At 34.3% G+C, this 57671-nt stretch carries 58 protein-coding genes, 1 other RNA gene and 2 other annotated features (1 of these 61 running past the window's edge); of the genes, 51 read left to right on the top strand and 8 right to left on the bottom strand.

The window, feature by feature from the left end:
• Window positions 1-545, top strand: the end of a protein-coding gene (locus SPD45_RS11330) for a valine--tRNA ligase (protein WP_336267875.1). It extends 2104 nt beyond the left edge of the window; 545 of the gene's 2649 nt are visible here — the last part of the coding sequence; the start codon falls outside the window, past its left edge; its stop codon occupies window positions 543-545.
• Between the two features lie 61 nt (window positions 546-606).
• Here SPD45_RS11330 and SPD45_RS11325 read toward each other — a convergent pair whose 3' ends face one another.
• A complete protein-coding gene (locus tag SPD45_RS11325) occupies window positions 607-1488 on the bottom strand; it encodes an ATP-grasp domain-containing protein (protein WP_336267874.1) in 882 nt (293 codons plus the stop codon).
• Window positions 1489-1563: 75 nt separating this feature from the next.
• On the opposite strand from SPD45_RS11325, the gene SPD45_RS11320 reads away from it, so the two are divergent.
• A complete protein-coding gene (locus SPD45_RS11320; protein ID WP_336267873.1) occupies window positions 1564-2823 on the top strand; it encodes a bifunctional folylpolyglutamate synthase/dihydrofolate synthase in 1260 nt (419 codons plus the stop codon).
• Window positions 2824-2934: 111 nt separating this feature from the next.
• Here SPD45_RS11320 and SPD45_RS11315 read toward each other — a convergent pair whose 3' ends face one another.
• Entirely contained in the window at window positions 2935-3834 is a 900-nt protein-coding gene (locus SPD45_RS11315) for an ATP-grasp domain-containing protein (protein ID WP_336267872.1), read from the bottom strand.
• Between the two features lie 179 nt (window positions 3835-4013).
• Here SPD45_RS11315 and SPD45_RS11310 point away from each other — a divergent pair, with 179 nt between their 5' ends.
• Window positions 4014-4667: a hypothetical protein gene (locus SPD45_RS11310; protein ID WP_336267871.1), complete on the top strand. Its 654-nt coding sequence runs from the start codon at window positions 4014-4016 to the stop codon at window positions 4665-4667.
• Between the two features lie 159 nt (window positions 4668-4826).
• The gene (radC, locus tag SPD45_RS11305; RefSeq protein WP_336267870.1) at window positions 4827-5519 is read left to right on the top strand and encodes a RadC family protein; all 693 of its coding nucleotides are present in this window, start codon (window positions 4827-4829) and stop codon (window positions 5517-5519) included.
• 72 nt (window positions 5520-5591) lie between these two features.
• Here the strand turns inward: radC and SPD45_RS11300 are convergent, their stop codons facing one another.
• The 3 genes from SPD45_RS11300 to SPD45_RS11290 form a co-directional block, all read right to left on the bottom strand.
• On the bottom strand, window positions 5592-6854 hold the full coding sequence (locus tag SPD45_RS11300) for a TRAP transporter large permease (protein WP_336267869.1): 1263 nt from the start codon (window positions 6852-6854) through the stop codon (window positions 5592-5594).
• Entirely contained in the window at window positions 6854-7339 is a 486-nt protein-coding gene (locus SPD45_RS11295; RefSeq protein ID WP_336267868.1) for a TRAP transporter small permease, read from the bottom strand. The genes SPD45_RS11300 and SPD45_RS11295 overlap by 1 nt, the downstream gene beginning before the upstream one ends.
• A gap of 72 nt (window positions 7340-7411) precedes the next feature.
• Window positions 7412-8425, bottom strand: a complete 1014-nt coding sequence (locus SPD45_RS11290) for a TRAP transporter substrate-binding protein (RefSeq protein ID WP_336267867.1) — start codon at window positions 8423-8425, stop codon at window positions 7412-7414.
• Window positions 8426-8961: 536 nt separating this feature from the next.
• Here SPD45_RS11290 and SPD45_RS11285 point away from each other — a divergent pair.
• From SPD45_RS11285 to yajC, 22 genes are all read left to right on the top strand, one after another.
• Window positions 8962-9996 (top strand): rod shape-determining protein, encoded by a 1035-nt coding sequence (locus SPD45_RS11285; RefSeq protein ID WP_336267866.1) that lies wholly within the window; start codon window positions 8962-8964, stop codon window positions 9994-9996.
• 12 nt (window positions 9997-10008) lie between these two features.
• The gene (gene mreC / locus SPD45_RS11280) at window positions 10009-10884 is read left to right on the top strand and encodes a rod shape-determining protein MreC (RefSeq protein ID WP_336267864.1); all 876 of its coding nucleotides are present in this window, start codon (window positions 10009-10011) and stop codon (window positions 10882-10884) included.
• Window positions 10885-11418 (top strand): rod shape-determining protein MreD, encoded by a 534-nt coding sequence (mreD, locus tag SPD45_RS11275; RefSeq protein WP_336267863.1) that lies wholly within the window; start codon window positions 10885-10887, stop codon window positions 11416-11418.
• A 30-nt stretch (window positions 11419-11448) separates the two neighbouring features.
• Window positions 11449-12138 (top strand): septum site-determining protein MinC, encoded by a 690-nt coding sequence (gene minC / locus SPD45_RS11270; protein ID WP_336267862.1) that lies wholly within the window; start codon window positions 11449-11451, stop codon window positions 12136-12138.
• The gene (gene minD, locus SPD45_RS11265) at window positions 12131-12928 is read left to right on the top strand and encodes a septum site-determining protein MinD (protein ID WP_336267861.1); all 798 of its coding nucleotides are present in this window, start codon (window positions 12131-12133) and stop codon (window positions 12926-12928) included. Before minC ends, minD begins: the two co-directional genes overlap by 8 nt.
• 791 nt (window positions 12929-13719) lie before the next feature.
• A complete protein-coding gene (locus tag SPD45_RS14430; protein WP_442962021.1) occupies window positions 13720-13893 on the top strand; it encodes a transposase in 174 nt (57 codons plus the stop codon).
• Between the two features lie 342 nt (window positions 13894-14235).
• Complete coding sequence (locus SPD45_RS11260; protein WP_336267860.1) at window positions 14236-14979, top strand: M23 family metallopeptidase; 744 nt, start codon at window positions 14236-14238, stop codon at window positions 14977-14979.
• Window positions 14963-15796, top strand: coding sequence for a site-2 protease family protein (locus SPD45_RS11255; protein ID WP_336267859.1), 834 nt, complete (start codon window positions 14963-14965; stop codon window positions 15794-15796). The genes SPD45_RS11260 and SPD45_RS11255 overlap by 17 nt, the downstream gene beginning before the upstream one ends.
• A 59-nt stretch (window positions 15797-15855) precedes the next feature.
• Window positions 15856-15930 (top strand) — a sequence feature (ribosomal protein L21 leader region).
• 14 nt (window positions 15931-15944) lie between these two features.
• Window positions 15945-16253, top strand: coding sequence for a 50S ribosomal protein L21 (gene rplU, locus SPD45_RS11250; protein WP_336267858.1), 309 nt, complete (start codon window positions 15945-15947; stop codon window positions 16251-16253).
• A gap of 11 nt (window positions 16254-16264) precedes the next feature.
• Window positions 16265-16594: a ribosomal-processing cysteine protease Prp gene (locus tag SPD45_RS11245; protein WP_336267857.1), complete on the top strand. Its 330-nt coding sequence runs from the start codon at window positions 16265-16267 to the stop codon at window positions 16592-16594.
• Between the two features lie 13 nt (window positions 16595-16607).
• Entirely contained in the window at window positions 16608-16898 is a 291-nt protein-coding gene (gene rpmA, locus SPD45_RS11240) for a 50S ribosomal protein L27 (RefSeq protein ID WP_336267856.1), read from the top strand.
• A gap of 125 nt (window positions 16899-17023) precedes the next feature.
• Window positions 17024-18295 carry a GTPase ObgE gene (obgE, locus tag SPD45_RS11235; protein ID WP_336267855.1) on the top strand — a complete coding sequence of 424 codons (1272 nt, stop codon included), beginning with the start codon at window positions 17024-17026 and terminating at the stop codon, window positions 18293-18295.
• Between the two features lie 99 nt (window positions 18296-18394).
• Window positions 18395-19264: a prephenate dehydratase gene (gene pheA / locus SPD45_RS11230; protein WP_336267854.1), complete on the top strand. Its 870-nt coding sequence runs from the start codon at window positions 18395-18397 to the stop codon at window positions 19262-19264.
• Between the two features lie 154 nt (window positions 19265-19418).
• Complete coding sequence (safA, locus tag SPD45_RS11225) at window positions 19419-20099, top strand: SafA/ExsA family spore coat assembly protein (protein ID WP_336267853.1); 681 nt, start codon at window positions 19419-19421, stop codon at window positions 20097-20099.
• Window positions 20100-20239: 140 nt separating this feature from the next.
• Complete coding sequence (gene nadE, locus SPD45_RS11220) at window positions 20240-20980, top strand: NAD(+) synthase (protein ID WP_336267852.1); 741 nt, start codon at window positions 20240-20242, stop codon at window positions 20978-20980.
• Between the two features lie 78 nt (window positions 20981-21058).
• Window positions 21059-21790, top strand: a complete 732-nt coding sequence (locus SPD45_RS11215) for a YebC/PmpR family DNA-binding transcriptional regulator (RefSeq protein ID WP_336267851.1) — start codon at window positions 21059-21061, stop codon at window positions 21788-21790.
• A 27-nt stretch (window positions 21791-21817) separates the two neighbouring features.
• The gene (ruvA, locus tag SPD45_RS11210; protein ID WP_336267850.1) at window positions 21818-22414 is read left to right on the top strand and encodes a Holliday junction branch migration protein RuvA; all 597 of its coding nucleotides are present in this window, start codon (window positions 21818-21820) and stop codon (window positions 22412-22414) included.
• 24 nt (window positions 22415-22438) lie between these two features.
• A complete protein-coding gene (gene ruvB / locus SPD45_RS11205) occupies window positions 22439-23431 on the top strand; it encodes a Holliday junction branch migration DNA helicase RuvB (RefSeq protein WP_336267849.1) in 993 nt (330 codons plus the stop codon).
• Between the two features lie 5 nt (window positions 23432-23436).
• On the top strand, window positions 23437-23634 hold the full coding sequence (locus SPD45_RS11200) for a DUF2905 domain-containing protein (protein WP_336267895.1): 198 nt from the start codon (window positions 23437-23439) through the stop codon (window positions 23632-23634).
• An 11-nt stretch (window positions 23635-23645) separates the two neighbouring features.
• Window positions 23646-24704 carry a tRNA preQ1(34) S-adenosylmethionine ribosyltransferase-isomerase QueA gene (queA, locus tag SPD45_RS11195; protein WP_336267848.1) on the top strand — a complete coding sequence of 353 codons (1059 nt, stop codon included), beginning with the start codon at window positions 23646-23648 and terminating at the stop codon, window positions 24702-24704.
• Window positions 24705-24706: 2 nt separating this feature from the next.
• Window positions 24707-25843, top strand: a complete 1137-nt coding sequence (gene tgt, locus SPD45_RS11190; protein WP_336267847.1) for a tRNA guanosine(34) transglycosylase Tgt — start codon at window positions 24707-24709, stop codon at window positions 25841-25843.
• 14 nt (window positions 25844-25857) lie between these two features.
• The gene (gene yajC, locus SPD45_RS11185; RefSeq protein ID WP_336267846.1) at window positions 25858-26115 is read left to right on the top strand and encodes a preprotein translocase subunit YajC; all 258 of its coding nucleotides are present in this window, start codon (window positions 25858-25860) and stop codon (window positions 26113-26115) included.
• Window positions 26116-26216: 101 nt separating this feature from the next.
• Here the strand turns inward: yajC and spoVB are convergent, their stop codons facing one another.
• The gene (spoVB, locus tag SPD45_RS11180) at window positions 26217-27743 is read right to left on the bottom strand and encodes a stage V sporulation protein B (RefSeq protein WP_336267845.1); all 1527 of its coding nucleotides are present in this window, start codon (window positions 27741-27743) and stop codon (window positions 26217-26219) included.
• Window positions 27744-27852: 109 nt separating this feature from the next.
• Here spoVB and SPD45_RS11175 point away from each other — a divergent pair, with 109 nt between their 5' ends.
• From SPD45_RS11175 to ssrS, 10 genes are all read left to right on the top strand, one after another.
• Entirely contained in the window at window positions 27853-28149 is a 297-nt protein-coding gene (locus SPD45_RS11175) for a post-transcriptional regulator (protein ID WP_336267844.1), read from the top strand.
• 32 nt (window positions 28150-28181) lie between these two features.
• Window positions 28182-30443 (top strand): protein translocase subunit SecDF, encoded by a 2262-nt coding sequence (gene secDF / locus SPD45_RS11170; protein ID WP_336267843.1) that lies wholly within the window; start codon window positions 28182-28184, stop codon window positions 30441-30443.
• Between the two features lie 21 nt (window positions 30444-30464).
• The gene (locus SPD45_RS11165; protein WP_336267842.1) at window positions 30465-30791 is read left to right on the top strand and encodes a LapA family protein; all 327 of its coding nucleotides are present in this window, start codon (window positions 30465-30467) and stop codon (window positions 30789-30791) included.
• Between the two features lie 33 nt (window positions 30792-30824).
• On the top strand, window positions 30825-33128 hold the full coding sequence (gene recJ, locus SPD45_RS11160) for a single-stranded-DNA-specific exonuclease RecJ (protein ID WP_336267841.1): 2304 nt from the start codon (window positions 30825-30827) through the stop codon (window positions 33126-33128).
• Entirely contained in the window at window positions 33125-33640 is a 516-nt protein-coding gene (locus SPD45_RS11155) for an adenine phosphoribosyltransferase (RefSeq protein WP_336267839.1), read from the top strand. The genes recJ and SPD45_RS11155 overlap by 4 nt, the downstream gene beginning before the upstream one ends.
• A gap of 220 nt (window positions 33641-33860) precedes the next feature.
• Window positions 33861-36071 (top strand): RelA/SpoT family protein, encoded by a 2211-nt coding sequence (locus tag SPD45_RS11150; protein WP_336267838.1) that lies wholly within the window; start codon window positions 33861-33863, stop codon window positions 36069-36071.
• An 18-nt stretch (window positions 36072-36089) separates the two neighbouring features.
• On the top strand, window positions 36090-36554 hold the full coding sequence (gene dtd / locus SPD45_RS11145; protein ID WP_336267837.1) for a D-aminoacyl-tRNA deacylase: 465 nt from the start codon (window positions 36090-36092) through the stop codon (window positions 36552-36554).
• Between the two features lie 314 nt (window positions 36555-36868).
• Window positions 36869-38146, top strand: a complete 1278-nt coding sequence (gene hisS, locus SPD45_RS11140; RefSeq protein ID WP_336267836.1) for a histidine--tRNA ligase — start codon at window positions 36869-36871, stop codon at window positions 38144-38146.
• Complete coding sequence (gene aspS, locus SPD45_RS11135) at window positions 38146-39924, top strand: aspartate--tRNA ligase (protein WP_336267835.1); 1779 nt, start codon at window positions 38146-38148, stop codon at window positions 39922-39924. Before hisS ends, aspS begins: the two co-directional genes overlap by 1 nt.
• Window positions 39925-40095: 171 nt before the next feature.
• A non-coding RNA gene (gene ssrS, locus SPD45_RS11130) (6S RNA) lies at window positions 40096-40282 on the top strand.
• A gap of 48 nt (window positions 40283-40330) precedes the next feature.
• Here the strand turns inward: ssrS and SPD45_RS11125 are convergent.
• Together SPD45_RS11125 and SPD45_RS11120 are read right to left on the bottom strand one after the other, a co-directional pair.
• Window positions 40331-40984, bottom strand: coding sequence for an RsfA family transcriptional regulator (locus tag SPD45_RS11125; protein ID WP_336267834.1), 654 nt, complete (start codon window positions 40982-40984; stop codon window positions 40331-40333).
• 67 nt (window positions 40985-41051) lie between these two features.
• Window positions 41052-42329 (bottom strand): replication-associated recombination protein A, encoded by a 1278-nt coding sequence (locus tag SPD45_RS11120; protein WP_442962020.1) that lies wholly within the window; start codon window positions 42327-42329, stop codon window positions 41052-41054.
• Window positions 42330-42475: 146 nt separating this feature from the next.
• Here SPD45_RS11120 and cymR point away from each other — a divergent pair, with 146 nt between their 5' ends.
• The 15 genes from cymR (at window position 42476) to mtnN (ending at window position 57542) form a co-directional block, all read left to right on the top strand.
• Window positions 42476-42895 (top strand): cysteine metabolism transcriptional regulator CymR, encoded by a 420-nt coding sequence (cymR, locus tag SPD45_RS11115; RefSeq protein WP_336267833.1) that lies wholly within the window; start codon window positions 42476-42478, stop codon window positions 42893-42895.
• Window positions 42896-42913: 18 nt separating this feature from the next.
• Entirely contained in the window at window positions 42914-44053 is a 1140-nt protein-coding gene (locus SPD45_RS11110; RefSeq protein ID WP_336267832.1) for a cysteine desulfurase family protein, read from the top strand.
• Window positions 44054-44064: 11 nt separating this feature from the next.
• Window positions 44065-45165: a tRNA 2-thiouridine(34) synthase MnmA gene (gene mnmA / locus SPD45_RS11105; protein ID WP_336267831.1), complete on the top strand. Its 1101-nt coding sequence runs from the start codon at window positions 44065-44067 to the stop codon at window positions 45163-45165.
• Between the two features lie 69 nt (window positions 45166-45234).
• Window positions 45235-45888 (top strand): tetratricopeptide repeat protein, encoded by a 654-nt coding sequence (locus tag SPD45_RS11100; protein WP_336267830.1) that lies wholly within the window; start codon window positions 45235-45237, stop codon window positions 45886-45888.
• A gap of 65 nt (window positions 45889-45953) precedes the next feature.
• The gene (recD2, locus tag SPD45_RS11095) at window positions 45954-48380 is read left to right on the top strand and encodes an SF1B family DNA helicase RecD2 (RefSeq protein WP_336267829.1); all 2427 of its coding nucleotides are present in this window, start codon (window positions 45954-45956) and stop codon (window positions 48378-48380) included.
• 56 nt (window positions 48381-48436) lie between these two features.
• Window positions 48437-49471 (top strand): AI-2E family transporter, encoded by a 1035-nt coding sequence (locus SPD45_RS11090; protein ID WP_336267828.1) that lies wholly within the window; start codon window positions 48437-48439, stop codon window positions 49469-49471.
• 167 nt (window positions 49472-49638) lie between these two features.
• Window positions 49639-49843: a binding site (T-box leader), on the top strand.
• An 81-nt stretch (window positions 49844-49924) separates the two neighbouring features.
• Window positions 49925-52564, top strand: a complete 2640-nt coding sequence (gene alaS, locus SPD45_RS11085; RefSeq protein WP_336267827.1) for an alanine--tRNA ligase — start codon at window positions 49925-49927, stop codon at window positions 52562-52564.
• 72 nt (window positions 52565-52636) lie between these two features.
• Complete coding sequence (locus SPD45_RS11080) at window positions 52637-52909, top strand: IreB family regulatory phosphoprotein (RefSeq protein ID WP_336267826.1); 273 nt, start codon at window positions 52637-52639, stop codon at window positions 52907-52909.
• Window positions 52906-53322, top strand: a complete 417-nt coding sequence (gene ruvX / locus SPD45_RS11075) for a Holliday junction resolvase RuvX (protein WP_336267825.1) — start codon at window positions 52906-52908, stop codon at window positions 53320-53322. Before SPD45_RS11080 ends, ruvX begins: the two co-directional genes overlap by 4 nt.
• Before the next feature lie 11 nt (window positions 53323-53333).
• A complete protein-coding gene (locus SPD45_RS11070) occupies window positions 53334-53624 on the top strand; it encodes a DUF1292 domain-containing protein (RefSeq protein WP_336267824.1) in 291 nt (96 codons plus the stop codon).
• 56 nt (window positions 53625-53680) lie between these two features.
• Window positions 53681-54844, top strand: a complete 1164-nt coding sequence (mltG, locus tag SPD45_RS11065; RefSeq protein ID WP_336267823.1) for an endolytic transglycosylase MltG — start codon at window positions 53681-53683, stop codon at window positions 54842-54844.
• Between the two features lie 11 nt (window positions 54845-54855).
• On the top strand, window positions 54856-55506 hold the full coding sequence (locus tag SPD45_RS11060; RefSeq protein ID WP_336267822.1) for an O-methyltransferase: 651 nt from the start codon (window positions 54856-54858) through the stop codon (window positions 55504-55506).
• 58 nt (window positions 55507-55564) lie between these two features.
• A complete protein-coding gene (gene greA / locus SPD45_RS11055) occupies window positions 55565-56041 on the top strand; it encodes a transcription elongation factor GreA (RefSeq protein ID WP_336267821.1) in 477 nt (158 codons plus the stop codon).
• Window positions 56042-56153: 112 nt separating this feature from the next.
• Window positions 56154-56837, top strand: a complete 684-nt coding sequence (locus SPD45_RS11050) for a YrrS family protein (protein ID WP_336267820.1) — start codon at window positions 56154-56156, stop codon at window positions 56835-56837.
• 15 nt (window positions 56838-56852) lie between these two features.
• Window positions 56853-57542 (top strand): 5'-methylthioadenosine/S-adenosylhomocysteine nucleosidase, encoded by a 690-nt coding sequence (mtnN, locus tag SPD45_RS11045; protein ID WP_336267819.1) that lies wholly within the window; start codon window positions 56853-56855, stop codon window positions 57540-57542.
• Window positions 57543-57671: the final 129 nt, after the last annotated feature.

Below are 57671 nucleotides of genomic sequence, written 5' to 3'. Positions count from 1 at the left end.
CACATGAGGGAGCATCTATCACGATTGCTACTTGGCCTACAGTAAATAATAAATTTCACGATGTAGATGCATCTAACCAAATGGAACAAGTAATGGCGATCATTAAATCTGTTCGAAATATACGAGCGGAAGTAGATACACCTATGTCACGACAAGTAAATATGATTTTAAAACCAACTTCTACAGAAGCGGTTGATCAATTATCTGTAAACCGATTGTTTATAGAACGTTTTTGTAATACGAGTGAACTTACGATTGATGAGGATGCAATCGTACCAGAGCAATCTATGTCAGCAGTTGTAACGGGAGCAGAAATATTTTTACCGTTAGAAGGATTAATTGATTTTGAAAAGGAAATCGCTCGTCTTGAAAAGGAACTGGAAAAATGGAATAAAGAAGTTGCTTTAGTTGAGAAAAAATTAAGTAATAAAGGTTTCGTTGAAAAGGCTCCAGCACAAGTGGTAGAGGCAGAAAAGAAAAAACAAATTGAATATGAAGAAAAACGCCGTATCGTTCAAGATCGTTTACATGAATTAAAGGCGTAAAAATTAACCTAGAGTTAGATCGGTCATCTGACTCTAGGTTATTTATGTTTTTTTCGATGTGCTATTGCTTTTCTACGCGTTTTTTAATAAAATGTACGTATTTTTGTAATAGATTAATGTCCGTTGTTTCACTTAAAATTCTTGATCCGACTACATCTTCAATTTCATTAAAAAATAATTCGCCATTTGTTCCAATGAGAAAATCAATTCCAACTAAACCGAAATCAAATCGCTCGACAATTTTCATGATCATATTTTGATCCCGTTTGTTTAATTCGAAACGTTCAGCAGTTCCACCGAGCTTGAAATTCGCGCGAAAATCAGCGTCGTTTTTACGTAACACTGCAGCGATAATTTCTTTTCCGATTATAAAAACACGTACATCACGACCGAGTACGACATTTGCGCTTTGTAGGACGAGTGCATGATTAGCACATTGTTCAATTGCTTTCTCCCAGTCTATTTCATTGTGTATGAAAAATACTTCTTTACCACCACGACCATTCGTTTGTTTTAAAATAAAAGGAAAGGGAAAAGGTATCGATTCTGGCAATGCAGCTTTATGCATAAAATATGACGGTACGACGGGAATTTGTAAAGCATTCATTTCCATATATGTCGTTGCTTTATCATTGCAAATTTTGGCTGTTTCATAATTATTGAAAACTGGAATAGCCAGCTGTTCAAAATATAATTGTAAAAATGGTTCAATTGTTCTTATGACGACGAAATGTGGTTTCGTTATTTTTATATTTTGATAGAGAATGGTTTGTTTACCATTTTCTATTCCGATTACTAGTTCATGCCGCAGTTTCAATTGTAAATCGATGCCTTGTTTTTTTGCTTCAAGGATAAACCATTCAATATAACTTTTATTTTCATTCGCATCTTGTTCGTTGTATATTATCCAACCAATCATTTTTTCACCTATCTTTTCATACATGCTTTTCCGTTTAATAGTTGCTATACTAATTTTAATGTAAAATATAAAATTTACAAGAAAATGTGGGGAAGAAAGATGAAATCGATCAAGATGATAGAAACATTATTCAACGAAAGAAGGAAATATGGCATTAAACCGGGACTAAATCGAATGTATCGTTTATTAGAAGCGTTTGACCATCCGGAGAAAAAATTACGAGTCATCCATGTTGCTGGAACAAATGGTAAAGGATCGACTGTTACTTTAATGCAAAATGTGTTAAGACTTGAAAATTATCGAGTCGGTGTTTTTTCATCGCCGAGTTTTACTGGGATAAGAGGACATATTGTTTGGAATGATCAACCAATACAAGAAACACATTTTATTGCGTTGTTTGAAGCTTTAGAGGAAACGATTAACCAATTAGATAGGGAAGGTAACCATCCAACTCCTTTTGAAATTTTAACAGTGATAGCATTACGTTATTTTGTCGGACGAACAGATATCGTTATCATAGAAGCAGGGATGGGTGGACGAGAAGATACGACGAATGTTGTGGAACCTATTTTATCGATTATTACAACTGTTGCAATGGATCATATGCAATTTTTAGGCAATACAATCGATAGTATTGCTTCACATAAAGCAGGGATAATTAAGCGAGGTCACCCTGTTGTGATTGGGGATATGAATGCAATAGCGAGTGACGTTATAAGAGAGGAAGCAGGGAAACAACAAGCAACATTATATGCATTTGGAAAAGATTATATACTGGAAGAAACAGCTAGAGAGTTATGTATACGTATTGAAAAGGAACGAATTTGTATTGATCCATTGTTTAAAGGCACGTACCAAATACATAATTTTGCTGTAGCATGTATGGGATTATACCTATTACAAAAGGATGGAATAGAATTTCATAAAAAGACAGCTGAGGAAGCTATTCGAAACTTTCAACTTCAAGGTCGTTTTGAATTGCTCTCTAAAAACCCTGCAATTTTGTTGGATAGTGCACATAATATGGCAGGAATTGAAGCACTCATCCATACTATAAAAGAAAAATATGAAGAGAAAAACATCCATTGTCTATTTGCTGGATTTAAAGATAAAGCTGTACATGAAATGATTGAATTTTTAGGAAATAATTGTGATGAAATGACAGTTACGACTTTTGATCATGAAAGAGCAATGTCGATGGAGGAATTATATACATTGAATTTACGGGATGTTCATTTCCTCTCGGATTGGCGTATTTATTTGGATGCCTTGTATAATGATAAAGATTCGGAAACGTTATACATTATAACAGGGTCCATGCATTTTATTATGCAAGTAAGACAATATCTCTTATCTTAAAATGAAAATGAAACACGAATATAGAAGTAATACATTTTTTATATTATTACTATCTATCGTGTTTCATTTTTTAATTACTGGTATTGGTGAAAAAATTGATTGGCACCATTTTTATTTGTTTGTACTGTTTAATACTCGATGAATATGCTCGATAATTGCATGGGATGCATCTACCCCTGTGCAATCATATAAATTACGAATATGTGCATTAGAATTAACTTCACATACAATCGGTTTTCCGTCTTTGCCGAATAGGAGGTCAACCCCAGAAAAATGGGCTCCGATTGCATTAGAAGCTTGAATAGCGATACGTCTTTCCTCATCATTAGGTATATATGCCATCATTTTTCCGCCATTTGTTACATTGGCACGAAAATCATTTTCTGCTACACGCTTCATGCTCGCAACAACTTCATTTCCAACTACTTGTAAACGTAAATCTACTCCATAACTCGTATTTATAAACTTTTGAAACATGAATGGTTTACCACCAATTTCCCCTATCTTTTTATACAAAGCAGCTTCATTTTCAATTAAATATACTTGTTCTCCAAATGAACCAAATGTTTCTTTTATGACAAGTGGGAAACCTAAGGTGTCCATGACGTATTTTATGTAAGAATTATCAAGATGAATTGGTAATCCGTACGTTTTCGGTGCGACAATTGTTTCTGGAATTGGAATGTTTGCGAATTTTAAGGCTTGATATGTTTTAATTTTGTCATCAGAAATTTCAATTGTTGCACTACAATTAAATACAGGAATATGGAGAATTTCTAATTGTTTCGCTAAGTAAATATCTTTATCTGTAAAAATAACGTAATCAGGTCGTTGGACTTGTTTTCCGTTTACAATTAAATTATTTGCGATTAACGTCATAATTTCATCATTTCGATAAATAGTTGTATTATCACCGGCTGTATTTGCAGCATGATCAAACATGTTTGCGAAGTCGATAAATTTATTACTTTGTAAATAACCATTATAAATAATCCAACATGAATAAGACATCTTTTACCAACTTTCTTTATATGTATCTAATATAAGCAATTATAATCTATCCATAAGTGTATCGGAATTAGTTATTTTTACAAGTGGAAAACGATAAAATTTGTAGAAAACGAATCGACAAAATAAGGGGAAATATGCGTTTTAAAAATATTATGATGAACATAAAGAAGGTGATAAAGTTGTTGGATAAAATAAAAGGACAAGCTGAAAAGTTTTGGCATACATTGGACAAGGTCTTTGTAACAAAGTTAATTATAACTGTATTTTTTAGTACGACCATTGGTATTTTTTTAGGACTATTTATGTTACAGGTAACTGGAGAGGAACAAGTAGAGACGATGACAGAGGACAATATCGTAAAGAAGCCAACAGCACTTGAAAATATATCTTTTTATATAGTACAAGCGGGTCTGTTTGAAGAAAAATCAAATGCGGAAGCAACACGTGATAAGCATGAAGGAGCGTATATTTGGGAAGAAGATGGAAAATATTATCTTTTTATTGATGTCAGTTTTAAAAAGGAAACATTAGAAAAAAAGTACCAAAACAATGACACGGTGTTTTTAAAAGAATGGACAATTGATATGGGGGAGATAAATTTTTCTGAAGAAGAGATAATTTATTTAGAATCTTTAGTTGTTTGGTTAGAAAGTCAATTATTAGGAACAGACGATGCACATGCATTGGATCGGTTACAAGTGTTGACAGTTTCAAAGGATAGCATGTTGTATGATATTTATAAAATGATACAAGACACAGATAAAAAAGCATGGGCAAAGGGTAAAATATTGCAATTATTATTTGCTATAGAAAAAAATTTACAAAATGGGTAAATTTAATTTTTCTTGACGATAAACAAGGATAAAATGCTATTTTCCCAGGGGGATTTTGCAAAAACAGATACGAATATGAGGCTTAAAACGCGATTTTGTCAATTCGTCAAAATATTCTTTCCACAGTACAATATTTGTACGAAGAATAGGAGGGAATATATGGGGAATAACATTGTTGTTAAAATGAAAGATGTACCGAAAGATGAAAGGCCTCGTGAGCGTTTATTAAAATATGGGGCAGAACAGTTATCGAATCAGGAATTGATTGCTATTTTAGTCGGAAGTGGAACGAGGAAGGAGTCTGTATTAGATTTAGCCACTCGCATCATTATGCATTTTGAAGGGATTAAATTATTATCAGAAGCAACGATCGAAGAATTAACAGCAATAAAAGGGGTCGGTATTGCAAGAGGGGTCAATATATTAGCTGCAATCGAATTGGGAAAAAGAATAAAACGATATAAACCAGATGAAGCATATATTATTCGTTCTCCAAAAGACGGGGCGAATTTTGTAATGGAAGATATGCAACATTTAAAACAAGAACACCTCGTCGTATTATTTTTAAACACGAAAAATCAAATTGTACATAAGCAGACAATTTTTATAGGGAGCTTGAATTCATCGATTGTACATCCACGGGAGATCTTTCGAGAAGCAGTAAAACGGGCGGCTGCTTCTATCATCTGTGTACATAACCATCCATCTGGGGATCCGACACCTTCTCAAGAAGATATACATGTAACTAGAAGGTTAGTGGAAGCCGGGAAAATTATGGGGATTGAAATGCTCGATCATCTCGTTATCGGAAAAGGGAACTTTACCTCTTTAAAAGAAAAAGGGTATTTATAATAGATTTATGTGCATAAAGAAACTTGGGACATTCGTTTTATCATGCATATTGTCCCAAGTTTGTTGTATATCTTATTTATCGATAAACATCATCGATAATTGCGGTACAAATGTAATAATTATAACTGAAACGACCATCATAATGATAAATGGAATAATCGCTTTTACTAATGGCTCAAACTTTGTATTTCCAACCCGGGCGCCGACGAACAAGGAGACACCAACAGGTGGGGTAATTAAACCAATCGCTAAGTTAGCTGTCATAATAATCCCAAAGTGAATAGGATCAATTCCAATTGCTTCGACAACTGGAAGTAAGATAGGGGTTAAAATGACAATTGCCGCAATGGCTTCCATAAATGTACCAACTACTAATAATAATAAATTAATCAGTAGTAATGTAACAAGTGGTGAGATGTTAGCGTCCATTAACGTACCTGCAATCGTTTGTGGCACTTGTTCACGCGTTAACAACATTCCAAAGATCGATGCAGCTGCAATAATGAATAAAATAACAGAAGTTGTTACAACTGATTCAACTAAAATTTTATGTAATGTTTTAAAGTTAATTTGTTTATAAACGAATGTTCCGATAATAAAACCATACACAACCGCAACAACAGATGCCTCAGTTGGAGTAAAAAGTCCTCCATATATTCCACCTAAAATTATTGCAGGCATAAGTAAAGCTAGAATTGCTTCCTTAAATGTTTTGAACAAGCTGATACGTTCCACTTTAGAACCATAATTGTTCTTTTTAGAAATAAAATATGCGACGAACATTAAAGATAATCCAATTAAAAGTCCAGGTAATATACCAGCAATAAATAAACTACTTACAGAAACGCCGGCTGAAACACCATAAAGTACAAGAGGAACACTTGGAGGGATAATAATACCTGTCGTTCCACCTGCAGCTTGAACAGCCGTTGCGAAATTACGATCATATCCGGCTTTTACCATGGCAGGAATCATAATTCCACCAATCGCTGCGGTAGTAGCAGAACCAGAACCGGAAATGGCAGCAAAAAACATACATGCTACGATCGATACGTGGGCCAAACCACCTTTTAATTGCCCGACAAGACTGTTCGCGAAATTAACGAGTCTTTCACTAATTCCACCGATTTCCATTAATTTCCCAGCTAAAATAAAAAATGGAGCCGCCATCAATGGGAATGAGTCTAATGCAGCAAACATTTTTTGTGGCAACATAATAAGAGGGATTTCACCAATGATTGCCATGATGATGATGGAAGAAAGAGCAAGTGCAATAGCGATTGGCACATTAATAATAATTAATAATAGAAAAATAACGAATAATAAAATGGCCATTATACACTTTCTCCCTTCCAATTTTTAATACATTGTTTGATGGAAACATCAATGACATTCATAATTAACAGTACGGCGCTAATCGGAATAATTAAATATACATAATTCATTGGAATGCTCATGGCAGGGGATGTTTGATTTCCCGATTTTCCTACTAATTCAATTCCTTTCACAAGTAAAACTAGAAATAAAGCGGTACATAAAATGCCGATACATAATTGAACGATACTATTCAATTTATTAGGAAGTTTATCCGTTAACATACTAATGCCTATATGTGCACCATGTTGAAAAGAAAATGCAGCACCTAAAAATGTTACCCAAATCATTAAAAAACGTGCAAGTTCTTCTGTCCAGGGGAAAGAACTTTGAATAAGGACTCTCGAAACTATTTGCATAAAAATAATGGCGACCATAATGACGAGAAATGAACTCGTTAATAATTCAGTTATTTTATTGATGTTTGTTACTATCTTTGACCACATAAAAACACCTCACTTGAAAAATATGTTCATCACAGTATGTTAGTACTGGATGAACATATGATGATCAATCTATTATTTTAATTCATTTTGAATATCTTCCACCATGCCGTCAAACTGGTCACTTAATTTATCATAGACTGGTAGAACTGTTTCTCTAAATGCTTCCATTTCTTTTTCTGTTGGTACGTAGATTTCAACACCTTGTTCTTCTAAGTATTCAAGTTGTTCTGTTTCCATGTCTTGGTTAATTTGACGTTGTTCCTGTGTTACTTCTTCACCTACTTCAATGAAAATTTCTTGAACATCCTCCGGTAAAGACTCAAATTTATCTTGATTCATAAACATTGGAGCTGCTGCATAATAAATACCTGTATCAGTGAAGTAATCTTGTACTTCATACATTTTAGTTGTTACCATAACACCTAGTGATAAATCTTGACCGTCTACGACACCTTGTTCTAATGAAGTGTATGTTTCAGGAAAGGCGATTGGAGTTGGGTCTGTACCTAATGCACGATATGTTTCTAAGTAAAGGTCATTTTCCATCGTACGCATTTTCATTCCTTTTGTATCTTCTGGTGATTTAATTGTTTTCTTGTTGTTAACAAGGTGACGCATGCCGTTTTCCCATATACCGAATGTTTTAAAGCCTTGTGCGTCAATTTTTTCTACTAATTGATCACCAATTTCACCATCTAAAATCTTATATGCTTCTTCTACATCTTTGAATAAAAACGGCATTTCTAGGACAGAAAGTTCTGGCACGAAGCTTCCAACAACTCCACCTGTTGCGACAGTTAAGTCGATAGAACCTAATTGCACTTGTTCGATAATTTCACGTTCTCCACCTAGTTGGCCGTCTAAAAACATATCAAATTTCACGCGACCATCCGTTTTTTCTTCCACTTTTTCTGCAAAAAGTTCAATACCTTTTGTGTATGAATGCTCTGGTGGTGAAATGGTACCTACTTTAATTGTAATGGTGTCCCCATCATTTGTTGCGTTTGCTTCATCTGAATCCCCGCCACAAGCTGCTAGAAGAAGAGACAATGCTAGCAAACATAAGATGAATAAATTTTTTCTCATAAAAAATCCCCCTTTTATAAAAGTTAGAAAGGGATGAATTCATGTCTTTAGATAGAAAAGAATATGTTTTTCATGAAAATTTACGGATAATGAATAAATTATGCCTATAAAACGTTCGTTTTTATCTATGTATTTTTATGGAAACGAAAAATATCTCCTTTTCATTTCTCTAAAAACCGAATCATATATGTTTCTAACCTTTCGATGTATGAATGAAATTATACTGACAATCCATTTATCTGTCAATTCTAAAAATAATGGCACTTCAAAATATACGGATAACTTTTTCGACTGTTTTATATTATAATGAATAGAAGGTTACATTTTGATGACAAAAAATAGCGAAAAACTGTCATTTTTTATGAAAATGAAAAATAGTATCCCTATCATTTTTTTATTATTTTTCGTATAATAAAGAATGATGATTAATGCAAGATGTTATTTTGTGAATTGTTTGGTTATATTATAAAAAAGGTAAGTTTATGAATCATCAACTAGGAATTGACAAATTATTTGGATAAAAGAGAGGTTTTTTCATGTTTGGATTATCACAAGATTTAGGAATAGATTTAGGTACAGCAAATACGTTAGTATGTATAAAGGGAAAAGGAGTTGTCGTTAGTGAACCGTCTGTAGTAGCTGTAAACAATGACACGAATCAAATTGTTGCAGTAGGAAATGAAGCAAGAGATATGATTGGGAGAACTCCTGGTAATATCACGGTTGTTCGTCCGATGAAAGATGGAGTTATTGCTGACTATGACACGACTGCGGCAATGATGAAATATTATATGAAACGTGCGAATGAAAAGCGATCAAGCTTTGGCGCGAAATCAAATGTTGTCGTTTGTGTGCCTTCAGGTATTACGAAGGTAGAAGAACGAGCAGTTATTGACGCAACAAAATTAGCAGGGGCAAAAGAAGCATATCCAATTGCAGAACCATTTGCGGCAGCTATTGGAGCTGATTTACCCGTATGGGAACCAACAGGAAGTATGGTTGTTGACATTGGTGGAGGTACGACAGAAGTAGCAGTTATTTCTTTAGGTGGAATTGTAACAGCTAAATCCATTCGTGTTGCGGGAAACAATTTAGATGAAGCTATTACGATTTATATCCGAAAAAAATATAATTTAATGATCGGTGAAAGAACTGCAGAAGAGATTAAAGTAGAAGTAGGATCTGCAAGAGGCGCAGATAGCAATGTTACAATGGCTATTCGTGGTCGTAATTTATTGAATGGTTTACCGGAAACAATTACTATTTCTCAAGATGAAATTGTAGATGCATTAAAAGAGAGCGTAGAAAAAATTGTTCATGCGGTAAAAACGACTTTAGAAAAAACACCACCGGAATTATCTGCCGATATTATGAATCGTGGAATTGTTTTAACAGGTGGAGGCGCACTATTAAATGAAATTGATAAAGTAATTAGTGATGAAACGGACATACCAGTATTTATCGCGGATAATCCGTTAGAATGTGTTGCGATAGGAACAGGGAAATCATTAGAATACATTCAACATTTCCGTGATAATCCGAATGTAGCATCACGTACAACGATTGAATAAGTAGGTGTATGCATGTCTTTTTTTCGTAGGAAATCTTTATTTATATTATTAATTGGAATCATCTTACTCGTAGTATTAGTTGGCTATTCTTTAACAAAAAGAGATAATTTATCAGGCCCTGAGAAGGTGATTGTCGATTCAGTTGGTTGGATGCAAAACATTATTAGTCAACCAGCGAACTTCTTCATCGATATGTACCATAGTATTGGAGATATTAAAATAACATATGAAGAGAACAAAGTATTAAAAGAAAAATTAGCAGAATATAAAACATTAGTATATGAAGTAAATGAATTGGATAAAGAAAATGAGGAATTACGCAAAACATTGGACATTGTCGATTCGCCACGAGATTTTGAACCAATTTTAGCAACAGTAATTTCCCGTTCGCCTGAACGTTGGTTAGAACAAATTACTATTAATCGTGGGACAAAGCATGGTGTGGAAACGAACATGGCGGTTATGACAGTAGATGGTATGATTGGAAAAGTTACATCTGTATCTAATATGCATGCGACAGTACAACTTATTACTGGTTTTGATCAGTTAAATCGTATTTCCGCTACGATTTCACGTAAAGGAAAAGATAATATTTTTGGGTTAATTGAAGGGTATGACAAGGAAAAAGAAGCACTTGTTTTTCGCATTATGGAACAATCTGGTAAAAAGGTAAAAGAAGAAGAATTAGTTGTTTCTTCCTCGTTAGGTGGCCAATATCCATCAGGCCTTCCAATTGGTACGATTAAGGAGATTGAAGCAGACCCGTATGGTTTAACAACAAAAGTATACTTAGAACCGAGTGCAAATATTTACGATATTAATCAAGTAATTGTGATAGATCGAGCATTAGATACAGACGATGACACAGAAAATTCAGGTGATAAGTAAATGAAGCGTCTTGTATTAGTACTCATTTTATTTGGTTTGCTTGTAATTGAAGGTATTGCAATTGATTTATTACCTTTACGTTTATTAGAAACGGAAATATTAATTGTACCTCATTGGTTATTTATGTTTCTAATCGTTGTCGCTATTTTCTTTGACAAAAGCCATACATTTTATGCAGTAGCATATAGTATTGTTTTTGGTATATTAATTGATATCGTATATGCAGATATATTAGGTGTGTACATGTTCGTGTATGCAGTATCTGTGTATATAGCACAAATGTTAAAACGACTATTTATAACGAATTTTCTTGTATCGTGTATTATTGCAATGGTTACTATAAGTCTAGTAGAAATCCAAATTTATATTGTATATAGCTTTGTCGGGACAATTGATTTATCATTTATGTTTTTTATGACACATCGACTCCTTCCAACAGTAGTAGCAAATCTTCTGTTCTTTTTGTTAGTTTATTTCATTTTTTCTAAACGTTTAGTAAGATGGAGTGATGAAGAATTACAACGGGTTTCATAATATGGAAAGTTGCTTAATGGGGTGAAACGAATGCAAAATGACAATCAAATTATTTCAATTAAAGGAACAAAAGATGGGTTAATTTTTCATATTAATGATGAAGAGAGTTACCAAGACGTTATTCTTCAACTAGAAGAAGTATTAGCATCTGTTCCTCATACAGATCAACAGGAAAAAGCTGCAAATGTGACATTGCAATTGGGATATCGTCATGTTTCACCTGAACAAAAAAAGCAGTTACGTGAAATGGTTGAAAAGGACAACCATTTCTTTATAGAAAAATTTGACTCCAAGGTTATTAGCCGTGAAAAAGCAAAACAATGGTTTGAAGAACATTCTTTAAAATCGATATCGCAAATCGTTCGCTCCGGTCAGGTTCTCGATATCGAAGGTGACTTACTTTTGATTGGAGATGTGAATCCGGGCGGTGAAGTTCGTGCAACAGGAGATATTTACATATTAGGAAAATTGCATGGAATTGCACATGCAGGAACAAAGGGGAATGATGAAGCTGTCATTGCGGCCTCTTATATGAATCCAAATCAATTGCGCATATCACAATACATAAGTCGTGCCCCAGATTACGAGACGGAAGGGGTCTATATGGAGTGCGGCTATTTGGACAAAGAAAATGAAAAAATTGTAATTGACCGCTTACAAGTATTACCTTACGTACAGAGAAAATTACGTAAATTAAAAGGGGGAATGTATGATGGGTGAAGCGATCGTTATTACATCTGGAAAGGGTGGGGTCGGAAAGTCGACGACAACCGCAAACGTTGGAACTGCCCTTGCGTTGATGGATAAAAAAGTGTGTCTCATTGATACAGATATCGGTTTACGTAATTTGGATGTCATTATGGGGCTTGAAAATAGAATTATTTACGATATTGTAGATGTCATTGAAGAAAGATGTCGTCTACAACAAGCGTTAATTCAAGATAAACGCTTTTCACATCTTTCATTGTTACCAGCAGCACAAACGAGTGATAAATCTGCTGTTACAGAAGAAGGTATGTTAAAAATTATTGCGGAATTAAAACAAGATTATGATTACATTATTATTGACTGTCCAGCTGGGATTGAGCAAGGATTTAAAAATGCTATTGCTGGTGCAGATAAAGCCATTGTTGTCACTACGCCTGAAAAATCAAGTGTGCGAGATGCTGATCGTATTATTGGCTTAATTGAACAACGTGAAATGGAACGACCACAATTAATTATTAATCGTATCCGCAATCATATGATGAAAGATGGCGATATGCTAGATATTGATGATGTTATTCAAGTATTATCGATCGATTTGTTAGGGATTGTCATTGATAGTGATGATGTAATAAAAGCATCAAATGAAGGAGAACCCGTCGCATTAAAAAATGACAATAAGGCTTCGATTGCATATCGTAATATTGCACGTCGTATTTTAGGAGAATCTGTTCCCCTTCAAACATTGGAGGAGAACAAAGGGATGTTCCAAAAAATGAAAAGTTTATTTGGCTTTAAGTCATAATATTATATGTATGGCGAGGCTTGGACAAAAGCGATTAAGCGAAAAGGAGTTTCAGTAATTTTTACTGGGACTCCTTTTTTGAGCTTCTTCATATGGTGTTGATAGAGGAAATCCATACGTTCCATTATCTATTAGAAAACGAGCAAAGAACTTTAGTTTATTAAAAATTTACCAATTTTGTCTGAGCAATTAACATATAGTAAAAAATATTGGCTCTACAATATTTGGTGTTGGTGCAAAAAAATCACTGGCACCTTTTTTATGCATAAAAATAGAAAACAAGTGAATTTCCCTTTAGAATGAAAGTCGTCGAAAACCAAATCCAGAAGGGAAATCACTTGTCTCATTCTAATAATATAAAATTACTGCTTGATATACATAATAAGAACATCGAAACCGAAAAAAATGCTGTAGAATTAAGGTCACATCAGGGAAGAATGGCTAAGTTCTTTACAGCTAAATTGACATATACACCAGCATATTACGATTGTTGTGGAGTTAAAACGAGGATTACACGATCTACAAAAATGGGACGAAAACATCACGGATTATAAATATTACCCGTTATTTGGCCAACGCTTCGAGGCAAGTGTGATCAATGAATTATTGGATTATGATGAGGATTTAAAAATGCATTATCATTTATATCAAACATTATTGGAATGTGTAAAGGAGAAGGATTTTACAGCGTTGTCGTATACACTAAATACCGTTGACCAATCGTTATACTTTCATTATATGAAGACAAGCATTAAGACAGTGAAAAACATATATCGTATCTCAAGCATAGCTTGATGTATTTATACAATAATGGTCGTATCGAAGGGATTAATAACAAAATAAAGGTATGGAATCGCGTTGCATATGGATATCGATATTTTCATAATTTTAAAAAGAGAATCATTTTACACTTTAAATGGAGATCATTCATACAAAGTAAAAAATCCTCCTCCCCTGCAGTTTAAGCTACAAAGGAAGAGGAAACTAGCATGAAAACAACCAGATGAAACGTAGGAAATGTACGTAGACTCCTGCGTGAAAAAAGGCCTAGATAAGACAAGGGAAGGCAAAGCCTGAGCTTGGCTTAGCAGCCGCACGCGGAAAGCGGAGTACATTTCCGAAGTGACATATTCACGCTATTCTTATTGGTTCCACACAATTACATATTAAATGACTTTAAGAGGATCACCAACACTATTTGACAAGGAGCCAAAACATTCCATAGTTAACACCATACTTTTTAAATTCATATGAGTCTATCCGTTTGCATATAGTAAGATAACAAATTAGGTAAAGGATGAAACGGTATGGACAAGCGAATTAAAGAAATTCGAAGAGGAATAAAAAAGCGAAAAGGGATGCGACGTGTACAAGTGCAACGAGTAGAACAGAAACCGATGCCAATTTTCCCAACGTTAGAAGAATCTTATGATGGCAATGTGGATGTTACACCGATAGCAAACAAGCATATGTTTCGCCGTCAACGGTTATTTCGATCGTTCGTTGGTGCATTGACACTGTTTTTATTAAGTGTGTTTTTGTTACAGACGAATATTCAGTTTTTTCAACCAGTTGCACAGTTTGTACATAATGGGATGAAAGAAGAATTTCCATTTGCAAAAGTAAATGAATGGTATGTATCGAATTTTGGGAGTCCACTCGCTATCATCCCAACGAAACAGATGAAGGATGGAACAGAGTCAGGGGACTTTTTAACAGAAAATGAAGTGATTGAAACCTTTTCAACTAATGGACAAGGAATGACTGTGCTTGCGACAAACGAGGAAAACGTAAATGCCATGCAACGTGGGGTTATTATTTTTGCTGGAAATGATAAAGACTATGGTAAAACAATTGTCGTTCAACATGCCAATAATAGTACAACGACATATGGACAGTTAAAAGATGTTGATGTGCACATTTATGAAACCGTTGAAGCAGGGGATAGGATTGGCAAAGCAAGTAAAGCAAAAGAAGTATATGTACAAATGGAAAAAAATAATACATATATGGATCCTTTAGAGGTAATTCAAGTTGACGATAGCCCGTAATATTTCCATTCATCCAGTTTTTATATTTCTTTTCATAATTAGTATTTTTACCGGGATGTTTGTACAATTTTTTATTGTTAGTATGATTGTATGTATACATGAATTAGGACATGTTATTGCTGCGAAATATTATAAATGGGACATTCCAACTGTTTCCTTTCATTTTTTTGGTGGTGTGATGGAGACGACGGAATGGATGAATCGGCCGATAAATGAATGTATGATCGTTACAATTGCGGGACCAATTCAACATGCATTTATATTTCTCTTTTTAAACATAGTAGCTTTATTTCCAATTGTACCCGCATCACTCCTGTTAGAAATTCATTATTTTAATCTTCTATTATGTGTATTTAATTTATTACCTATCATGCCGTTAGATGGGGGAAGAATGTTATTTTATTTAGTTTTAAAGAAATTACCGTACTACTTTTCCTATCAACTCATCGTTATATTTTCACTATTTCTACTTGCCTTCTTATATGTAATGTATTACTATATGTACAATTTTCATTTAACAGTTCTTTTACTTACTATATTTCTGTTCCTTGAAAATGTTCGTATATTTCGGGAAAGACACTTTCAATTTTTACGTTTTCTGATGCAGAAAAAAAGGATAAATGAGCGAAGAAAAGTAATATATTGTCAACGAGAGGATCATATAAAAAAACTAATTAAAAATTTGTATAAAGAAAAACAAACGCAATTTCATATAATAGATGAAACGATTGTAGGGGAACGTGAAATTAGGGATGCTTTTTTTGATTCTAGAGGATATCATATGACCATCTATCAATGGCTAAAAATTAAGCGATGATTGTTGTTGACAAGTATAAAAGAAATATGCTATTATCTTTATGTTATGTATTTGTAGCACCATTGCTACAACCGCACAGATCAGGTTTTAAACTTTTATAAGAAAGTACCTGCATGGCGAGTCTTAGTCTAATAGGAGGTGCAAGAGAATGTACGCAATTATTGAAACTGGTGGTAAACAAGTTAAAGTAGCTGAAGGTGAAGTAATTTACGTTGAGAAAGTTGATGCTGACGTAGAAGAAACAGTTACATTTGACAAAGTATTATTCGTTGGTGGAGATGATGTTAAAGTAGGTGCTCCATATGTAGAAGGAGCTACAGTTGAGGCAAAAGTTGAAAAACAAGGTCGTCAAAAGAAGATTACTGTTTTCAAATATAAGCCTAAGAAAAACTACAGCCGTAAACAAGGTCATCGTCAACCATACACGAAATTAGTAGTGCAAAAAATTAACGCTTAAGGATTTTAAGTATGATAAAAGTTGTAATATCAAAATATAATGATACGATTCATGCATTTGAAATAAGTGGTCATGCGAATAGTGGACCATACGGTTACGATTTAGTATGTGCTGCTGTGTCGGCCGTTTCCTTTGGCTCCGTAAATGCGGTAACGGCTTTATGTGAAACGGAGTTAATTGTTGATCAGGCTGGAGAAGGCGGTTATTTATACGTCGAATTACCAAATTCTTTAACTGGAGAACGATTAGAAAAGGCGAATATTATATTAGAAGCAATGATCGAATCTTTAAAAACGATAGAACGACAATACGGTGAATTTATAAAAATTACAATAGAGTAAGGGGGTGCCTTACATGTTAACATTAGATTTACAGTTTTTCGCACAGAAAAAAGGAGCGGGTTCTACTCGTAACGGACGTGACTCTGAAGCTAAACGTTTAGGTGCTAAACGTGCAGACGGTCAGTTTGTTACAGGCGGATCAATCTTATACCGTCAGCGTGGCACGAAAATCTATCCGGGTGAAAACGTTGGACGCGGAAAAGACGATACTTTATTCGCTAAAGTAGACGGGGTTGTACGTTTCGAACGTTACGGACGTGACCGTAAAAAAGTTAGCGTATATCCTGAATCTGTTGAAGCGTAAATGATATAAAAACTCCAATCAATTTAGATTGGAGTTTTTTCTTTGATATTATTATCATCCATTAGACAATTTGGTATACTTTGTACAAGACATGGCAAGAAAGAGAATATAATGAGGTGAAACATATGTTTATCGATCAAGTATCCGTCTATGTAAAAGCTGGTGACGGTGGGAACGGGATGGCTGCTTTCCGTCGTGAAAAATATGTACCAAAAGGTGGACCAGCTGGAGGAGACGGAGGAAATGGCGGGGACGTCATTTTCGAAGTAGATGAAGGAATTAATACGTTAATAGATTTTCGTTATAATCGTCATTTCAAAGCAGATCGTGGCGAAAATGGTATGAGTAAAAGTAAACATGGAAGAAATACAGAAGCTTTAGTCGTTCCGGTTCCACCAGGAACGGTTGTATATGATGAAGATACGAATGAATTGTTAGCAGATTTAACAGAACACGGACAACGAGCTGTGATTGTGAAAGGTGGTCGTGGAGGTCGTGGAAATATTCGTTTTGCCACATCGAAAAACCCTGCTCCGACACTTTCTGAAAATGGTGAACCTGGAGAAGAACGTAATATCCGAGTCGAGTTAAAAGTGATTGCGGATGTTGGGCTTGTTGGTTTTCCAAGTGTTGGAAAATCTACATTATTATCTGTCGTCAGTGCTGCACGTCCAAAAATTGCTGATTATCATTTTACGACACTGTCTCCTAACTTAGGCGTTGTGGATACAGAAGATGGTCGTAGTTTTGTTATGGCTGATTTACCAGGACTAATTGAGGGAGCACATGAAGGTGTTGGCTTAGGTCATCAATTTTTACGACATGTAGAACGTACGAGATTGATTGTTCATTTAATTGATATGGCAAGTATGGAAGGCCGTAATCCGTATGATGATTATGTAAAAATTAATGAAGAGTTAAAACAATATGATGACGTATTAATGGAGAAAAAACAAATCATTGTAGCGAATAAAATGGATATGCCAGAAGCTGAGGAAAATTTAGCAGAATTTAGAGAAAAAATTGGCGCTGATATCGATGTCATTCCCATTTCATCTTTTACAAGGAAAGGATTAGATGTCTTATTATATAAAATTGCCGATACGTTAGATACAATACCGAAACATACGGCGGTAATAGAAGATACAGTTGTCATTGAGCCGAAACCACAAGAAAAACCTTTCACAGTAAGTCGTGATGATGATGGTGCCTTTGTATTACAAGGAAATGAAATTGAAAAATTATTTAAGATGACAGACTTTACGACAGATGAAGGTGTAAAACGGTTTGCAAGACAGATACGCCATATGGGTGTGGACAACGAGTTACGAAAACGTGGGGCTCAAGATGGAGATACGGTTAGATTATTAGACTTTGAATTTGAATTTATTGATTAGTTCTATTCCTTTTGTTAAAGTATGTATATTATATGTGTAAATATTTAGAAAATAGATACAACTTTATGAATATTGGAAAATAGAACGGAGCGAAGTGAATTGACAGGGAAAATTGGATATTTAGGACCTAGAGGAACATTTACAAAAATAGCGGTGGACTTAGCATTTAATGGGGATGAAAAGGTTGCTTTTAAAACTATTCCACAAGTCATTGATGCAGTAAATGAAGGAGAAATCGACATCGGTGTCGTACCGATTGAAAATGCGATTGAAGGAACTGTACATTTATCGATTGATTATTTAGTACATCAAGTCCGCTTACCAATCGTAGCAGAGTTAGTTGTACCTATCGAACAAAATTTACTTGTTCATAAAAGTTTTGATTGCAGTTTAAATGATATTGAAGAAGTACACTCACATCGTCATGCAATTGCGCAATGTCAACAATTCATCCATAAAAACTTAAAAAATGCATCCATTCATTATACGAATTCAACAGCAAGTGCTGCTGAATTGGTAAGTGAAAATGGTCGTCCAATTGCAGCCATTGGAAATTTACTCGCTGCAAAAGAATATGATTTAACAGTGTTAAAGGAAAATATTCATGATTTCCCGAATAACCATACACGTTTTATCGTTTTAACGAAAGATGAAACAGGAATGAATATTAACTATGAAAAAAAGCTAGAGAGAACGAGTATTTTAGTAACTTTACCTGAAGACCGTGCGGGAGTATTACATCAAGTGTTATCTGCATTTGCTTGGAGAAAAATGAACTTATCCAAAATTGAATCACGCCCGATGAAAACAGGTTTAGGAAATTACTTTTTCTTAATTGATGTTGACGAACCTTATGATGATGCGTTGTTTCCTGGGGTCATAGGAGAGTTAACAGCTTTAGATTGTAAAGTTACAGTATTAGGAACATATCCTGTATATCATTTTAAAACATCAGTTCCAACTATATAACTATGTAACGTCCATATGCATATAGGCACTTTCATCGTGCTATATGACTATGGACGTTTTTTCATGGAAAAAATAGTGAGATAAGTAGTTTTGGGCACGTAGGACATGATTTTTGCATACGTTGTTATAGACTATGAGACAAAGGAGAATGTTCATGCAAATTCATATCGTCCAAAAAGGTGATACATTATATCAACTTTCTAAACAGTATGGGGTAGATTTAGATACGTTAATACAAGCAAATCCACAAATTGCCGATCCTGAGATGATGTTTCCAGGAATGAAAATTCAAATTCCTTCTAAAAGAATGCCAATTCATCCAAACGAACACCAAAAAAGGTTGAAAAAAGATGAAAGACGTGAGAGTCAAAATGAGAATTTTCGACCGATGCAAGATGTAGAACATGATGAACGACAAAGACCGCGCTCGATGGAAAGGGAAAACGAGCTTCAGTCAAATGTGCCGCAAAATAGACATTTAGGTGAACCACGAGTTGTATCACCACGAGTTACCGAACAAGATGACAACCGAAGATCTCAGATGCAAATGCCAAATCAAGTAGAAAACCAGATGGTTAGGCCGAACCAGACAAGACAAACCGATTTTCATGAAAGAAGACCGGATACAATTGTTTATTATTGTTGCTGTTGTAAACATCATAAAGAAAATTTAAATGAAATAAAAAGTAATATAAACAATCATCCACAAATGGAACATAGAGAGTTTCAAAGAGATCCAATCCCAAATAACATGCAAAGAGATAATACAGGGCAATTCGAATCATTTAGAAATGATACGTATTTTCATGAAGGTGGACACCATCGTTTGACGTAATATAAACTGTAATAATTCAAGATACCTTGCATTATGTGTATAATATAACATAATAGTATGCATATTTAATGTAGGAAAAGGGATAGAAATTATATGTTTATCCCTTTTCTTCTATACGAATATATTAAAGGATGAGGTAGATGGAACAAATAGTTGAAAAAATCAAGGTATGGTTACAAAATCAAGTAAAACAAGCAAATGCGAATGGATTAATTGTCGGTGTTAGTGGTGGACTAGATTCGGCGGTAATCGCAAACTTAATTAAACGTGCATTCCCGAATGACTCACTTGGTGTCATAATGCCAATTAATAGCAACCCGACAGATTTAAAAGATGCGGAAGCAGTTGTACAAGCATGTCATATTACATCCATGAATGTAGACTTAACGGCGACACATGCCTTAATGATCGAAACGATTCAACAGGAAGTTAATCGTGTTAGTGAGTGGCATGAAAAGAATGCTCGAATTGCAGATGCAAACTTACGTGCTCGTTTACGAATGAGTACATTGTATACCATTGCAAATAATTACAATTACTTAGTCGTCGGAACAGATAATATGGCTGAATGGTTTACAGGGTATTTCACGAAATACGGAGATGGTGGAGTCGATTTACAACCAATTGTAGATCTAACAAAACAAGAAGTTCGTGAACTTGCACACTTTTTACATGTACCTGTGGAAGTCATTGAGAAAAATCCGAGTGCAGACCTTTGGGTGGGACAAACCGATGAAGAAGAAATGGGGACAACATATGCATATATTGATGCTTATTTAAAGGGGGAAGAAATACCTGAAAAAGACAAAGAAGTTATTGAACAATTACACGCACGTACAGAACATAAACGTAATATTGCAACACAATTACGTCTGAAATAAGGTACATTCTTTCTTTACTAGCATAATTTTGCTATACTGAAAAAGGATTTTAGTCCAAGTGAGAAAGGGGACAGGAACATGGCTGGACATTCAAAATGGCATAATATTCAGAGAAGAAAAGGTGCACAAGACGCAAAACGTGGAAAAATATTTATGCGTCATGCAAAATTAATATATACAGCAGCAAAAATGGGTGGTGGAGATCCTGAAATGAACCCATCACTTCGTACGGCAATTGAAAAGGCGAAGGCAGATAATATGCCAAATGATAATATTGATCGTGCGGTTAAAAAAGCTACAGGTATGCTAGATGGGGCAAACTTTGAAGAAGTAACATATGAAGGGTACGGACCGAATGGAACTGCTGTCATTGTACATGCATTAACGGATAACCGAAACCGTACAGCATCAGAAGTACGACATGCGTTTAGTAAAAATGGTGGTAACTTAGGAGAAACGGGTTGCGTATCATTTATGTTTGATCGTAAAGGGTATATTGTTATTGTAGACAAAGAAGAAAAAATAGATGAAGACGAATTAACTTTGGAAGCAATTGATGCAGGGGCAGAAGATATCGAAGTCGAAGAAGGTGTATATGAAATTTATACGACACCGGATGCATTCCAAGAAGTAAATGACCATTTACGTGAAGCAGGATACGATATTGAAGAAGCGGAAATTACACTTATTCCACAAACATATACTGCATTAGATGGTGATGCTAAAGAGAAAATGATGCAAATGATTGACATGTTAGAAGAAAATGAAGATGTGCAAGATGTGCATCACAATTTAGAAGAAACTGAATGATGACTTGCTCGTATAAAGGGGAATTTCATGATTGCTTATATTAAAGGACAATTAACGTTTATATTAGATGAATCGATTATCGTTGATGTAGGTGGCATCGGCTATGAAATTGTATGTCCAAATCCATTCATTTATCAAAATTCTTTACAAAAGGAACTATTTATTTTTACGTATCATCATGTACGAGAAGATAATCAAACTTTGTATGGATTTAAAGATGAAGAGGAAAAATATTTATTTACTAAATTAATTTCTGTTTCGGGTATTGGTCCTAAAAGTGCTGTTGCTATTTTAGGGAATGCAGATGTAGATGAATTTATTGCAGCGATTGAACAGGAAGATGAAAAGTATTTAACGAAATTTCCTGGTGTCGGAAAGAAGACAGCTAGACAAATTATTTTAGATTTAAAAGGCAAATTAACAGCCGTATTCTCTTTAGAAGAAACGACAACGACCGTCTCACATACATCATCTACTCACATCTCAGAAGCGAAGGAAGCATTGAAAGCCTTAGGATATACGGATAAGGAAGTTAACCATGTTATGTCACAACTGAAAAAAGAAAACATAACAGAAACAGATGAACTTATTCGAAAAGCATTAGCATTATTTGTGAAAAATTAATGTAAGCTAGGAAAGGGGATCGTGATGGAAGACCGTATTGTAACTGGGGAACAAAATGAAGATGACAAACTAGTAGAATTATCATTACGTCCTACAATGCTAGCTGAATATATAGGTCAGCATAAAGTAAAAGAAAATTTAGATATATTTATTCAAGCGGCAAAAATGCGTGAAGAAGCATTAGACCACGTATTATTATATGGACCACCAGGACTTGGAAAAACAACGTTAGCTGCTATCATTGCCAATGAAATGGGTGTACAATTTCGTGCGACATCAGGGCCAGCAATAGAACGATCAGGCGATTTAGCCGCGATTTTGTCTTCTCTTGAACCAGGAGATGTATTATTTATCGATGAGGTGCATCGCATCCCACGTGCAATTGAAGAAGTATTATATCCAGCAATGGAAGATTACTTTTTAGATATTGTCATTGGTCAAGGGCCAAGTGCTAGGTCTGTTCGTATTGATTTACCACCATTTACATTAATAGGAGCAACGACACGTGCAGGGCTTTTAACAGCACCTTTACGTGACCGTTTTGGTGTATTAAGTCGATTAGAGTACTACGAACGGGATGACTTATGTGAAATTATTGAACGAACCGCATCTATTTTCCAAATGCCTATTGAAAAGGAAGCGGCATTAGAAATAGCTGGACGTTCTCGTGGGACTCCACGAATTGCAAATCGTTTACTAAAACGTATCCGAGATATTTCGCAAGTAAGTGGGGAAGAGGAAATTTCGTTAAAAACAACAAAAAAAGCACTAAAAATGCTACAAGTGGACGATGTCGGACTCGATCATATCGACCATAAATTTTTACAAGGTATTATACAGGATTTCCAAGGTGGTCCTGTCGGTTTAGATACAATTGCAGCAACAATTGGTGAAGAGCCACAAACGATTGAGGAAGTATACGAACCTTACTTATTACAAATCGGTTTTATTCAACGAACTCCGAGAGGGCGTATTGCTACCGAAAAAGCATATGAACATTTTGGATTAAAAAGGTGAAATCGATGCAATTCGGAAAAATGTTTATTTTAATAGGGATCGTCTTTATTGTTATTGGTGTTCTTTGGACATGGATTGGAAAATTACCAGGAGATATATCGTTTAAAAAAGGCAATGTATCTTTCCATTTTCCAATTATGACATCTATCGTCGTATCGATTATTTTATCGTTATTGTTCGCTATCATTTCACGTTTTAAATAGGAGTTAAAAATATGGATATTGAATCATATAATTATCATTTACCAGAACATTTAATTGCACAAACACCACTAAAGGATCGCACATCATCAAGATTTCTTGTGTTACATAAAGATACAGGAGAAATTGTACATGATCATTTTAAACATGTGACGAATTACTTGAAAAGTGGAGATTGTTTAGTATTAAACAACTCCAAAGTAATTCCTGTTCGATTATTTGGTGTGAAGGAAGAAACATTTGCTAAAATCGAGGTGCTACTATTACATGAAAATGAAAACAATGAATGGGAAGCACTCGTAAAACCAGCTCGTAAGGTAAAGGTTGGTACAAAGATTTCCTTTGGTGATGGAAAACTTGTTGCAACTTGTGTCGAGGAAAAAGAAGAAGGGGCTCGAGTATTACGTCTTACGTATGAAGGAATCTTTCTCGAAATATTAAACGAATTAGGAGAAATGCCTTTACCACCATATATAAAAGAACAGTTACAAGATGATGATCGTTATCAAACGGTGTATGCAAAGGAAGAAGGGTCTGCGGCGGCACCGACAGCTGGTTTACATTTTACAAAAGAATTGTTAGAAGAAATAAAGGCAAAAGGAATCCATATCGTTTATGTCACACTACATGTCGGTTTAGGAACTTTCCGTCCAGTTACAGTTCATGAAATTGAAGAACATGATATGCATAGTGAATATTATCATATGTCTAAAGAAGCAGCTGAAACATTAAATCATGTTAAAGCAACTAATGGACGAATCATTTCGGTGGGCACGACATCAACGAGAGTGTTAGAAACGATTGCAAATGCACATGATGGAAAATTTGTCGAAGAGACAGGATGGACGAACATTTATATTTACCCACCATATACGTATAAAGCAATAGATGGGTTAATAACGAATTTCCATTTGCCAAAATCAACACTTTTATTATTAATTAGTGCCTTAGCAGGAAAAGAGTTGATTTTTAAAGCATATGAAGAGGCAATCCAACATGCATATCGTTTCTTTAGTTTTGGAGATGCAATGTTTATTTTGCCAAGTGAAAAAGATAAAAAGGATGACAAATAAAAATGGCAATTACGTATGAATTAATTAAAACGTGTAAACAAACAGGTGCTAGACTTGGTAAAGTTCATACACCACATGGTACGTTTGATACTCCGATGTTTATGCCAGTAGGAACGTTAGCAACAGTAAAAACAATGAGTCCAGAAGAATTAAAACAGATGGATGCACAAATTATTCTTTCCAATACGTATCATTTATGGTTACGTCCTGGGGAAGATATCGTAAAAGAAGCAGGTGGTCTACACCGATTTATGAATTGGGATAGACCAATTTTAACAGATTCTGGTGGATTTCAAGTATTTAGTTTAAGTAAAATTCGTGATATACAGGAAGAAGGTGTTCATTTTCGCCATCATTTAAGTGGAGAAAAGCTATTTTTTTCTCCTGAAAAGGCGATGCAAGTACAAAATGATCTCGGACCGGATATTATGATGGTGTTAGATGAATGTCCTCCATATCCTGCGACATATGAATATATGGAAAAATCTGTTGCACGTACATCCCGTTGGGCAGAACGTTGTTTAGAGGCACATAAGCGTCCACACGATCAAGGGTTATTTGGTATTATCCAAGGTGGAGAATATGCAGATCTTCGTAAACGTAGTGCAGAAGATTTAATATCCCTTGACTTTCCAGGTTATGCAATTGGAGGGTTATCTGTTGGAGAACCAAAACATATTATGAATCAAGTGTTAGAAGAAACAGTGCCATTTATGCCTTCCGATAAACCACGTTATTTAATGGGTGTTGGTTCACCTGACTCATTAATTGACGGTGCGTTACGTGGAATTGATATGTTTGATTGTGTTTTGCCGACGAGAATAGCACGAAATGGTACTTGTATGACGTCAAATGGACGTTTAGTCGTTCGTAATGCTAAATATGCGCGTGATTTTTCTCCAATTGACGAAAATTGTGATTGTTACACATGTAAAAATTATTCCCGAGCATATATTCGTCATCTAATTAATACGAATGAAATATTCGGATTTAGACTTACTACTTATCATAACCTTTATTTTCTGTTAAAATTAATGGAGCAAGTCAGAGATGCTATTCGAGAGGACCGACTTGGAACATTTAAAGAAATCTTTTTTGAACAATATGGGTTCAACAAAGATCAACCGAAAAACTTTTAGGAAGGAGGGTTATAATGGATACATTAATATCACTATCACCAATTATTTTAATGTTTGTTATCTTTTATTTCTTATTAATTCGTCCACAACAGAAGCGACAGAAACAAGTAAGAGAGATGCAAGATAATTTACAAAAAGGCGATTCAATCGTTACGATCGGTGGATTACACGGTGTCATCGATGCAATTGATGAAGGAAAAGTTATCATTAAATCAAATGATGCTCGATTAACATTTGATCGTGCAGCCATTCGTGAAGTAAAAGTAGACTAATTTTACATACATCGAAATAAAAAACATTTCATCGAAAATAGATGAAATGTTTTTTTGTGTCCATACTTATACTCAGCTAATAAAAGTTGTTCTTCGTTATGTTATTTTTTCCATAAAATATTTTTAAATTGTACAAATTCCTCTTTTGTAATACAGCGAAAAAGAAAAATAAAGAAAATATATAAAAGAACAATCATACATAATAAAATGATAAATATAAGGATTCCGTCAATGATTATATACATTTTCAATATATATGCTACCGCATATGTGCTAATAAACAGTAAAACTAAACGGAACACATTTTTTAAGGGAGGAAAAAATTTAGTTCGACGATACAACAGTAAAAAATGTAAACACATAACAAAGAGAACATACATGTTAAGAGCGATGACGACACCATAAATTCCAAATGTCGGATGTGACGTAAACATAATTAAAATAGAAAATTTCACAATTGCTCCTAAAATATTATTCCACATCACCTCCCGAGCATAATTTAATGAAATAAGAATCGTTTGTAACGGTGTATGTATATAAAGACATAGAAAAAATGGTGCCATCATTTTTACAAATAGACTTGCATTACTTGTACCATATATATATGTTAAAATAGTATTGGCAAACAATATGAAAATGATGGTTGCAACAGCACCAGATAAAAATGAAAAGCGAATTGCTTGTTCCATTCGTTCAAACAATACTTTTTGCTCATTTCGTGTTTGCAGCATGGAGACAGATGGTAATAATGCTACAGAGATAGAATTTGTAATAAATGTTGGCAAAAACAAAAGCGGCATAACAAAGCCAGTTAATTCTCCATATTGTTTCGTTGCATCAATTGTACTATAGCCAGCTATTTTTAAGCTTTTTGTCACGAAAATAGGTTCTAAAAAATTAGAAAATGATTGAACTAATTTACTCGTCGTATGTGGTAAGGCAATTGTCAATAAACTACTTAATATATGTGATGATTGGTTTGCTTGTTTTTTCTTTAGTCGATTTTTTTTATATTGATAATAAAGAAATAAGAATGAAGCAATTTCGCCAATTGTAATCGACACTACTGCACTAACTGCAGCATGTACAATGCCAAACTGGATAAAATAGTGGATAGCAACATATACGAAACCGATACGAACGATTTGTTCAATCACTAAGCCGATGCTTTGTGGTTTCATATTTTGCAACCCTTGAAAATATCCTTTAAATAATGAAGAAAATGCGATAACTGGAATAGCCGGGGCCAATGCGTATAATAAATATTCTGTTCGTTCATCAGTTAATAAATACGTTGCAATGGTCGGTGCAAAAAGTATGAGTGAAACAGTAAAAAATATGCTCGTACATGTTATAATAATGAAAGCATATGTCATTATTTTTCTGATGCGACCTTCGTCGTTTTTTGCATAAGCCTCTGCAATGTTTTTAGAGATTGCTAATGGCAAGCCAATTTGCGTTAGAGTTAAAAGGAGAAACAGTGTGGGCATTACTAACATATATAGCCCAATTCCTTCTTCGCCCATTAATCTTGCTGTAATCATTCGGTTTATAAAACCGAGGAACCTTGTCAACATACTAGCAACAATTAATACAATTGTGCCATAAAGAAAAGATTGTTTTGTCACAACCTCACCTTTCTTTCTATTAGGAAGAAATACGATTATAATCATATATATGCTCTATAACCTTACATAAATGACATAAATTATCGATTTCATAGAAAGGGGTTTATCGATGGAAAGAAAACATGTACGTGAATGGAAAAAACATGTCTATCCAGCATTGAAAAGTAAAGAATCTGAATTTAGACTAATTGGGTATAACGAAATAACCGTGGATGAGTTATGGCGTTGTTTAATGGAAACAATATGGAAAAAGAATCCGGAAAAATATTTACATGAAATTATTCAAGATATTTTTCATCTTCCAGCAAGTACGTACATGAATTTCATTACAGTAAATGCATTGAAAGTAGATGATAGTGATTTAATGGCATCGATTCAAGCAGTTACAAACAATGAACAACCGTAAACGAAGCTTACCTAAAGAGAGGAAATGAATGCATGAAAAAAAGAAGTAGAATTATAGCGTTTCTCATTATCGTCGTAGCATTTATGTCGATTATTGGAACGACTGTAACAGATATTAGTAAAAAAATTAACTTAGGATTAGACTTGCAAGGTGGATTTGAAATCCTCTATGAGGTTGAACCAATTGATGAAAATCAAAAGGTAGATCGATCCCTACTTGAAGGAACGGTCCAAACATTAAATGACCGTGTAAATCGATTAGGGATTAGTGAAACAGTTATTGCCATTGAAGGGGAAGATCGAATTCGTGTGCAATTAGCTGGTGTTGATAACCAAGAAGAGGCACGGGAAATGTTATCGACTTCAGCAAGATTATCGTTTAGAGATATTAATGATAAAGAACATCTGTCTGGTTCCGATATTAAGGAAGGTAGTGCAAAACAAGATTTTCACCAAGATACGAATCAACCAATTGTTACATTACAATTAAAAGATGCGGAGAAATTTGCTGATGTAACGACAACGATTAAAAATATGGGCACAGGACAAAATCTACTCGTCATTTGGATGGACTTTGATGAGGGGGAAGATGCATTTTTAGATGAGGTAGGAAAAGCTGGACCAAAATATATTTCGGCACCTGCAGTATCTAGTACATTAAACACAACTAATGTACAAATTGAAGGAGATTTTACGGTAGAAGAAGCACAAAGACTTGCTGATATTATCAATTCCGGTTCACTGCCTGTACAAATGACAGAATTATATTCTACATCTGTCGGCGCACAATTTGGTGAACAAGCTTTGAATGAAACGGTATTTGCAGGAATCATTGGGATTGCAATTATTTTCTTATATATGATTTTCACGTATCGTTTTCCAGGATTCATTGCTGGAATCAATATTACAATCTATGTTTTTCTAATTTTATTAGTGTTTCAATTAATGAATGGAGTATTAACATTACCAGGTATTGCAGCATTGATTCTCGGTGTCGGTATGGCTGTTGATGCAAACGTCTTAACATTTGAACGAATTAAGGAAGAATTACGTGCAGGTAAATCTGTTGTTGCTTCCTTTAAAGCAGGAGGAAAAAACTCGCTCGTTACTATTTTAGATGCGAATATTACGACATTATTAGCTGCAGCAGTTCTATTTATATTTGGCACGAGTTCTGTTAAAGGATTCGCAACGATGTTAATTGTTAGTATTTTAATTAGTTTCTTAACAGCAGTATTCGGTACAAGATTATTATTAAGTTTATGGATCCAAAGTGGTTTCTTAACGAAACGTAAAGGCTGGTTCGGTGTTAAGAAAAACGATATTGAAGATATTAGTAAAAACAAAGAAGTAGAACCAACTATCTTTAATCGTCGTGTCGATATTGTGAAACATCGTAAAAAGATTTTCACTTTGACGATTTCATTAATAATAATCGGTATTGCATCTTTATCGTTCTTGCAATTAAATCCGGGAATTGATTTTACAAGTGGTTCACGTGTAGAAATTTTATCCGATGAAACAATTACGACAGCGTCAATAGAGGATGCGATGAAAGAGTTAGATTTAGAAGCTAAATCAATCGTTACATCTGGAGAAAATGGTGAAATAGCAGTTGTACGATATGATTCCGTATTAAATAAAGAAAAGATAAATGAAGTGAAAAATTACTTCATGGACAAGTATGGACACGAGCCAAGTGTAAGTGTTGTTTCTCCAATTGTCGGACAAGAACTGGTGAAAAATGCAGTTAAAGCATTAGCTATTGCCGCAATTGGAATGATTATATATGTTACGATGCGTTTCGAGTTTTATTTCTCGATTACAGCAATTGCAGCTTTACTGCATGATGTCTTTTTCATGCTCGTTATATTTAGTATTTTCCAAATTGAATTTGACGTTACAATTGTCGCCGCAATTTTAACGATTGTTGGGTATTCGATTAATAATACGATTGTTGTATTCGATAGAATTCGGGAAAATATACGTGCGAAAAACAAATTAATTAAGTCAAAAGATGAATTGGCAAAAATTATTAATGATAGTTTAATTCAAACATTTATGCGTAGTTTTAATACGACGATGACAACTTTAATTGCTGTATTATCTTTCTTAGTTTTAGGTGCTGAATCAATTTCAGGATTTGCGATTGCATTAGTTGTCGGGTTAATTGCTGGATCATACTCATCTTTATTTTTAGCTTCCCAATTATGGTTTTTATTACGAGGCAGAAACTTAAAAGAAAAACCAATCGATTTCAGAAAGAAAAAGCGTATTGAAGGTCCGCAAGTATAATAAGGCAGAGGTGATAGGATCGTGAAAGGACAAACATATGTTATTTTAGCAATTGTCTTTACAATTATTATTTCCGTATTTGCTGTTTTAAATATTGATGAAGTAGAAGTAAATTATTTATTTTGGAGTGGTTCATCTCCGTTAATTTTTGTTATTTTATTTTCTGTTTTACTTGGTGGCTTACTTATGATGATGGTCGCAAGTAAAAAATATTTTCAACTCAAAAAACAAATGAAGGAATTAGAGGCACAACTACAAATGAGAAATGGACAAGATATTATTGAGGTTACGACAGACCTTAAAGAGGAAACATCTGTCCACTCATTACATGATGAAGACTTAAAGTAATTGTCTTTACTCTGAAAAGCAAGGAGTGAATATATGTTAAAGAGTAAGGCGAATTGGATCGTCGAAACAGTAGATGATGATGTTGATTTGTCGATTATAGATATACTATTACAACGTCGTGGTATTACAACTGAATCAGAGAGACAACAATTTTTATATCCGAGCTTGGATCAGATTTCTGATCCGAGCCAATTCAATGATATTGATGAAGCAAAAGAACGAGTGTTTTCGGCGATTGAAAATGGTGAAAAGATTTTCGTTTATGGTGACTATGATGCAGATGGTGTTACGTCAACAACCGTATTAATGAAAACATTACAAGCATTGGATGCAAAATGTGATTATTATATTCCAAATAGATTTCTAGAAGGATATGGTCTAAATAATGTTGCGATTGACTATATGGCAAATGAAGGAGCATCTTTAATCATTACGGTTGACAATGGAATTGCAAATGTAGAAGAAGTTGCTTATATTAAAAGTCTTGGCATGGATGTTATTATTACTGATCATCATGAAGTACAAGATGAAATTCCTGATGCATTAGCAATTATTCACCCGAAATTATCACCAGCATATTCATGCAAATACTTAGCAGGTGTAGGGGTTGCATTTCAATTTGCCTATCATCTATTAGACTATATGCCAACCGAATGGCTAGATTTAGTTGCAATTGGTACGGTTGCGGATCTTGTTCCATTAGTAGATGAAAACCGTGTACTTGTTACATATGGTTTAAAACAATTAGCAAAAACTGACAACATTGGGCTTCAAACGTTAAAGAAAATCGCCAATCTAGGAGAAGAAATTTCTGAAAAAGACATTGGCTTTATGATAGCGCCACGAATTAATGCTGTGGGACGTTTGGATAATGCAACATTAGCTGTACAACTTTTATTAACGGAAGATGAAGAAGAAGCGCAATTTTTAGCAGAAGAAATAGAAGCACTAAATAAAGAAAGACAACAAATTGTAGAAAAAATTGTGCAGCAGGCGGAAGGTAAAGTAAATACCGATGACGGTGTTATTATATTGTATGACGAAAACTGGCATGAAGGTGTATTAGGGATTGCAGCTTCAAGGCTCGTACAAAAGTTTGATCGTCCAGTCATTATGTTGACACATAAACAAGATACCAATGAATTAAAAGGATCTGCACGGAGTATTGGTGCGTTTGATTTATTTGAAAATTGTATGGAAATCAAACATTTATTTACTGCGTTTGGGGGACATGCACAAGCTGCTGGTATGACGTTCCCGATGGAGAATCTTAATGAGATTAAACAATTTTTACATGAACGTATTTATTCCTTATTAGATAAAGAGGATTTTAAGCGACAAATTCGTATTGATGCATCTGTTTCCATCAATGCACTAACAGAAAATTTAGTGCAGCAAATTAATGCATTAGCCCCTTTTGGAATGAATAATGAAGAACCAATTTTACATGTACGAGGGATTCCGTCTCAAGTACGCCAAATTGGCCAAGATAATAAGCATTTAAAGTTACAATTTAAAAAAGACTCTGGTGTATTAGATGTGATTGCCTTTTCGAAAGGGGAGCTATTTCATTTTATAGCGGAAAAAACCCCTATCGATATCGTAGGGAAATTACAAATAAATGAATGGAACGGCATAAAAACAGTTCAAATATTTATGGAAGATATGGCGATTCATGAATGGCAATTATTTGATTATCGTGGAAAACGATCGGAAAAAAACATCGTTCCTTTTTTTAATCATTATGATTCAAATTTGATTGTCGTATATGAAAATGAAACGATGCAACAGTTTGCCCATTATGCTAATGTCCAAACAATTACGTATGAAGTAACACCTTCTACTATAGAAAAGGTAGATTGTTTATATATTTATGATTTACCACATGATTTAATCGTGTTACAGGAGATTGTAAGACATGCCCAACCAAAAGCAATTCATTTATGCTTTGAAGCGACAGAAGATGCATTTTTACAATCTATTCCAACGCGTGATGAATTTAAACGGATGTATAGTTTCTTACTTCAACAAGAACCTGTACATTTGAAATCAGATTTACCAAAAATTATTTATCAGCAAAAATGGTCAAAAGAAAAAGCGATATTTATGTTAAAAGTCTTTTTTGACTTAAAATTTATCCGTGTAGAAAATGATTTAGTGTATATAAATCAGGACGTGGAAAAAACAGCATTAGACAAATCACGAACTTATCAATTTCAATTACAACAAAGTGAGATTGAACGCACGCTATATTATTCAAACTATAATGAATTAAAATCATGGTTTTTGCCATTGATGCACGAAGAACAGGAAAACAGAGAGGAAGTAACATTATGAACTTAAAAGAACATGTTGCAATTGTACAAGATTGGCCGATAGAAGGGGTAGAGTTTAAAGATATTACACCACTGATGGCAAATGGAGAAGCTTATACATATGCAGTAGATGAGATTGCTAAATATGCCGAACAAAAAGAAATTGATTTAATCGTAGGACCGGAAGCGAGAGGCTTTATTATCGGTTGTCCTGTCGCTTATAAATTAGGGATAGGTTTTGTTCCAGTGCGTAAAGAAGGTAAATTACCACGTGAAGTTATTAAAGTCGATTACGGTTTAGAATATGGAGAAAATGTTTTAACAATGCATAAAGATGCAATCAAACCTGGACAACGTATATTAATTACAGATGACTTATTAGCAACTGGTGGTACAATAGAAGCAACGATAAAATTAATTGAACAACTTGGTGGTGTCGTTGTAGGATGTGCATTTTTAATTGAATTAGCATATTTAGACGGTATGAGCAAGTTAGAAAATTATGATGTATTAACATTAATGCGATACGAATAAACCGATCACATCAACTATATGTAGTAAGTAAAAGTTACAAATCTTTTGATTAGGTTCACAACATCATAAATATTATTTGAAACACGAATATGCTTGTAGTGCATATCTCAACGACTAATTTAACTAAGCTATTCGTGTTTTTATAACTTTTACATGTACAATTTATGCACAAACATATATAGATCGGCCCCATAACTTAGATGAAATTTAGGTGATAGCCATGTCAAAAGATAAAATAGTAACGATTGACGATATTGTTCAAAAAGCAGAGCAGTATTTATCCGACGATGATGTTCTATTTATTTACCGTGCTTACGAATTCGCCAAAGATGCACATGAAGGCCAATATCGTAAATCAGGCGAACCGTATATTATCCACCCTGTGCAAGTTGCAGGGATATTAGTCGATTTAGATATGGACCCTGAAACAGTAGCAGGTGGATTTTTACATGATGTGGTAGAAGATACGGATGTAACAAAAGAAGAAATCGCGGAAGCATTTAATGATGAAGTTGCAATGCTTGTAGACGGCGTTACAAAACTAGGAAAAATTAAATATAAATCTAAAGAAGCACAACAGGCGGAAAACCATCGGAAAATGTTCGTAGCAATGGCGAAGGACATTCGTGTTATTTTAATAAAATTGGCAGACCGATTACATAATATGCGTACATTAAAACATTTGCCAAACGAAAAACAACGACGTATCTCAAATGAGACATTAGAAATTTTCGCCCCATTAGCACATCGACTCGGAATGTCGACGATTAAATGGGAGTTGGAAGATACAGCGTTAAGGTATTTAAATCCACAAGAATATTATCGAATTGTACAATTAATGCGACAAAAACGTGATCAACGTGAATCATATATCGATGAAATCATTGATGAAATAGCCAATGAATTAGCAAATGTTCGTATTGAAGCAGAAATTTCTGGACGTCCAAAACATATTTATAGTATTTATCGGAAAATGCAAGCACAAGGTGTCGCTTTCAATGAAATTTACGACTTATTAGCTGTCCGAATAATTGTTGACAGTATTAAAGATTGTTATGCAGTTTTAGGAATTATTCATACGTATTGGAAACCGATGCCTGGACGCTTTAAAGATTATATAGCAATGCCGAAGCCGAATCTGTATCAGTCCCTTCACACGACAGTAATTGGTCCAGAGGGTGAACCATTAGAAGTGCAAATTCGAACGAAAGAAATGCATGAAATTGCAGAATATGGTATTGCTGCACATTGGGCTTATAAAGAAGGAAAACAAATTCATCAAAATAAATCGAGCTTTGCCGAAAAGTTAACATGGTTTAGAGAGATTTTAGATTGGCAACAAGATACACATGATGCAGAAGAATTTGTTGAGTCACTAAAGGTAGATTTATTCTCTGATATGGTTTATGTATTTACCCCAAAAGGTGATGTCATAGAATTACCATCTGGATCTATTCCTTTAGACTTTGCTTATCGAATTCATACTGAAATTGGAAATAAAACAGTTGGAGCACGAGTGAATGGGAAAATGGAGCCATTAGATTATAAATTAAAAAATGGGGACATTGTAGAAATTATTACATCTAGACATTCTTATGGCCCATCCCAAGATTGGTTAAAACTAACGCAATCTTCACAAGCAAAAAGTAAAATAAAACAATATTTTAAAAAGCAGAGTAAAGAAGAAAATATTGAAAAAGGAAAAGAAGAAGTAGAAAAAGGAATTAAAGAACTTGGATTTACAACAAAAGAAGTGTTAACAGAAGAAAATATTCGACGTGTTTGTGAAAAGTTTAACTTCCAAAATGAAGAAGACTTATATGCCGCAGTTGGTTATCAAGGTATTACAGGATCTTTAATTGTGACACGTTTAACAGATAAATTACGTAAAGAAAAAGAGTTAGAAGAACAGCAATTAGAATCTTCCACTGAAGAAGTAAATAAAGTAATGCAGGAAAAGGCTGCGCCAATTGGTAAATCCGATTCAGGTGTGATCGTTGAAGGGATTGACAACATATTAGTCCGTTTATCTAGATGTTGTAATCCAGTGCCAAATGATGATATTGTCGGCTATATTACGAAAGGTCGTGGTGTATCTGTTCACCGCACAGACTGCCCGAATGTACAAACAGATGAAGCGAAGGACCGCATGCTAGAAGTACGTTGGCGCAATACAAATACGTTTTCGAAAGATTATTATTTAGACCTCGAAATTTCTGGTTATGACCGTCACGGCTTACTAAATGAAATTTTACAAGTCGTAAACGAAACGAATACACAAATTTCTTCTGTAAGTGGACGTGCAGATAAAAATAAAATTGCTCATATTCATATGACTGTTTTAATTAAAAATACAGATCACTTACACTATGTTGTTGATAAAATTAAGCAAGTGAAAGATATTTACGCAGTAACACGAACAGTACATTAAATAAAGGAGTTATGTCAGTTGAGAGCAGTTGTACAACGAAGTAAATATGCAAAGGTAGAAGTAAAAAAGAACATCGTTGGACAAATTCATCACGGCTTTGTCATCTTACTCGGTGTAGGAGAAAATGATACGGAAAAAGATGTCCAAGCTATTGTACAAAAAATTGTTCATTTACGTATTTTTGAAGATGAAGAAGGAAAAATGAATCGCTCTTTATTAGATGTGGAAGGTAGTGTGCTATCTATATCACAGTTCACATTATATGCCAATATTCGTAAAGGTCGTCGTCCGAGTTTCACAAAATCAATGCATCCAGACGAAGCGATGCGATTGTACGAACGATTCAATGATGCATTACGAAAAGAAGGTATACATGTAGAAACAGGAGAATTTGGTGCAATGATGGATGTATCCTTAACAAATGATGGACCAGTTACAATCATAGTCGAAACAGAAGAAGGGATTATTGTGGACCCTAGTTAATTCTTGACAAAATGAAAAAATAAACTTATGATAAAAACGATAAAATGAATAATATTATCCGATGAAGGAACGAAGTAGTTAGTGTCATCATGAACAGAGAGAAAATAGCAAGGTTGAAACTATTTTCACATGAAATGCCTAATGAAAGACAGTCCAAGAGGATTCTTTAATTGACGTAAAACAGGCGTTAACTGTGAAAGTGAATGTAGAAACATTAATTTAGGGTGGCAACGCGGGTATATCTCGTCCCTTTATTCCGTATTGATAGTGGAATAAAGGGGCGAGATTTTATTTTTAAAAGGAGGTTTTCATCTATGGCTTTAAGTGCTCCGAGAGGAACGGTAGACTTATTACCAGAGCAAACAGTAAGATGGCAATATGTAGAAAAAGTATTACGTGAAATTAGTGCAAATTTTAATTATGAAGAAATTCGTACTCCATTGTTTGAACATACAGAAGTGTTCCAACGTGGAGTAGGGGATACGACAGATATCGTTCAAAAAGAAATGTATACATTCGATGATCGTGGTGGTCGAAGTATCACATTACGTCCAGAGGGAACGGCACCGGTTGTTCGAGCGTACGTACAAAATAAAATGTATGGTTCCCCAATCCAACCGACTAAACTGTATTATTTTGCGCAAATGTTTCGATATGAACGACCACAGGCAGGAAGAATGCGCCAACTGAACCAATTTGGTGTAGAAGTATTAGGTAGTGCTGATCCAAGTGTAGATGCGGAGGTTATTGCACTTGCGATGACAGCATATAAAAAATTCGGTTTAAAAAACATTAAACTCGTCATTAACAGTTTAGGGGATACAGATAGTCGTATTGCCCATAGAAATGCGTTAATTGAACACTTTAAACCACATATGGGAGAGTTATGTGCAGATTGTAACAGTCGCTTAGAAAAAAATCCACTGCGTATTTTGGATTGTAAAAAGGATATGGAACACCCAGCAATGGCAACAGCCCCTTCCGTATTAGAATATTTAAATGAAGAATCTACTACTTATTTTGAAAAAGTAAAACTTTATTTAGACACGATGAACATTCCTTATGTTGTTGATCCAACACTCGTTCGTGGCTTAGATTATTATAACCATACGGCATTTGAAATAATGAGTGATGCAGAAGGTTTTGGAGCAATTACGACACTACTTGGTGGTGGTCGTTACAATGGTTTAGCAGAAGAATTAGGCGGTCCTAGCACACCAGGTATCGGTTTTGGAATGGGCCTTGAACGATTACAGCTTGCATTAGAAGCAGAAAACATTACATTACCTATTAATGAAGATATTGATTTATTTTTAGTAACGATGGGCGATGTAGATGTGGAAGCAGTTCGTATTGTCCAAAATTTACGTGAAGCTGGATTCCAAATTGATAAGGATTACCAACAACGTAAAATGAAAGGGCAATTTAAACACGCAGACCGTTTAGGTGCAAAATATGTCCTCGTATTAGGGGAAGAAGAATTAGAACGAAATGTCATTCAATTACGTTCAATGGCTACAGGTGAACAGGAAGAAGTAGTGATCGATCAATTAGAACAAAAATTGCAAACTATATTTGGAGGAGAAAAGTAATGACTGAAAGACAAAAAGCAGGCTTATTAACAGAACAACATGTAGGAGAAAACGTTGTTTTAAAAGGATGGGTACACCGTCGACGTGATTTAGGAGAGTTAATCTTCATAGATTTACGAGATGCTTCTGGAATTGTGCAAATCGTGTTTAATCCAAATTATTCAAAAGAGGCTTTAGCTATTGCAGAAACATTACGTAGTGAATATGTTATTGAAATTGAAGGTAAAGTAATTAAACGTGATGAAGAAACAGTAAATCCAAATATAGCAACGGGAACAATTGAAGTAACAGTTGCAAACATTAATATTTTAAATAAATCAAAGAACTTACCATTCTTAATTCATGAAGCACAAGATGTATCAGAAGATTTACGTTTAAAACACCGTTATATTGACTTACGTCGTGAAGATATGCAGCATACATTCCGTATTCGTCATAAAGCAACACAAGCGATTCGTAACTATTTAAACGAGCAAGATTTTCTAGAAATGGAAACACCAATTTTAACGAAAAGTACACCAGAAGGGGCACGTGACTATTTAGTTCCTTCGCGTGTACATCCGGGTGAATTTTATGCATTACCACAATCACCACAATTGTTTAAACAGTTAATTATGATGAGTGGTTTTGAACGTTATTACCAAATTGCTCGTTGTTTCCGTGATGAAGACCTACGTGCAGATAGACAACCTGAATTTACACAAGTTGACATCGAGACAGCATTTTTATCAAGCGACGAAATTATGACGATGACAGAAGAAATGATGAGAAAGGTAATGAAAGATGTATTGAACTTAGATATTGAAACACCTTTCTTACGTATGCCACATGAAGAAGCGATGCGTCGTTTCGGTTCAGATAAACCAGATACACGATTTGAAATGGAGTTAATTGATGTAACCGAAGTTGTAAAAGATAGTAGCTTTAAAGTATTCAGTGGACCAGCTAATAGTGGTGGAATTGTAAATTTATTAAACGTAAAAGGTCATGCAGATAAATTTACTCGTAAAGATATCGATGGTGAATTAACGGATTATGTTAAAACATATGGTGCAAAAGGATTAGCGTGGATCAAAGTTGCAGATGGTGACTTTACTGGACCGATTGCTAAGTTTTTCTCTGATGATGAAAAAGAAAAAATTTATGAACTTGCAAATGTAGCTGATGGCGATTTATTATTATTTGGAGCAGATACGAAAACAGTCGTACAAGATGCTTTAGGTCATTTACGATTAAAATTAGCGAAACAGCTAGAATTAATCGATGAGTCGAAGTTTAATTTCTTATGGGTAGTAGATTGGCCATTATTTGAATATGACCAAGATACAAAAAGATTTACAGCGGCTCACCATCCATTCACATCTCCTGTAAAAGAGGATGTTGAAAAATTAACGACAAGCCCTGAAGAGGCTCGCGCAAATGCGTACGATATTGTTTTAAATGGATATGAATTAGGAGGAGGTTCTATTCGTATTCACGAAAAAACGGTACAAGATAAAATGTTTGAAGCATTAGGATTCACAGAAGAAAGTGCACAAGAACAATTTGGCTTTTTATTAGATGCATTACAGTTTGGTGCTCCACCACATGGAGGTATTGCATTAGGTTTAGACCGTCTTGTGATGTTATTATCTAATACAACAAACATTCGTGATGTTATTTTATTCCCGAAAACAGCATCTGCATCGGACTTACTAACAGAAGCACCAAGCGCAGTTAGTGAAGATCAATTAGAAGAATTATCTATCCAATCCTTAGTTGAGGGCGACGAAGAATAAAAATAATGAAACAGCAAGTGGCGTCTATTTTGTAAGACGTGCTTGCTGTTTTTTTAACGAATGTATTCCAAAGTAAGCTACTAACAGTATGTTAATGTGATCTCGTAAAAATTTCATAATCATAGTTGCGTAAAGCGCTTACATATGTTATTCTTTAAATAAGGTAAATCATTATTCCTAAGATGTACGTGGAACAGACCATTTTGACCGAACACCTATACATTGGGAGTTATGTATTTTAATACAGCCATATCATCCTTACTTAGACGTTCGTGAATGATTTTGTATTAAATCAGACACCCACCTGCCATTATGCGGGATCAAAATGTATATGTGAAACGGCATAGTTGGGTGTAATGATGTAAAATGAGAATAACCTTCCCCAAACTTATGGAGAAGGTTATTTTTAATTAGTTTGATCGGAAATTTGTTGTAAATTACCGTTCTTGTCCATTTTAAACGTAGGGGATTGCATATCTACATCATCTTCGAGTACAGTTAGTTTTCTAGCACGGTCCATAATTTGAATAAATGTTTGATAATCTTCTTCAACAATTTTTAATTTTTTATTCGTTTTCTCTAACATTTGCTCGGTCGACAGTAACGTATCTTTCAAACGTTTATTTTCCTCTTCTAATGATGCTAGTTTTGTTTGTAAACTATTTGTATCTATTTGTCTACTTGCATATTGTTGTAAAAACTGTATGACTTCATGCATCGTAAGTTGATTTTCCTCAAGCTGTAATGGCTGTATATGCGGATGATTAGATACATCCTGTATAATTTCTTCATGTAGCACCGGTCGCTTTTTTAATTGAACAGCCATTTGTCGCTTCTTTTCTTTTCGTTGTCTTTTTGCTAGTTCTATTGCATCGACATATTTTGAGCGAACTTCTGCATTCCAACGAAATCCACACGCAGCAGACGTGCGATTTAAAATGTCTCCAACTTCATCAAATGCATTTAATTGCGTACTTCCATCACGAATATGACGTAAGACGGTTTCAGCTAATAGTAAATCATCTTCATGTGACCATGCATCTTGTCTTATTTTTGTCATTTTTCCCACCTCATTTATCTACCATTCTTGTTCGTTAGTATGACCAACTAGATGGGAAAATATACATTTATACATCTTTTTGTTTTTTTGTTATGTTCGTATAAATTTGCTTTAATGCCGATTCAAATTTGCTAGAGTCTTTCGGTTCATAATACAATTTATGTTTAATATTATTTGGTAAATATTGTTGTAATATCCACCCTCCATCATAATTATGTGGATATTTATAATCGATCCCTCGTCCAAGTTTTTCTGCGCCTGCATAATGACTATCTTTTAAATGTTTTGGAACATCCCCCGTATTCATTGTACGTATATCGTGTAAAGCGGCATCTAATGCCTTATATGCTGTATTGGATTTAGGGGACAAAGCTAACTCTACCACTGCAACACTTAATGGAATACGTGCTTCTGGAAAACCGATACGTTCTGCTGCTTCAACTGCTGAAATCGCTCTAGGTCCTGCTTGTGGATTTGCTAGTCCAATATCTTCGTATGCAATGACAATCATTCTTCTAGCAATACTATCGAGGTCACCCGCTTCGACTAATCTTCCTAAATAGTGAAGTGCTGCATTTACATCACTACCACGAATGGACTTTTGAAAAGCAGACAATACATCATAATGTGCATCTCCACTTTTGTCGTGGGAAAAGCTTTTCTTTTGCATACATTGTTCCGCATCTTCCAAAGTAATGTGTATAGTGCCTGATGCATCTTTTGGTGTAGAACTTACCGCAAGTTCAATTCCATTTAAAACAGCACGTAAATCTCCATTTGTACTATATGCAAAATGATCTAAAGCTTCATTATCTATTAAGACATTTACATCGCCATAACCACATTCCTTATCGTGTAAAACACGATCGATAGCAACTTTAATTTGTTCAATTTCTAGCGGTTTTAATTCAAATAAATGGCACCGACTTCGAATTGCAGGATTAATCGCATGATATGGATTACTCGTTGTACAACCAATCATTGTAATTAAATTACTTTCTAAATGAGGAAGCAAAAAATCTTGTTTCCCTTTATCTAGTCGATGAACTTCATCTAAGATGAGCATCACTTGTCCCATCATTTTTGCTTCTTCTACGACAATTTCCATATCTTTCTTTTTATTTGTAACAGCATTTAAGCTACGGATAGGAATGTTAGTACTTTTTGCAATAGCATATGCCATCGACGTTTTTCCTGTTCCAGGTGGTCCATATAAAATCATCGATGCCACTTGATTGGCATCAACCATTCGACGGATAATTTTTCCGTCACCAACTAAATGTTCTTGCCCAATTATTTCATCAATATGATTTGGTCTCATACGAACTGCTAACGTTTCTTTCATTATACATCGTCCTTTTTTGAATCATAATTATATTAAGCGTAGTAGTGAATGTGTTAAAATGCAAGAACAAGACTGTTCATGTTATAATTATTTTTAATAACGATTTTTTTAAGTAAATTCGGAATGAAAACAAAGAGGTGCTTTACATGAAAATTTCAACGAAAGGCCGTTATGGACTAACGGTAATGATAGAATTAGCGAGAAAATATGGGGCAGGTCCAATTTCTCTAAAATCAATTGCGGAAGATAAAGGTTTATCTGCTCATTATTTAGAGCAGTTAGCCGCACCGCTTCGTAATGCAGGACTTGTAAAAAGTGTTCGTGGCGCTTATGGAGGGTATGTATTAGCAAAAGTTCCTCACGAAATTACAGCAGGGGATATTATTCGTGTATTAGAAGGTCCTATCACACCTGTTGAGGGGATTGAAGAAGAAGAAGCTGCACAACAAGCATTATGGATGCAAATTCGTGATGTTGTAAAAGATGTCCTTGATACGACGACATTAGAAGATTTAATCAAAAATGATGATCAAGAACAACAAAAAGAATATATGTTTTACATTTAAGGAAGGGAAGATGAGGCCATGATATACCTTGACCACGCTGCAACAACTCCAGTACATGAAAATGTATTAAAGAAAATGTATGAAGTGGAAAAAGAGTCATTTGGAAATCCATCAAGTGTTCATGGATACGGTAGAAAATCAAGAAAGTTTTTAGATGATGCGCGGAAGTTCTTAGCGGATAGTATAAATGCAGAAGAACGGGAAATCATTTTTACTAGTGGTGGGACGGAAGCAAATAATTTAGCGATTATCGGCACAGCTATTGAAAATGAATATAATGGAAGTCATATTATTACTTCTACTCAAGAACATCATGCTATTATGAATATTATGAAATACTTGCAACGTAAAGGGTTTCATGTCACTTATTTACCTGTAGATCGAAATGGACAAGTGGATGTACGTGACGTTGAAAAAGTATTATCAGATCAAACTATTTTAGTATCTGTCATGACAGCGAACAATGAAACTGGGGCCATACAACCAATCCAGCAAATTGGTGAATTATTAAAAGACCACCAAGCATATTTCCATACAGACGCTGTTCAAGCATACAGTCTTGTAGATATAGACGTAAAAGAAATGGGAATTGATTTGTTAACGACATCTGCCCATAAATTGAATGGACCAAAAGGAATTGGTTTTTTATATAAAAATGATGATATTGTCATTGAACCACAAATTTTTGGTGGGGACCAAGAGAGAAAACGACGTGCTGGAACGGAAAATTTAATTGGTGCGGTTGGTTTCCATGAAGCATATAAAATTGCCTCTGCACACCGTCGTGAAAATTACGCACATTACGTACATTTACGTCAACTATTTATTCAAACATTAGAGAAAGAAGAAGTAGAGTTTGACGTGAATGGGGATATAAATAATAGTATTCCGACGATTGTTAATATTAGCTTCCCAGGTACAAAAATCGATAGTCTATTGACGAATTTAGATTTATCTGGCGTCGCAGCTTCTAGTGGAAGCGCATGTACAGCTGGAACGATTGAACCATCTCACGTGTTAAAAGCAATGTATGGATTTAAAAGTGACCGGATGGATAATTCACTTCGTTTTAGTTTTGGTACAGCTAATAATGAAGAAAATGTGGTGGAAGCGGCAAAAATTATTGCCAATACAGTGAAAAAATTAAAAGGGTTGTAAAGGGGATTTATATGAAAGAAAAAACAAGAGTAGTACTCGGGATGAGCGGTGGAGTGGACTCGTCTGTTGCTGCACTTTTATTAAAAGAACAGGGATATGATGTCGTCGGTGTATTCATGAAAAACTGGGATGATACAGATGATAATGGTGTTTGTACAGCGACAGAAGATTATGAAGATGTTGCAAAAGTAGCGAGCGAATTAAATATACCTTATTATTCTGTCAACTTTGAAAAGCAATATTGGGATAAAGTGTTTACGTACTTTTTAGATGAATATAAAAAAGGCCGTACACCGAATCCTGATGTGATGTGTAATAAAGAAATTAAATTTAAAGCATTTCTAGATTATGCATTATCATTAGGGGCAGATTATGTTGCAACAGGGCATTATGCACAAGTACGTCATGTTGATGGAAAAGTGGAAATGCTTCGAGGCAATGATGATAATAAAGACCAAACATATTTTCTAAACCAATTAACAAGTGATGTATTAGAAAAAGTAATGTTTCCACTCGGTCATTTACCGAAATCAAAAGTACGTGAAATTGCACAGGAACATAACTTAGCGACAGCAACTAAAAAGGATAGCACAGGCATTTGTTTTATTGGTGAGAAAAATTTCAAACAATTTTTAAGTGAATATTTACCAGCAAACCCTGGGAAGATGATGACGATGGACCATATTGAAAAAGGAACCCATGATGGCTTAATGTATTATACAATCGGGCAACGACATGGGTTAGGGATAGGTGGTTCTGGTGACCCTTGGTTTGTTGTGGGGAAAAACTTAAAAGAGAATATTTTATATGTTGCCCAAGGTGATGATAGTGAATATTTATATTCAGATCAACTAATTGCAACGAATGTGAACTGGATTAATGAAGTAGATGACACATTTACTTGTACGGCGAAATTCCGGTATCGTCAAAAAGATAGTGATGTAACAGTGAAGGTGCAAGACGATGGGTCTACCTTAGTTAATTTTCATGAATCACAACGTGCTATTACACCTGGACAGGCGGTTGTTTTCTATGATGGAGAGGTTTGTTTAGGTGGCGGCACGATCGATGAAATTTTTAGAAACGAAGAAAAATTACAATATGTAGGATAAAAGCGAGACTATGTTCTTTTACAAAATGGGCATAGTCTTTATCCGTTTTAATAATAGGGGTTGAAACAAATGTCAAAAGAACAGAGAGCATTACAATTCATGCTTGATGGAAACTATGAAGCAGCAGCAAAACTATTTATCGAATTAATGGAAATAGAAAAAGAAGAGCCACGTCATTTTATGCATTTCGGAAAACTATTATTTCAAATGAAACAATATGAGGAAGCTGAAAGGTTTTTTCTAAAAGCAATCTCTTTAGATGAATCTCAACCAGAATTTTTTAATAGTTTAGGGAATTTATATTATGAAACGAAATTATACGATGATGCGATAAAAATGTTTCAACATACAATAAAATTAGGTTTAGATGAAAGTGATGTACATTTCATGCTTGGAATGAGCTATGTACAAAACAATAATATTACTTTATCATTACCGTATTTACAAAGAAGTGCAGAACTTACAAACGATGCAGAAAAATCATTTCAATATGGTTTAAGTTTAGCAAAATTAAAGTATTATGAAGAGGCGACACAACAATTTACAAACGCGATAAAATTAGATGACACACATACAGATGCTATATATAATTTAGCAATCATATACGTACATAAAAATGAATTAGTGCTTGCATTACAACAGTTAGAAAAAGTGTTGGAACAAGCGCCAGAACATAGTCTAGCTTTACAAGCTAAAAAGGAAATAGAAAAACTATCTAGATAATGATATGGAGATGTTCTTTTTAATAAAGGATAGTAAAATGACCGAAACGATTGCGAGGTATAACGATGGGAAATGAACAGATAGAAGAAGCGTTATATATAACTGGAGAAATAGTGTTCACGATTTATGAAAATGTTGATCAGCATTTCTCTATCGCAAAAATTAAAATAATCGAAACAAATGAAGATTTTGATGAGAAGGAAATTGTCGTCAAAGGCCACTTTATCCAGTTACAAAAAGGGGTCGTATACCAATTTTACGGGTCGCTCATCCAACATAAAAAGTTCGGTTTACAATATGATGTAACATCTTACCAAACATTTGTCCCGAAAACAGAGGAAGCGGTCATTCAATATTTATCAAGTGATATTTTCCCAGGTGTCGGTAAAAAAACGGCAACACGGATTGTGGAACATTTAGGAGAAAAAGCAATTGATAAAATATTAGACAATGAACAAGTATTACTTAGTATTCCAAATTTGCGTAAAAAAACAGCCAATGTTATCGCTAAAACATTACAAGAAAATCAAGGCTTTGAAAAAATTGCAGTACTACTTACAAAGTATGGTGTGTCATTAAAGATGGCTCAACAATTATATAAAATGTACAAAGATGAAACGATGGTCATTTTACGTGATAATCCATATCAATTTGTATTTGAAGTAGAAGGATTTGGATTTTTAACTGCGGATAAAATTGCTGAGGTAAACGGAATTGATCGAGCAGATCCAAAACGAATTCAAGCTAGTTGTTTTTATGTATTACAGGAAAGTATGTTTGCAGGACATGTTTATTTACCACTAACACTATGTATGGAACAAATGAAAAAAACATTACGTATTCCTCAAATTTCAGACAGTCAAATAATGGATGAAATAAAACGGATCGCAGAAGAAAAGAAAGTAATCTTATCGCAAAGTAATGTTTATATGCCGAGCTTATATTATGCGGAAGATCATTTTAGTGCACATATAAAGCGAATTATGCAAACAGAAATTGAAAATGAAACGACAGAAGCGGAATTATTAAAAATTATCGGGCAAATTGAGGAAGAAGAGTCGATCTATTATGGAGAGCAACAATTTGAAGCAATGCGTGATGCTCTCCATGAAAAAGTAATGATTTTAACTGGTGGACCAGGAACAGGAAAAACAACTGTTATTAAAGGTATTTTAAAAGCTTATGCAGCTGTTCATGATGTTTCATTAGACTATCATGCTTATAAAAATAAAAAAGATTTTCCTTTCATTTTAACAGCACCGACAGGTCGTGCTGCAAAACGAATGCAAGAATCTACTGGTTTAAAAGCAATGACGATTCACCGTCTTTTAGGATGGGACGGAGATAAAACGTTTGAAAAAAATGAATATGAACAACTTTCCGGGAAATTGTTAATTATAGATGAATTTTCGATGGTGGATACGTGGTTAGCGAATCATTTATTTAAAGCAATTCCATCAGATATGCAAGTATTAATCGTCGGTGATGAAGACCAACTTCCTTCAGTTGGACCTGGACAAGTATTGTCAGATTTATTGCATAGTAAACAAATACCTGCTGTACAATTGAATGAAGTGTATCGTCAAGAAGAAGGATCGAAAATTATTCAACTGGCACATAGTATTAAAAATGACGTCTGTACACCAAATGATATTGTAAAAGAAAAAGATTTTAGTTTTTTACCATGTCAAGAGGACCAAGTTGTCGAGCTTGTAACAACCGTTATTTCTAGAGCATTACAAAAAGATATCCCTATTCAAAATATTCAAGTACTTGCACCAATGTATAAGACGCAAGCAGGAATTAATGCTTTAAATAAAGCCATTCAACAATTAGTTAATCCGCCAGCTAAGAAAAAACGTGAACGAACCTTTCAAGAAGTCGTTTATCGTGTTGGAGATCGTGTCATTCAGCTCGTCAATCAGCCTGAAGACGGTGTATATAACGGAGATATTGGCGAAATCATTCAAATTTTTTCTGCAAAAGAAAATGAAGATAAAGAAGAGCAAATTATTATAAAATTTGATGAAAGAGAAGTAGTTTATACACGATCTGATTATATTAATTTTACCCATGCATATTGTATTTCTATCCATAAATCACAAGGTAGTGAGTTTCCAATCGTTATTTTGCCGATCGTTTGGACATACCGAAGAATGTTACGTAAAAATTTATTGTATACAGCAATTACCCGAAGCAAAACGTCGCTTATTTTATGTGGTGAATTAGATGCGTTTATGGAAGGGGTTCATACGATTGACACGAATGTTCGTTATACGACGTTACAGCAGTATGTAAAAGAGAAACTTCAAGATCAAGCCGAAGAAAAGGAAGAGAACGAGGAAACACCCATTGCAATTGCTGCAAATATTGAATCTCATACAAATACCGATGTAGAAAAAGTGGAAACATATGAATTGCCAGATCCTGTACATGTTGATGATTTCACACCATATGATTTTATGGAAGAGGAAGAGCAAACACTGTTTTAAATTAATCTGTATAAACCTCCCTAATATCACTCATATTATATTAGGGAGGTTTTGTCATGTTTGAACGGTATATTCGACCTATCAGTGTCGTTACAGCTGTATACATATTTTTAATGATTCCGTTCATTCAAACGCTCTTGATGGCTTTGCTTTATCTCTTATTACCATTTTTAATTGCTTATATTTTCGCATACTTATTACGACCAGTACAAAAGAGAATGGAAAAATTTCCGTGGCATGAGGGGATTAATATTGCAATTCTTATTCTAGGTCTGTTTTCCATATTATTGCTCCTCGGATATTTCTTTTACCGGACTATTTATGCAGAAAGCTTATTTTTGCATCCGAAACAATTTTATAAGAACTGGCAAGCCGTTGCGATGCCGTTATATGAAACATTACCCATTAAAATGCAAGAATCATTATTACATACACTATCTGTACCTTTAGAAAACATCAGTACCTTTAGTGTAACATTGCTTTCTTATGCTACTAAAATTACTGAATATATTATTTATTGTACAATCATTCCGTTTATTATGTTTTTTATGATGAAAGATGGTGCGAAGTGGAAACAATGGATGTTGGATAAAGGGAATATGGAGAAGCGGAGCAAATTTAATGAGCTATTACGAAAAATGGAACAGACAATTGGTCAATATGTAAAAGGGCAATTATATGTAACAGCGATATTAACCGCAATTTTATGGGTAGTATATTATTGGATGAACCTACCATTTGCTTTTGTTTTAGCACTTATGATGGGAGTATTAAATATCATTCCTTTCATCGGCTCCATTTTCGGTACAGTTGTCGTAATGGTTGCGGCTAGTTTTATTGCACCAACATACATTCTCTATGTGATCATCATACATGTATTGGTCCAATTGATTGAAAATAGCTTTATCACCCCTTTTATATTAGGAAAAACAGTTCAATTACACCCGATGATTGTTTTAATAGCGATGATTATTGCTGCACATATAGCAGGTTTTATTGGTGTCATTTGGAGTGTTCCCATCGTCTTATGTATAAAAGTTATTTTAACCGAGCGAAAAAATATAAAGAGATTGGAAAACAGAATAAACTAGCTGCAAAATCCTTTATAATATATAGTTTATACATTTTTTGAACATCCAATAAAGAATTTTTGATGATGAGGAAACAATAACATGTGAGTAAAAAACATATGAGGCATAAGTTTTTTGCAAGTAAATTGACATTTACTCGTTTGTTCCTTATACTAACGTTAAAATACGAAAAAATGATGAGAGTAAAAAGTATGTTCAGCATTATATTTTTAGAGAGGGGCGAGTTTGGTGGAACGTCCTAATATGAGCGGACAGAAAGCTATTACTTGAGTGCGGCTCATACCCGACGTCAACATCACGTTACGATGTAAAAGTGGTGAATTATATAATTCATAATTAGGGTGGTACCGCGAATAGAATCTCGTCCCTGCAATGATGCAGAGAGGAGTTTTTTTATTTTTTATATACATATATGTAACATAATAAAATGAAACAAATGATGGAGGAACTAGGATGAAAAAATTATCATCGGCTGAAGTAAGACAACTATTTTTAGATTTTTTCGAGCAAAAAGGACATCAAGTAGAAAAAAGTGTTTCCCTCGTACCAAAAGACGATCCAAGCTTATTATGGATCAATAGTGGGGTAGCAACATTAAAGAAGTATTTTGATGGGACAATCGTACCTGACAATCCAAAAATCGTTAATGCACAAAAATCAATTCGTACGAACGATATCGAAAACGTTGGATTCACAGCTAGACACCATACCTTTTTTGAAATGTTAGGAAATTTTTCGATAGGTGATTATTTTAAAAAAGAAGCGATTCATTATGCGTGGGAATTTTTAACGAGCAAAGACTGGATAGGTTTTGATCCTGAACGTCTTTCTGTAACGGTTCATCCAGAAGATGATGAAGCATATAATATTTGGTTACATGATATTCAATTACCGGAAGAACGTATTATTCGTTTAGAAGAAAACTTTTGGGATATTGGGGAAGGACCGAGTGGACCAAATACAGAGATTTTTTATGATCGTGGAGAAAGTTGGGGAAATGATCCAAAAGATCCTGAATTATATCCAGGTGGGGAAAATGAACGTTATTTAGAAGTATGGAATTTAGTATTTTCTCAGTTCAATCATAATCCAGATGATACGTATACACCATTACCGAAGAAAAATATTGATACTGGGATGGGATTAGAACGATTAGTATCGTTATTACAAGATGCAGAAACGAACTTTGATACAGATTTATTTTTACCGATTATTAAAAAAACGGAAGAATTAGCAAATGTTCCATATGGAAAAGCAACAGAAACAGATGCAGCATATAAAATTATTGCAGACCATATTCGTACAGTTGCATTTGCAATAGGTGACCATGCGTTACCATCGAACGAAGGAAGAGGATATATTTTACGTCGCCTAATTCGTCGTGCAGTTCGTTATGCAAAGCAAATCGGCATAGAAAAACCATTTATGTATACACTAGTGCCGACAGTAGCAGAGATTATGAAAGATTATTATCCGGAAGTACAAGATCAAGCGGATCATATTATGAACATCATTAAAGTAGAAGAAGAGCGTTTCAATGAAACATTAAATGATGGATTACAAAGATTGACGGAAATTATCGAAGAACAAAAAGCAACAGGAAAAAATGTTGTGCCAGGTGTAGATGTTTTCAAATTATATGATACGTATGGATTTCCGAAAGAGTTAACTGAAGAATATGTATTAGAATATGGTTTTACAATCGATGAAACTGGCTTTGAAGAAGAAATGGAAAAACAACGAACTCGAGCACGTGAAGCAAGAGAACAGACGAGCTCCATGCAAGTCCAAAATGATGTTTTAGCAAATATACATGATAAAAGCACGTTTATTGGTTATGATACTTTTGAAACAAACACAACTATTTCTAACTTAATTACAGAAAATGGTTTCGTTACAGAAGCAACAGAAGGAGAAGAAGTGTCAATCATCCTAGAAGAAACACCTTTTTATGCTGAAAGTGGTGGGCAAGTTGCAGATAACGGTATCATTCAAAGTACGAATGGAAAGGCTATTGTTCAAGACGTACAAAAAACGCCTAATGGACAACATTTACATCAAGTGAAAATTGTTGAAGGTACATTGCATAAAGACGAAGTAGTAACGGCGCAAGTTAATCAAGAAATTAGAGATCAAATTGAGAAAAACCATACTGCTACACACCTTTTACACCAAGCATTACGTGATATACTCGGAAGTCATATCCATCAGGCTGGATCATTAGTCCGAGCTGATCGCTTACGTTTTGATTTTACGCATTTTGAAGCGACAAGTAAAACAAGCTTGGAACAAATTGAACAAATCGTTAATGAAAAAATATGGGAAAATATCCCTATTGTCATTGAATCTAAATCTATTGATGAAGCAAAAGCAATGGGAGCGATGGCACTTTTCGGTGAAAAATACGGTGATATCGTCCGTGTCGTGCAATTAGATAATTATAGTGTGGAATTATGTGGTGGATGTCATGTAAATAATAGTGCTGAGATCGGTTTATTTAAGATTGTTTCTGAAAGTGGAATCGGTGCTGGTGTGAGAAGAATTGAGGCAGTGACGAGTAAAGAAGCGTATAAATACTTGCAAGATAAATTAAATGTTTTAACAAAATTAAGCACGAAGTTAAAAACAAAAGATGATCAAGTTCTAACACGTGTTGATTCATTATTAGATGATATGAAACAATTACAACAAGAAAACGATTCATTACAACAAAAATTATCAAACGAAACAACAAAAGAGTTAGTAAACAATATTACGACATACGAAGGTGTTCAAATTTTAGCAGAACAAGTAATTGTAAAAGATATGAATCAATTACGAAATATGATGGATACATTAAAAGAGCAATTACCGAATAGTGTCATTTTATTAGCGGCAGAAAATAAAGGTAAAGTACAGTTAATAGCAGGTGTGTCAAAAGAGTTAAATGCTCGTGGCCTTCATGCTGGAAAATTAATCGCTGAAGCAGCAAAAAAATGTCAAGGTGGTGGCGGTGGTCGCCCAGATATGGCACAGGCAGGTGGAAAGGATCCATCAAAAATTAAAGATGCATTAGGAACCGTTCTTCCATATGTAGAAAACAATTTAAAATAACATAAAAAGATATTATAATTTTACTATTCATGTTAAAATGTAGACAAGCAATTGTTAAGCGAGGTGCTGATGATGAGTTCAATTGATAAAACGATGAAATTTAGTTTTCACGATGATCAGTATGATCAAGATATAAAAGAAACTTTGCTCACGATTCATAGTGCATTAAAGGAAAAGGGATATAATCCAATTAACCAAATTGTTGGTTATTTAATTTCAGGTGATCCGGCTTATATACCTCGTTATAAAGATGCACGTAATCTTATCCGTAAATTAGAGCGGGATGAAATTATCGAGGAATTAGTGAAGTTTTATTTAGCTGATTTGAAGAAGGAACAACAATGAGGATATTATCGTTAGACGTAGGCTCAAAAACAATCGGTGTTGCTGTTAGTGATGCACTAAAAATTACAGCACAAGGATTGACTACGATCTATTGGGACGAAAACGATATGTCATCAGCAGATAAAGCATTAAGTGACATTATTGAACAACATGAGGTAAGCGAAATTGTTGTCGGCTTACCAAAACATATGAATGGCTCATTAGGTGAACGGGGAGAAATATCGCAAATATATGCTCGAAGACTTGAGCGTATATTTAACCTCCCTGTTCATTTATTAGATGAGCGGTTAACGACAGTTGCAGCTGAAAGGGTTTTACTAGAAGGTGATGTGAGTCGTAAGAAACGAAGTGAAATAATCGACAAAATGGCGGCTGTCATCATTTTGCAAAATTATTTAGAACAACAACCTTAGGAGGTTATACTATGAGCTTAGAACCAAACGAAAGAATTACAATTCCTGATGAAAATGGGGAAGAACATTTATTTGAAGTTTTAACACAATTTGATATCGAAGAGAATGGTCATTCGTATATTGCCGTCATTCCTGTAGAACAATCAGATGACGAAGAAGTAGATGTATTTGCATTTCGTTATGAAGATGATGAAAAAGATGAGAATCAATTTAAAATTTTCGCAATTGAAGATGATGCTGAGTGGGATTTAGTAGAAGAGACTTTAAATACTGTTTTAGATGATGGAAATAACTTATTGTAAAATAAGTTATTTTATCTGTATTTATACGAAATACAGATAAAAGGAGTTAAAACGTGATGAGTAAGAAGCAAAATATAGAGGAAATTGTAAATGAGGCAAAAACCGTGCGAAAAATTGTGTTTATTTTATTAACTGCTTTAACAGTTTTATTTATTGCTGTTATAGCATTTGGCTTTTTTTATATAAAGTCAACGATTGAACCTGTGGATAAAAATTCTACAGAGGACATTGAAATAGAAATTCCATTAGGGTCATCTACATCAAATATTGCTACGATTTTAAAAGAGAATGATTTAATTAAAAATGAACGTGTATTCCAGTTTTATGTGAAGTTTAAAAATTATAGTGATTTCCAGGCTGGGGAATATATATTGAATCAGTCTATGACGATGGACGATATTGCCAATAATCTACAGACTGGTACTGTGCAAGAAGAACCGTTATTTCGGGTAACGATTCCAGAAGGTAGAAATATTGAACAAATTGCAGAAATTACGTCAAAGAAATTAAAGTTTACAGAGGAAGATTTTATTCGAACTGTAACAGATAAATCATTTATTGAAAGAATGATGGAGGAATACCCTTCTTTAATTACAGATGAGGTATTAAATGATGACTTATATATGGCATTAGAAGGTTATTTATTTGCAGGAACATATGATATTTACGATGAGGCAGTGACGGCGGAAGAATTAATTACACAGATGATAGATCGAACAAATGATTTAGTCATTAATGAATTAGATGCAATGGATGAAAAAGACTTTACTATTCATGAAGTTCTAACCCTTGCTTCCGTTATTGAACGAGAATCAAAATTTGAAAAAGATCGTCCAAAAGTAGCCCAAGTATATATAAATCGCTTAGATGAAAATATGAAATTACAAAGTGATATTACAGCATTTTACGGATTAAAAAATATTGAACATAAAGCAGTTGTTACATATGATGATATTGAAGTAGATACACCGTATAACACTTATGTAATTGACGGCCTTCCTGTTGGACCTATTGCCTCACCTAGTAAGGAAGCAATCGATGCCGTTTTACATCCTGAAGGGGACGACTTTACGAAATTATTTTATTTCTCACGTCCAAACGGGGAAACATTCTATGCAGATACTTTAGAGGAACATAATAAAATTAAAGAAAAATACCGTCAAGAATGGTACGATTTAGAAAATAAAAAAGATGACAAGAAAAAGAAAGATAAAGAGTGAGCGGAAATAAAATGAATATTAACATGGATGAAATAAAAACTTATATCCAAGCATTAATTCCTACGAGTGAAAATTGGGAAAAAGAATTAGAGAAGTATGCGTCAATACATCGTGTTCCAATCATTGAGAAGGATGGTATCCAATTTTTAACACAATTAATTCGAATGAAACAACCAAAAAGAGTTTTAGAAATTGGGACAGCCATTGGTTATTCAGCTTTAAAAATAAATGAAGCATATCCAGAAGCCAAGATTACAACGATTGAACGAGACGATGAAATGGTCCGTATTGCAAACGAAAATATTACGAAGTTAAATAAACAACAACACATTCATGTCATTCATGGCGATGCTTTAGAAGTATTAAAAGAATTTCAAATGAAAGATATAACTTTTGATTTTATCTTTATCGACGCAGCAAAGGGGCAATATAAGAAATTCTTTGAACTTGTTCAACCGCTCATTTCAAATGATGTGACCATTGTTTGTGACAATATATTATTTAAAGGATATGTCATTAATCAATCATTAACAGAACAGAAAAGATTACAGAAACTTGCAAACAAAATCGATCTTTTTAATCATTGGCTAATGAAAGAAGAAACATATCATACAACCGTGCTACCAATAGGAGACGGAATGACCGTAAGTGTTCTGAAATAGTTTTAAGACAATATAAATATAGAAAGATAAAAAGATAAGATTAGGGAGTGTTCTAAAAATGGTAGATGAAAAAAGCTATTACATGACTGAAGAAGGTAAAGAGAAATTAGAAACAGAATTACATTACTTGAAAACGGAGAAACGTAAAGAAATCGTTGAACGAATTAAAGTAGCACGTGATTTCGGTGACCTTTCGGAAAACTCCGAGTATGATTCTGCAAAAGAAGAACAGGCATTCGTTGAGACACGTATTGCACAATTAGAAAAAATGATTCGTAATGCAGTAATCATTGAAAATGACGAAGAAGATGCTGATGTTGTAGCATTAGGAAGAACAGTTACATTTATTGAATTACCAGATGGAGAAGAAGAAACGTATACAATCGTTGGTAGTGCAGAAGCAGATCCATTTGAAGGGAAAATTTCAAACGATTCACCGATGGCAAAAAGCTTATTAGGTCATGGAGAAGGCGAAGAAGTTGCAGTTGCAACACCAGGTGGAGACATCCAAGTAAAAATTGTATCCATTCAATAGCATATTAAAGGTTGGAACGTAAACGCGGTATCATTTAACAACGCATATTGTTAAAATAATACATGATTATGGGCCAACCTTTTTTACACTATTTTACATTGGGGGAGTACATATGACAGATCCAAATAATTTATCAAGAGTTGATCGTCATTCAAAAAGACGCAATAATCGCATACAATTAATCGTTTTAATCGTTCTAGCCATTTTATGTGTTGTTTTATTAATTTCTTTAATATTTAAGAAGGATAGTTCAACAAATGATGGCAACGAAAATGATCCTACAACAGAAAATATTGCGACTGAAACGAATGATAAAGAACAAAAAACGAATGAAAAAGATAGTACAGATGAAAATAAAGATGATAAAAAAGATAATGAAACGGACGATGAAGAAAAGGATAAAGAAGAGGCAAAAGAAGGAATTATGAAAAAGGAAGATTATCCTACAGATATAACGAAAGAAGAAATGTTTACAACAGATGGCAATGTTGAAGAAGCATTTGTTGCAGATTGGCCGCCAATTGGTACGAATCAAACTGGTACACATACAGTTAATTTCGATAATGAATCAGAAGATCGTAAAGAAATTAAAAAAGCTATTTCCTATGTAACTGATTTAAAAGAAGATGATATGATCGAACATTGGGTTGGAAATGGTGGCGATCAAAAAGTGATTGCTACCGTATCAAATAATGATCAAAGCATAGCATATAAAGTATATTTACAATGGGAAATTGACAAAGGTTGGAAACCGACTAAAGTAGAAAAATTAAAATCATTGAATATTGAACAATAATATTGGAGGAACATCATGACAATTGGAATAATTGGTGCAATGGATGAAGAAATTGCATTATTGCAGAAACAAATTAAAAATCAAACAATCGAAACGGTTGCAAATACAATGTATATTAAAGGTACATTAGAAACGAAAGATGTCGTTTTAGTTAAATCAGGTATTGGAAAAGTAAATGCAGCTATGACAACAGCTATTTTAATGGAAAAGTATCAACCAACATTCGTTATTAACACTGGTTCAGCTGGAGGATTTTCAGAAGCTTTACAAGTAGGAGATGTCGTTATTAGTGATGCTGTAGTACACCATGATGTTGACGTAACAGCATTTGACTATGTACATGGACAAGTTCCACAAATGCCTGCAACTTTTAAGGCGGACGAAACATTGGTACGTCAAGTTCGAATAATTTTAAAAGAAATGGAAATTGGTTCAGAAATTGGACTAATTGCAACTGGAGATTCCTTTATGAATGACCAAACAAAGGTACAAACGGTTCGTGAATTATTTCCAACCATGATTGCATGTGAAATGGAAGCAGCTGCGATTGCACAAGTTTGTTATCAATATAATGTGCCGTTTGTAGTTATACGAGCACTATCTGATATTGCTGGCCAAGAGGCACCAATGTCATTCCAACAATTCCTAGAAGTAGCTGCAACAAATGCTGCCACTCTAATAATTGAGTTCGTTAAACGAGTATAAAAATATAATGCTAATTAGGACGATAATTACAAGATTAAAAAAACCAAAATCATGTAGTCGCAAACTTATATACCCGTAAAGGTTATCTGACTTTTACGGGTATACTTCATTAAATATTTATTCTTTTAA

This window comes from Pseudogracilibacillus sp. SO10305 (assembly GCF_037072005.1).
In the GTDB taxonomy this organism is placed as follows: domain Bacteria; phylum Bacillota; class Bacilli; order Bacillales; family Amphibacillaceae; genus Pseudogracilibacillus; species Pseudogracilibacillus intestinigallinarum.
The sequence above is the reverse complement of the archived record's forward strand: the minus strand, read 5'-3'. Positions and strand labels throughout refer to the sequence as shown.

Bases quoted from the DNA above. Each gene is read 5' to 3' on its own strand.
- SPD45_RS11325 (WP_336267874.1), bottom strand. From the start codon at position 1,488: ATGTATGAAAAGATAGGTGAAAAAATGATTGGTTGGATAATATACAAC.
- SPD45_RS11320 (WP_336267873.1), top strand. From the start codon at position 1,564: ATGAAATCGATCAAGATGATAGAAACATTATTCAACGAAAGAAGGAAA.
- SPD45_RS11315 (WP_336267872.1), bottom strand. From the start codon at position 3,834: ATGTCTTATTCATGTTGGATTATTTATAATGGTTATTTACAAAGTAAT.
- radC (WP_336267870.1), top strand. From the start codon at position 4,827: ATGGGGAATAACATTGTTGTTAAAATGAAAGATGTACCGAAAGATGAA.
- SPD45_RS11300 (WP_336267869.1), bottom strand. From the start codon at position 6,854: ATGGCCATTTTATTATTCGTTATTTTTCTATTATTAATTATTATTAAT.
- SPD45_RS11295 (WP_336267868.1), bottom strand. From the start codon at position 7,339: ATGTGGTCAAAGATAGTAACAAACATCAATAAAATAACTGAATTATTA.
- SPD45_RS11290 (WP_336267867.1), bottom strand. From the start codon at position 8,425: ATGAGAAAAAATTTATTCATCTTATGTTTGCTAGCATTGTCTCTTCTT.
- SPD45_RS11285 (WP_336267866.1), top strand. From the start codon at position 8,962: ATGTTTGGATTATCACAAGATTTAGGAATAGATTTAGGTACAGCAAAT.
- mreC (WP_336267864.1), top strand. From the start codon at position 10,009: ATGTCTTTTTTTCGTAGGAAATCTTTATTTATATTATTAATTGGAATC.
- mreD (WP_336267863.1), top strand. From the start codon at position 10,885: ATGAAGCGTCTTGTATTAGTACTCATTTTATTTGGTTTGCTTGTAATT.
- minC (WP_336267862.1), top strand. From the start codon at position 11,449: ATGCAAAATGACAATCAAATTATTTCAATTAAAGGAACAAAAGATGGG.
- minD (WP_336267861.1), top strand. From the start codon at position 12,131: ATGGGTGAAGCGATCGTTATTACATCTGGAAAGGGTGGGGTCGGAAAG.
- SPD45_RS11260 (WP_336267860.1), top strand. From the start codon at position 14,236: ATGGACAAGCGAATTAAAGAAATTCGAAGAGGAATAAAAAAGCGAAAA.
- rplU (WP_336267858.1), top strand. From the start codon at position 15,945: ATGTACGCAATTATTGAAACTGGTGGTAAACAAGTTAAAGTAGCTGAA.
- SPD45_RS11245 (WP_336267857.1), top strand. From the start codon at position 16,265: ATGATAAAAGTTGTAATATCAAAATATAATGATACGATTCATGCATTT.
- rpmA (WP_336267856.1), top strand. From the start codon at position 16,608: ATGTTAACATTAGATTTACAGTTTTTCGCACAGAAAAAAGGAGCGGGT.
- obgE (WP_336267855.1), top strand. From the start codon at position 17,024: ATGTTTATCGATCAAGTATCCGTCTATGTAAAAGCTGGTGACGGTGGG.
- safA (WP_336267853.1), top strand. From the start codon at position 19,419: ATGCAAATTCATATCGTCCAAAAAGGTGATACATTATATCAACTTTCT.
- nadE (WP_336267852.1), top strand. From the start codon at position 20,240: ATGGAACAAATAGTTGAAAAAATCAAGGTATGGTTACAAAATCAAGTA.
- SPD45_RS11215 (WP_336267851.1), top strand. From the start codon at position 21,059: ATGGCTGGACATTCAAAATGGCATAATATTCAGAGAAGAAAAGGTGCA.
- ruvA (WP_336267850.1), top strand. From the start codon at position 21,818: ATGATTGCTTATATTAAAGGACAATTAACGTTTATATTAGATGAATCG.
- ruvB (WP_336267849.1), top strand. From the start codon at position 22,439: ATGGAAGACCGTATTGTAACTGGGGAACAAAATGAAGATGACAAACTA.
- SPD45_RS11200 (WP_336267895.1), top strand. From the start codon at position 23,437: ATGCAATTCGGAAAAATGTTTATTTTAATAGGGATCGTCTTTATTGTT.
- queA (WP_336267848.1), top strand. From the start codon at position 23,646: ATGGATATTGAATCATATAATTATCATTTACCAGAACATTTAATTGCA.
- tgt (WP_336267847.1), top strand. From the start codon at position 24,707: ATGGCAATTACGTATGAATTAATTAAAACGTGTAAACAAACAGGTGCT.
- yajC (WP_336267846.1), top strand. From the start codon at position 25,858: ATGGATACATTAATATCACTATCACCAATTATTTTAATGTTTGTTATC.
- SPD45_RS11175 (WP_336267844.1), top strand. From the start codon at position 27,853: ATGGAAAGAAAACATGTACGTGAATGGAAAAAACATGTCTATCCAGCA.
- secDF (WP_336267843.1), top strand. From the start codon at position 28,182: ATGAAAAAAAGAAGTAGAATTATAGCGTTTCTCATTATCGTCGTAGCA.
- recJ (WP_336267841.1), top strand. From the start codon at position 30,825: ATGTTAAAGAGTAAGGCGAATTGGATCGTCGAAACAGTAGATGATGAT.
- SPD45_RS11155 (WP_336267839.1), top strand. From the start codon at position 33,125: ATGAACTTAAAAGAACATGTTGCAATTGTACAAGATTGGCCGATAGAA.
- SPD45_RS11150 (WP_336267838.1), top strand. From the start codon at position 33,861: ATGTCAAAAGATAAAATAGTAACGATTGACGATATTGTTCAAAAAGCA.
- hisS (WP_336267836.1), top strand. From the start codon at position 36,869: ATGGCTTTAAGTGCTCCGAGAGGAACGGTAGACTTATTACCAGAGCAA.
- aspS (WP_336267835.1), top strand. From the start codon at position 38,146: ATGACTGAAAGACAAAAAGCAGGCTTATTAACAGAACAACATGTAGGA.
- SPD45_RS11125 (WP_336267834.1), bottom strand. From the start codon at position 40,984: ATGACAAAAATAAGACAAGATGCATGGTCACATGAAGATGATTTACTA.
- SPD45_RS11120 (WP_442962020.1), bottom strand. From the start codon at position 42,329: ATGAAAGAAACGTTAGCAGTTCGTATGAGACCAAATCATATTGATGAA.
- cymR (WP_336267833.1), top strand. From the start codon at position 42,476: ATGAAAATTTCAACGAAAGGCCGTTATGGACTAACGGTAATGATAGAA.
- SPD45_RS11110 (WP_336267832.1), top strand. From the start codon at position 42,914: ATGATATACCTTGACCACGCTGCAACAACTCCAGTACATGAAAATGTA.
- mnmA (WP_336267831.1), top strand. From the start codon at position 44,065: ATGAAAGAAAAAACAAGAGTAGTACTCGGGATGAGCGGTGGAGTGGAC.
- SPD45_RS11100 (WP_336267830.1), top strand. From the start codon at position 45,235: ATGTCAAAAGAACAGAGAGCATTACAATTCATGCTTGATGGAAACTAT.
- recD2 (WP_336267829.1), top strand. From the start codon at position 45,954: ATGGGAAATGAACAGATAGAAGAAGCGTTATATATAACTGGAGAAATA.
- SPD45_RS11090 (WP_336267828.1), top strand. From the start codon at position 48,437: ATGTTTGAACGGTATATTCGACCTATCAGTGTCGTTACAGCTGTATAC.
- alaS (WP_336267827.1), top strand. From the start codon at position 49,925: ATGAAAAAATTATCATCGGCTGAAGTAAGACAACTATTTTTAGATTTT.
- SPD45_RS11080 (WP_336267826.1), top strand. From the start codon at position 52,637: ATGAGTTCAATTGATAAAACGATGAAATTTAGTTTTCACGATGATCAG.
- ruvX (WP_336267825.1), top strand. From the start codon at position 52,906: ATGAGGATATTATCGTTAGACGTAGGCTCAAAAACAATCGGTGTTGCT.
- SPD45_RS11070 (WP_336267824.1), top strand. From the start codon at position 53,334: ATGAGCTTAGAACCAAACGAAAGAATTACAATTCCTGATGAAAATGGG.
- mltG (WP_336267823.1), top strand. From the start codon at position 53,681: ATGAGTAAGAAGCAAAATATAGAGGAAATTGTAAATGAGGCAAAAACC.
- SPD45_RS11060 (WP_336267822.1), top strand. From the start codon at position 54,856: ATGAATATTAACATGGATGAAATAAAAACTTATATCCAAGCATTAATT.
- greA (WP_336267821.1), top strand. From the start codon at position 55,565: ATGGTAGATGAAAAAAGCTATTACATGACTGAAGAAGGTAAAGAGAAA.
- SPD45_RS11050 (WP_336267820.1), top strand. From the start codon at position 56,154: ATGACAGATCCAAATAATTTATCAAGAGTTGATCGTCATTCAAAAAGA.
- mtnN (WP_336267819.1), top strand. From the start codon at position 56,853: ATGACAATTGGAATAATTGGTGCAATGGATGAAGAAATTGCATTATTG.